The sequence below is a fragment of the Streptomyces rectiviolaceus genome (assembly GCF_039533825.1).
GTDB classification, from domain to species: Bacteria; Actinomycetota; Actinomycetes; order Streptomycetales; family Streptomycetaceae; genus Streptomyces; species Streptomyces rectiviolaceus.
On the sequence record NZ_BAAAUG010000046.1, the window covers coordinates 1 to 57,671 of the forward strand.

Below are 57,671 nucleotides of genomic sequence, written 5' to 3' on the forward strand. Positions count from 1 at the left end.
CGGCGCTGTGCGCGCGCATCCCGGAGACGGGGCCTTCGCCGAGGCCTCCGTCGGTCCACTCCACGGGGACGACGGCCTCGGCGCCGGGCGGCAGCGGGGCGCCGGTCATGATGCGGGCGGCCTGGCCCGCGCCGACGTCCGGCTGCTCGCCCTGGCCCGCGGCCACGTCACCGATGACCGTCAGGACGGCGGGGAACTCCTCGCTCGCGCCCGCGATGTCGGCGACCCGGACCGCGTAACCGTCCATGGAGCTGTTGTCGAAGGGCGGCAGCGAGACGGGCACCGTGACGTCCTCGACGAGGACGCAGCCCTGGGCGTCGAGGAGTTGGAGCTCGATGGGCTCCAGGGGGCGGACGGATCCGAGGATGTCGTCCAGGTGCTCGCTCACCGACCAGACGTGTTCCTGGCCGGTGACTTCGGTCGTCGCGCTGCTGCTCAAGTGCTACATCTCCTCGGACACGTAACTGCGAAGCCAGGCCTGGAAGTCCGGGCCCAGGTCTTCACGTTCGCACGCGAGTCTGACAATGGCACGCAGATAGTCGCCGCGGTCGCCGGTGTCATAGCGGCGGCCCTTGAAGACCACGCCGTGCACGGGGCCGCCGACCTTCTCGTCGACGGCGAGCTGCTGGAGGGCGTCGGTGAGCTGGATCTCGCCGCCGCGGCCGGGCTCGGTCTTGCGCAGTATGTCGAAGACATGAGGGTCGAGGACATAGCGGCCGATGATGGCGTAGTTGCTGGGGGCGTCCGCCGCGTCGGGCTTCTCGACCAGGCCCGTCACCTTGACGACGTCGCCCTCGTCCGTGGTGTCGACCGCCGCGCAGCCGTAGAGGTGGATCTGCTCCGGGGCCACCTCCATGAGGGCGATGACGCTGCCGCCGTGCCGCTCCTGGACCTCGACCATGCGGGCGAGGAGAGGGTCACGCGGGTCGATCAGGTCGTCGCCGAGGAGGACGGCGAACGGTTCGTTGCCGACGTGCGGGGCGGCGCACAGGACTGCGTGACCGAGTCCCTTGGGGTCGCCCTGGCGTACGTAGTGCATGGTCGCGAGGTCGCTGGACTCCTGGACCTTCGCCAGTCTCGCCTCGTCGCCCTTCTTCAGAAGGGCCGACTCCAGCTCGTAGTTGCGGTCGAAGTGGTCCTCCAGAGGGCGCTTGTTGCGGCCCGTGATCATGAGGACGTCGTCGAGGCCTGCGGAGGCGGCCTCCTCGACCACGTACTGGATCGCCGGCTTGTCGACGACCGGCAGCATCTCCTTCGGAGTGGCCTTGGTGGCCGGCAGGAACCGGGTGCCCAGACCTGCTGCGGGAATGACAGCCTTGCTGATCCTGGGGGGGTGAGACTGAGTCATGTCCGTAACCATAACCGGTGAGTATGTGCGGAATCTGTGGCTCCGGACATTTTGTTCTCATATGAGCGCACCTGGAAGGGTTTGTGAGCGCACCATGGAAGAAACCGGCCCGAACCAGCCGCCCGGTCAGCCAACCAAGCGCACATTGCGCGGAGAATTCCTCGCGGTGAGAAGCCGGTTGACTAGGGATGACGCGCAGAAGGCCGCCGCGGTTCTCGCCGAACGCGCATTGGAGCTTCCGGAGCTCGCCGGGGCGCGGACGGTCGCGGCGTACGTCTCCGTGGGGAGCGAACCGGGGACGCGCGCGCTCCTCGACGCACTCCACGCGCGCGGGACGCGGGTCCTGCTGCCGGTGCTCCTCGCGGACAACGACCTGGACTGGGCGGCCTACGAGGGCGAGGGCTCACTCGCCCGCGTGCAACACCCGGGAAAGATCGAGCTCTTGGAGCCCTCGGGTGCGCGGCTCGGGCCCGATGCCGTCGTGTCGGCGGACGCCGTGCTGCTGCCCGGCCTGGCCGTGGACGAGCGCGGGATGCGGCTCGGGCGCGGCGGCGGGTCGTACGACAGGGTGCTCGCCCGGCTCGCGGGGGCCGGGGCCGATCCCGCCCTGGTGGTGCTCCTGTACGACACGGAGGTCGTCGCGACCGTCCCCCGGGAAGCACACGACAAGCCGGTGCACGCCGTGGTCACGCCGTCGGGAGTACGCCGCTTCCACTGACCCCCTCCGTACGCGAAAGGGCCCTCCACGCGCGCGTGGAGGGCCCTTTCACTGTTCCTTACCGGTCAGGTGCACCGGTCAGGTGCGGCTCAGGGCCGCAGCACCAGCGTGTCGTTCGTGCTCTTCTTGACGGCCGGCTCCGAGAAGGACCACGGCAGCAGCTCGCCCTTGACCCACTTGCTGGTCTGGTCGGTGTAGTGCGCGCTGTAGGCGTGCCCCGACGCACCGGTGAGGTTGATCCACTTGGACTTGTTGAAGTCGTCGAGGTTCACCACCATCCGCATCGACGGGACCCACTGCACTCCGTAGCCGCCCGCCGCGTTCCAGCCGGTGGCGTTGACCGCCGCCTCGCCGCCGCCCAGCTTGAACGGGCCACGGTTGAGCATGAACTGGAGCCAGCCGGGGCCTTCGACGCCCAGAGTCTGGTTCTTCAGGGTCAGCCGGTGCAGGCGGCCCCAGCTCCAGGTGTCGACGTCCTTGCCGAGCTTGGCGGTCAGGTCCCAGCGCGCGTCCTCCATGGCCCGACCGAACAGCTGGTCGCGGGTCTTGGTCTCGGCGTCCGTGCGGGTCTTCGGCGACTTCCACCAGTCGTTGTCCTCGTCGTCGAGGATCGACCGGATCACTTCGTAGTAGCGGTCGCCGCCGTCGGGCTGCGCGGTTTCCGCGTCCCGCTGGCCACACTCGCGCACCGGCTCGGCCTCGTCGGCGGGACCGGTGTTCCCGGCCGGCTCGACGCTCAGGCACTGGCCCTTGGCCCGCAGCTCCTTGGGCAGCTTGTTGCCGATGGAGAGCTTGAGGATGTTGCGCCAGACCGAGTTGAAGTACGCAGCTGCCGCCGAGTCGGGGTCCTGGGTGTAGTCCCAGCCCTCGAGAAGCTTCTGCGCCTCACGGACGTAGCTGTCCTTGACGTCGATCTTGAGCAGCTTGGGCACGAGCAGCTTGGCGATCTCGCTGCTGTTGTCCATCTGCATCAGGCGCATGTCCTCGGTGGAGACCTTTCCACCGTCCTTGATCTTCGACTGGATCAGGTCGGTGATCCGCTGGCTGCGCGCCCCGTAGCCCCAGTCCGACGTGAGCTTGTACGGGTACTTGTCCTCGTCGATGACGGCCTGGTTGGCGGTCACGATGTAGCCGCGCTTCGGGTCGTACTCATAGGGCAGCGCGGACTGCGGGATGTAGCCGGTCCACCGGTAGTCGGAGTCCCAGCCGGGCGCCGGAAGCGCGCCGTCGCCCTTCCCGCGCACCGGGATCTTGCCCGGTGCCTGGTAGCCGATGTGGCCCTTGGTGTCCGCGTAGATCAGATTCTGCGAGGGCACTTCAAAAGAAGCGGCCGCCTTGCGGAATTCCGAGAAGTCCTTCGCCTTGTTGAGCTCGAAGACGGCGTCCATCGACCTGCCGGGCTTGAGCGCGGTCCAGCGCAGCGAGACTCCGTAGCCGTCGCCCCGGTCGGGGGCGGCGCTGTCGACCGTGGCCTTCTTGCCGACCTTCACCAGCTCGTCGTTGCGGTCGGACAGCAGGGGGCCGTTGCCGGTCTCTCTGACGGTGATCTTCTTGGACTTGCCGCCCGCGACCTTGATGGTCTCGACGCGCGACTTGAAGGGCAGCACCTTGTTGTCGTACGCGTAGCCGTCGCCCTCGAACTTCTCGAGGTAGAGGTCGGTGACGTCGGCGCCGAGGTTCGTCATGCCCCAGGCGATGTTCTTGTTGTGGCCGATGACCACACCGGGCATCCCGGCGAAGGTGTAGCCGGAGACGTCGTACTGGCAGTCCTTGGAGACCGTCCGGCAGTGCAGGCCCATCTGGTACCAGGTGGAGGGCAGCTGCGGTGACAGGTGCGGGTCATTGGCGAGCAGTGGCTTCCCGGTGATCGTGTGGTCGCCGGAGACCACCCATGAATTGGAGCCGATGCCGTTGCCGTTCGGGCCGAGGCCCGCGTCCGGGACGCTGTCCAGGATGTCGGAGAGGCCCGACAGCTGGGACTGCAGCCCGTCGGGGGCCTGGGTGTCGCCCGCAAGGCCCGTGCCCGCGGCGCCGCCGGTCTGTGACTGCGACTGGCTGCCCGCGCTGCTGCCCTTGCCCTCGTACTCCTTGGTGGCGCTGTTGTAGGCGCCTTCCTGGACGATGGGCTTGTTCCGGTTGTACGGGTACTCCGGGTACAGGTCCTTGATCTGGGACGGGCCGAGGCGACTGGTCATCAAGGAGCGGTCGATCTCGTCCTGCATGTTGCCGCGCAGGTCCCAGGCCATGGCCTTGAGCCACGCCACCGAGTCGACGGGGGTCCACTCCTGGGGCTCGTAGTCGTTGGTGAAGCCAAGGGCGGCGTACTCCAGGGAGATGTCCTTGCCGCTCTTGTCCTTCAGGTAGGCGTTGACTCCCTTGGAGTACGCCTGGAGGTACTTCTTCGTCTCCGGCGAGAGCTTGGTGTCGTATTCCTTCTGCGCCACACGGTGCCAACCGAGCGTCCGCAGGAACTCATCGGTCTTTACTTGACCCTTGCCGAACATCTCGGAGAGGCGACCGGAGGTCGTATGGCGGCGTACGTCCATCTCCCAGAAGCGGTCCTGCGCCTGGACGAAGCCCTGGGCCATGAACAGATCGGCGTCGGACTCGGCGTAGATCTGCGGGATGCCGTTGCCGTCGCGCTTCACGTCGACGGGGCCGGAGAGGCCGTCGAGCTTGATCGTCCCCTTGGTCTGCGGGAAGGAGGCACGCACCGTACTGACGCTCCAGTACGCGCCGTAACCGACGCCCGCCACGATGGCCAGGACCAGGACGATCACGATGAGGCGGGCTCGGCGCCCCTTCTTCTTGCCGGACTTATGACCGGAAGAGGCGGTGGTATTCGACGGCATCGCTGTCCTTGCTGTCCTTACGCGAGCGGCAGGGCTGGCTGGGCGGTGGTGGGAGCGCTGGAGCAACCATAGGCGCAGGGCACCGCGGCCCCGGACGCGGAGTCAGGAACCTACATCGCGACACATCGCATGGGTGTTCGAAGGCGTCAAGGAAGCGTTAACAATTAGGTAAGGTAACGAAGTACTTGGCTCGCGCGGAGGAAGGAACGGCCCCTGACTGTCCACGACCTCAACCAGCTTCTGCTCATCTGCTCGCTCGTCCTGCTCGTCGCGGTCGCGGCGGTCCGCATCTCGTCGCGCAGTGGGCTCCCCAGCCTGCTTCTCTACCTCGGCATCGGCATTGCCATCGGCCAGGACGGCATTGGCAACGTCACCTTCAACAATGCCGAATTGACGCAGGTCATCGGCTACGCGGCACTCGTCGTGATCCTGGCCGAGGGCGGCCTCGGCACGAAGTGGAAAGAGATCAAACCCGCCCTGCCCGCGGCCGCCGTCCTGTCGCTCGCCGGCATCGCGGTGAGCGTCGGCGTGACGGCCGCCGGTGCCCACTACCTGGTGGGCCTTGAATGGCGGCAGGCGCTCATCATCGGCGCGGTGGTCTCCTCCACGGACGCGGCGGCGGTCTTCTCCGTGCTGCGCAAGGTGCCGCTGCCCTCCCGGGTGACGGGCATCCTGGAAGCGGAGTCGGGGTTCAACGACGCCCCTGTGGTGATCCTGGTCGTGGCCTTCTCCACCGCGGGCCCCGTGGAGCACTGGTACGTCCTCATCGGCGAGATCGCCCTGGAGCTGGCGATCGGCGCCGCGATCGGCATCGCGGTGGGCTGGCTCGGAGCCTTCGGCCTGCGGCACGTGGCGCTGCCCGCGTCCGGCCTCTACCCCATCGCCGTCATGGCCATCGCGGTCGCCGCCTACGCGGCCGGAGCCATGGCGCACGGCAGTGGATTCCTCGCCGTCTACCTCGCCTCGATGGTCCTCGGCAACGCGAGGCTGCCGCACTGGCCCGCCACCCGCGGCTTCGCCGAAGGGCTCGGCTGGATCGCGCAGATCGGCATGTTCGTCCTGCTCGGCCTCCTGGTCACCCCGCACGACCTGCTCGACGACATGTGGCCCGCGATCATCATCGGCCTGATCCTGACCGTGGTGGCCAGACCCCTGGGGGTCGTCCTCAGCCTGCTGCCGTTCCGCCTGCCCTGGCAGGAGAAGGCCCTGATGTCCTGGGCGGGCCTGCGCGGAGCCGTGCCCATCATCCTGGCCACGATCCCGATGGTGAACGGCGTCGACGACAGCGAGCGGATCTTCAACATCGTCTTCGTCCTGGTCGTCGTCTACACCCTCATCCAGGGTCCTACGCTGCCGTGGCTGGCCAGGAAGCTGCGCCTGGGCGACTCTTCGGGCGCCGCCGACCTGGGCATCGAATCAGCACCCCTGGAGCGCCTTCGCGGGCACCTGCTCTCGGTGGCGATCCCGAAGGGATCGCGGATGCACGGCGTCGAGGTGGGCGAGCTGCGGATGCCCGCGGGGGCGGCGGTCACGCTCGTCGTTCGCAACGGCGAATCATTCGTGCCACAGCCCACGACCGTGCTGCAGCGCGGGGACGAGCTCCTGGTGGTCGCGACCGACCCCGTAAGGGACGCGGCGGAGAAGCGGCTGCGGGCGGTCGGACAGGGCGGAAAGCTGGCTGGATGGCTGGGAACCGCCGGTCAGGAGCCGGAGTAGCGGGGCAATCACAGGTGATAGGCGCCTCAATCTCCGTATTCTCAGGCCCAACGGCCCCATTCCCTGTACGATGAAGGCATACTTCTTCTGTACCAACTGATTGAACCAACTCTGTCTGAAGCAGAGCTGGCGCCGACCGTATGGCGGCCGCATGTCCTCGCAGTGGGCAACCGGCATCTACCGCAGTCCCGCGCAAGAGGACAGCTCTCGGCGCCGCCGCCCTGAAAAAGGGGGCCGCGCTACCAGGCGGCAGAAAGGCACGGGCCGTGGCATCCACGGTCACCTCCCGCCCCGGATACGGACAGCTGCTGCGCACCCGCGGCGCCTGGACGTTTCTCCTGCCCGGCTTCGCGGCACGACAGCCCTTCGCGATGCTGACCATCTCCATCGTGCTCCTTGTGCAGCACACCACCGGCTCGTACGGCGTCGCCGGTGCCGTATCGGCCGTCACCGGTGTCTCCATGGCGGTGTTCGCCCCCTTCGGCGGCAAGCTCGCCGACCGGTTCGGCCAGCGGGCCGTACTGGTGCCCGGCGTGCTCATCCACACGGTGTCGGTGCTCTCCCTGACGGTGCTCGCGCTCTCGGACGCCCCCTTGTGGGCGCTCTTCGTGGCGGCGGTGCCCACCGGCGCCTCGCAGCCGCAGATCAGCCCCATGGTGCGGGCTCGCTGGGGCGTCAAGCTCCAGGACTCCCCGCTGGCGGGCACGGCGGCCGCCTTCGAGTCGGTCACGGACGAGCTGACGTTCGTTCTGGGCCCGCTCTTCGCGACCGCGCTGTGCACGACCATCGACCCGGCGGCCGGACTCTTCACGGAGGCCGGACTCACGCTGGTGGGCGGCCTGCTGTTCGCCGCGCAGAAGAGCACCCAGCCGAAGCCCGCCTCCCGCGAGGAGCACGCACGCGTGCAGCACGTTTCAGCGCTGCGGATCCCCGGCGTGCGGGTTCTGATCGTCACCTTCCTGGGCATCGGCGCCGTCTTCGGCGGCATGCAGGTCTCCCTTGCCGCCTTCACCGAGTCCATCGGCGAGCCCGGCCTGAACGGCGTCCTCTACGGCACGTTCGCGGCGGGCAACATGCTCTCCGGTCTCGTCTGCGGCGCCATCGCCTGGAAGATCGCCCCGCAGCGGCGGCTCCTCGTCGGTTACGCGGCGCTGACCCTGATGGCCTCCGGGCTGTGGGCCGCGCACTCCGTGGTGCTGCTCGCCGGGCTCGGTCTCCTGGTCGGCGTCTGCATCGCGCCCGCGCTGATCACCGGCTACACGCTGGTCGACCGCCTGGTGGACCCGTCCGGCCGGACCGAGGCGTTCACCTGGCTCACCGGCGCCGTCGCGCTCGGCCAGGCGGCCGCCGTCACGGTGGCCGGACAGCTGGAGGACCGCTTCTGGGACGGCGCCGGCTTCCTGGTGCCTCTGGGCGGCACGGCACTGGCGCTCGCGGTGCTCGTGACCCTGCGTTCCCGGCTCGTTCCGCGGTCCGTCGGGCGCACCGTCGCACGTGGCGTCGGTCACCGCGAGCCGGTCACGGTGGACTGATCTCGCGGAATACGTCACTATGGACCGTCGTTAGCACTCATCGAGTGAGAGTGCCAGGAGGAAGCAAGTGCCGACGTACCAGTACCAGTGCACCGAATGCGGCGAGGGCCTCGAGGCGGTGCAGAAGTTCACCGATGACGCCTTGACCGTGTGCCCCGGCTGCGACGGACGCCTCAAGAAGGTGTTCTCTGCCGTCGGCATCGTCTTCAAGGGCTCCGGCTTCTACCGCAACGACAGCCGCGGCTCGTCGTCGAGCAGCACGCCGTCGACGGCTACCGCGTCGAAGTCCTCGGACTCCAAGTCGTCGGACTCCAAGTCCTCCGCGGGCGCTTCGTCGTCGTCCTCCTCGGGCTCCTCGGACTCGAAGTCGTCCGGCTCGTCCAGCTCTTCCAGCTCGTCGGCCGCCTAGGGCGGACCCGCCCCACGCACGCCTTTCTTCCGAGTTCTTCCAGGCCCCCGCTGTCCTCCGACAGCGGGGCTCTCGGCGTTCCGGGGCCCGGCTACTGTGCTCGGCATGGCGAATACGGCGAACGCGACGAGCACGGAACGCGCCGAGATCGGTGTCATCGGCGGCTCCGGTTTCTACTCCTTCCTCGACAACGTGACCGAGCTCCAGGTCGACACCCCTTACGGAGCGCCGAGCGACTCCCTCTTCCTCGGTGACATCGCCGGGCGGCGGGTCGCGTTCCTGCCCCGGCACGGCCGTGGACACCATCTGCCGCCGCATCGCATCAACTACCGCGCCAATCTGTGGGCCTTGCGCTCCGTGGGCGTACGTCAGGTGCTCGGCCCGTGTGCGGTGGGCGGGCTGCGGTCCGAGTTCGGGCCCGGGACGCTGCTGGTGCCCGACCAGCTCGTGGACCGCACGAAGACGCGTACGCAGACGTATTTCGACGGGGTGCCGCTGCCGGACGGGAGCATCCCGAACGTCTTGCACGTGTCGCTGGCCGATCCGTACTGCCCCGCCGGGCGGAGCGCCGCGCTGAAGGCCGCGCGCGGGCGGGAGTGGGAGCCGGTGGACGGCGGGACGCTCGTGGTGATCGAGGGGCCGCGGTTCTCGACCCGGGCCGAATCGCTCTGGCACGCGGCGCAGGGCTGGTCGGTGGTGGGCATGACCGGGCATCCCGAGGCCGTGCTCGCCCGTGAACTGGAGCTCTGCTACACGTCGTTGACGCTGGTCACGGACCTGGACGCGGGTGCGGAGAGCGGCGAGGGGGTCTCGCACGAGGAGGTGCTCCAGGTGTTCGCGGCGAATGTGGACCGGCTGCGGACGGTGCTGTTCGACGCGGTGGCCGGGCTGCCGGCGGAGGGTGAGCGGGACTGTCTGTGTGCGGGGGCGCTGGGTGGGATGGAGCCGGGGATTCGGCTGCCGTGAGGTGATCGGAGCGCATCCGAGGGCGTCCGAGGGCGGAACTTCCCCTTCGGGTGAGGGAGTTGTCCACAACCCGCGAGTAGTGCACGGGGCTCAGCGGGATTCGGCGCGGGCCTGCATCGTGAGAGCGGAAGCAAGATCCGCAGCTCTCTCGACTCTTCGCAGGTGGTGACCGTCGTGGCGCATGTTCCCTCAGACATCTCCTCCCCTTCTCCCCCTCCACCGTGTCCCGTGCCGCACTTCTCACCCGTGCGCGTACGCGGCGGGCGGCAACGGCTGCGAAGACTGCTTCGGCACAGGCGGCGGGCCGCGGCCGTGGGGCTCGCGGTGACCGCCGCCGCGCTCGTGGCCGCCGGGCCGCAGGACGCCGAACGGGTGCGGCCACAGGGGCATCCGACGGCCGCCTCCCCTTCGCGGCAGCCGGAGCGGGCCGTCCCTCGGGTGACTGCGCCCGTGCGGATCGCGGACGCGGAGACGGTGCGACTGCTGCACCGGGGCGACCGGGTCGATGTCGTCGCCGCCGACGGCTCCGCGTCACGGGTGGTGGCTGCCGGGGCCAGGGTGACCGAGGTGCCCGAACCTCGGGAGGGCGCGGCCGAAAGCGCCTCCGAGACAGGCGCGTTGGTGGTGCTGTCCGTGCCGAGGGCGACGGCGGCACGGCTCGCGGGAGCCGGTGCGAGTATGCGTCTGGCGGTGACGCTGTGCTGATTCACACTGCGCTGATTCACAGCGTGTGCAACTGCACTGACATTCTGTCAAGTCGCTCATCTGTGTCACCCAATTGGACAGTGCTGCCAGGCCCTGCCGTAGGTTTCGAAGCTGTTTGTTTCACGACCTGCACATGCAACGAAAGGCCTCGTGGTGAGCGAGAAGAACGAACCGAGTCTCTGGGAGGGGTTCAAGACCTTCCTGATGCGCGGCAATGTCGTCGACCTGGCGGTCGCGGTGGTCATCGGAGCCGCGTTCACGAACATCGTGAATTCCGTGGTGAAGGGTGTGATCAACCCGCTGGTCGGTGCCTTCGGTACGAAGGATCTCGATCACTACAGCTCGTGCCTGCAGTCCCCGTGCAAGATGAACGCCGCGGGGGAGGTCGTCAGCGGCATCCCGATCATGTGGGGCACGGTTCTCAGCGCGACCCTCAGCTTTGTGATCACCGCGGCCGTCGTCTACTTCCTGATGGTGCTGCCCATGTCCAAGTACCTGGCGAGGCAGGCCGCGCGGAAGGCCGCCAAGGAGGGGACGCAGGAGGTCATCGAGATCTCGGAGCTGGAGGTTCTCAAGGAGATCCGCGACGCCCTGGTGGCGCAGCAGCGCGGTTCGGGGCCCAGCGAGCAGTAGCGCGGGCTCAGAGGTGGTGGGGCGGCTTCTCGTCGAGGAAGCGCGCCAGGTCGGCGGCGCTGTCGCCGCCGACCGGAGGCCGCTCGCCCCACCCGCGGTCCGTGTCGTCCGAAGACTGCTGCGACAGGGGGTCGTCGAAAACCAGGGCGCTCTTCGGCCTCTTCGGTGCCGCGGAGCCCTTCGGGGTCTCCGATTCCTTCGGATCGCGCGGTTCGGGGGCAGGGGCGGTGCTCATGTCTCCAGGGTACGTCCGTGGGGCGCCGCTGCGGCCGTCAGACGGCCGTGAGCCCCTGAGCTGCGAAGATCTCCTTGGCGGCGGCCACCTGCCCAGGGGTGGGCGAGGGGGTGCCGCGCAGGGTGAAGTCCTTGCCGAGGGCGTCCCACTTCGCTTCGCCCAGCTTGTGGAAGGGCAGCACGTCGACGCGCGAGACGTTGCCGAGCGAGGCGACGAAGCGGGCGACGCCCTCTATGTTCTCCGGGTCGTCGGTCAGTCCGGGGACGAGGACGAAGCGCACCCAGACGTCCTTGCCGAGGTCGGCGAGGCGGCGGGCGAAGTCGAGGGTGGGCCGCAGCGGGCGTCCTGTGACCTTCTTGTACGTCTCGCGGTCCCAGGACTTGATGTCGAGGAGCACGAGGTCGACGTCGCGGAGCAGGGCGTCGGTGGCGCGCACGCCGAGGAAACCGGAGGTGTCCAGGGCGGTGTGCAGGCCCAGTTCGTGCTTGAGGCGGTGCAGCACTTCGCCGGTGAAGACGGGCTGCAGGAGGGGTTCGCCGCCGCTGACGGTGGCTCCGCCGCCGGCCGCCGAGATGAACCTGGTGTACTTGGCGGCCTCCGCGATCACGTCGTCGGCGGTGGTCCGCTTGCCGTCGCGCATCCGCCAGGTGTCGGGGTTGTGGCAGTACAGGCAAGTCAGGGGGCAGCCCGAGAGGAACGTGACGAAGCGGGTGCCGGGGCCGTCGACGCCGGTGGACAGGTCCCAGGAGTGGATGGATCCGGTGACGGGGCGCCGGGTGACCGCGGCCGCCGGGGTCGCCGTTTCGAGCAGAGAAGTCATGGCAGGGCTCCAGGTGGCTCAGAGGGAGCCGTGGAAGGTGCGGTTGATGACGTCGAGCTGCTGGTCGCGGGTCAGGCGGATGAAGTTGACCGCGTAGCCGGAGACCCGGATGGTCAGCTGCGGGTAGTTCTCCGGGTGCTCCATGGCGTCCTGCAGGGTCGCCTTGTCGAGCACGTTGACGTTCATGTGGAAGCCGTCGCTGGCCATGAAGCCGTCGAGGACTCCGGAGAGGTTCTGGATCCGCTCCCCGGGGGTGCGACCCAGGGCGTCGGGCGTGATGGTGTTGGTGAGCGAGATGCCGTCCTCGGCGTCGTCGTAGTCGAGCTTGGCGACCGAAAGCGCGGAGGCGATGTAGCCGTGTTCGTCACGGCCGTTCATCGGGTTGGCGCCGGGGGCGAACGGCTCGCCCGCGCGGCGGCCGTCGGGGGTGTTACCGGTCTTCTTGCCGTAGACGACGTTCGAGGTGATCGTCAGGACCGACTGGGTGTGCACCGCGTTCCGGTAGGTCGGGTGCTGCCGGATCTTGCCCATGAAGTCCGAGACGATCCGCCGGGCGATGAAGTCGGCCCGCTCGTCGTTGTTGCCGTAGGCGGGGTAGTCGCCCTCGATCTCGTAGTCCACGGCCAGGCCCGTCTCGTCACGGATGACCTTGACCTTGGCGTGCTTGATGGCGGAGAGCGAGTCGGCGGCGACCGAGAGGCCCGCGATGCCGCACGCCATCGTGCGCAGGATCTCCCGGTCGTGCAGCGCCATCTCGACGCGCTCGTAGGCATACTTGTCGTGCATGTAGTGGATGACGTTCAGCGCGTGGACGTACGTCTTGCCGAGCCAGCCGAGCATCGCGTCGTAGCGCTCGGCGACGGTGTCGTAGTCCAGGTAATCGCCCTCGATGGGCTCGAAGCCCTCGACGACACGCTTGCCGGTCTTCTCGTCGCGGCCGCCGTTGATCGCGTAGAGCAGAGCCTTGGCGACATTGACGCGGGCTCCGAAGAACTGCATCTGCTTGCCGACGGCCATCGCCGAGACGCAGCAGGCGATCGCGGTGTCGTCGCCGTACTTGGGGCGCATCAGGTCGTCGGACTCGAACTGGATGGCCGAGGTGTCGATGGCGACCTTGGCCGCGAAGTCCTTGAAGCCCCTGGGCAGTTCCCGCGACCAGAAGACCGTCAGGTTCGGCTCGGGGGCCGGGCCCAGGTTGTAGAGGGTCTGCAGGGCGCGGAACGTGGTGCGGGAGACCAGCGGGCGGCCGTCCTCGCCGATGCCCGCCATCGACCAGGTGACCCAGGTCGGGTCGCCGGAGTAGAGCTCGTTGTACTCGGGGGTGCGCAGGAAGCGGACGATGCGGAGCTTGATGACGAAGTCGTCGATGAACTCCTGGGCCTCGGCCTCGGTGATGCGGCCGGACTCGATGTCGCGCTGAAGGTAGACGTCGAGGAAGTTGTCGATGCGGCCGATCGACATGGCCGCGCCGTTCTGCTCCTTCACGGCGGCCAGGTAGGCGAAGTACAGCCACTGGACCGCCTCGCGGCCGGTGGCGGCGGGGGCCGAGATGTCGTAGCCGTACGACATCGCCATGGCCTTCAGCTCCCCCAGGGCCTTGATCTGCTCGGAGGTCTCCTCACGGGCGCGGATGATGTCCTCGGTGGCCCACTCCTGGCCGAGGAGCTCCTTGTCGGCCTCCTTCGCGGCGATGAGACGGTCGACTCCGTAAAGCGCGACGCGGCGGTAGTCGCCGATGATGCGGCCCCGGCCGTAGGCGTCGGGCAGGCCGGTGATGATGCCGGAGGAACGGCAGGCGCGGATCTCGGGCGTGTAGGCGTCGAAGACACCTTCGTTGTGGGTCTTGCGGAGGTGCGTGTAGACCTCCTTGACCTCGGGGTCGGCCTCGTAGCCGTAGGCGTTGAGTGCGCCCTCGACCATCCGCCAGCCGCCGTTGGGCATGATGGCGCGCTTGAGCGGGGCGTCGGTCTGGAGGCCGACGATCAGGTCGCGGCCGGCGTCGATGTAGCCGGGCCTGAAGGCGTCGATGCGGGACGGGGTCTTCACGTCGACGTCGTGGATGCCGCGCTCGTTCTCCGCGGGGAACATCGACAGGAGCTTCTGCCAGACCTGGGTGGTGCGTTCGGTCGCGCCGGCCAGGAAGGAGTCGTCGCCCTCGTAGGGGGTGTAGTTCTGCTGGACGAAGTCACGGACGTCGATGGCGTCCCGCCAAAGGCCGCCCTTGAAGCCGTCCCATGCCTCGCCGTGCACTGTCGTTTCCGCGGGAGTGGCAGTCATCTTCGGCACCTTCCGAATCGCCTATTCGCTATGTGTCCATTGCACTGCGATGTGATCGATCAGGGGTGCCGCAATGGTCCCCACTTCAGGGCCGGAGGTCCCCTCTCGCCGCCCCCACTGCCGTACGCACCCCATCTGACCTGGCGTTTCCATCGGGACTTTGGACCTAAGTTCACTTGTGAACGCATTCACAAGAATTTCCGGAACATCTCGTGGTACCGGGCCGGGCCAGGCGGACGGACCGGTGAGAGGACATGCGAGAGGGCCGGGTGCTCCCACACCCGGCCCACCGCGCCGACGCCGCTCGGGGCGTCAGCTCGGGGATTCCGCGCCCTTGCGGGCGTAGAACCACCAGCAGACCGCGATACAGCTGACGTAGAAGGCCACGAAGCCCCACATCGCGCTGGTGACCGCGAAGTTGGCGAACATCGCCGGGATGAAGAAGAAGCCGTAGGCCGCGACGGCGGAGGTGAAGCCGGTGACGGCGCCCGCTTCCATCTCGGATTGCTTCAGCGCCTTCGCGTACTCGGGCGTGCCATCGGTCAGGCCCTTCAGGTGCTGACTGCGGAAGATCACCGGGATCTGGCGGAACGTCGAGCCGTTGCCGATGCCCGAGAAGAAGAACGCGCACAGGAAGCAGGCGAGGAAGCCCCAGAAGTTGCCGTTGCCGCCGCCGGAGGGAAGGAAGTTGATGACGCCGATGATCGAGAGCGCCATGCCGACGAACGAGATGATGGTGACCCTGGCGCCGCCGATCTTGTCGGCGATCCAGCCGCCGGCCCAGCGGGCGAGCGCGCCCACGGCCGGGCCCATCCAGGCGTAGGTGGCAGCGGAGTAGGCCGCGTCGATCGGCGTGAACGTGGTCTTGATGAGCATCGGCAGAGCTGCCGCGAAGCCGATGAAGGAACCGAACGTGCCGACGTAGAGCCAGGTCATCAGCCAGTTGTGCTTGCGCTTGAAGATGACCTTCTGCCGGCTGAAGGGGGTCGACGCGACCTTCAGGTCGTTCTGCCCGAACCACGCGATGACGGCCAGGATCACCAGGACGGGCACCCACAGGAACGCGGCGTTCTGCAGCCACACGGGCGTGCCGTCGGCCTTGTGCTGGGCCGAGCCGACCGCGAGGACCGAGCTGGTGATGACGATCGGGGTGACCAGCTGGACGACGGAGACACCGAGGTTGCCGAGGCCGCCGTTGATGCCGGTGGCGTTGCCCTTGTCGCGCTTGGGGAAGAAGAAGCCGATGTTGGCGAGGGACGAGGCGAAGTTCGCGCCGCCGACACCGCACAGGGCCGCGATGGCGATCATCACGCCGTACGAGGTGTTCGGGTCCTGGACCGCGATGCCGAGCCAGATCAGCGGGATGACCAGGACGAGCGTGGAGAGCGCGGTGAAGCGGCGCTGGCCGATCATCGGGCCGAGGAAGGTGTAGAAGACGCGCGCCGTGCCGCCGGTGATGCCGGGGACGGCCGTCAGCCAGAACAGCTGCGAGGTGGAGAAGCCGAAGCCGACGTCCTTGAGGTTGGTCGCGGTGACCGACCACACCTGCCAGACGACGAACGCGACCAGGAGCGCGGGGACGGCGATCCACAGGTTGCGCGCGGCGACCTTCTTGCCGGTGGACTTCCAGAAGAGCTCGTTCTCCGGCTCCCAGTCGGTGATGGTCTTGCCGGGCCGGTACTGCTCGGGGTCGTACGCCGTGCCCGCTGGTGCGGTCCGCGCTTCCTGCGTGACAGGGGATGTCATGTTGGTTCCCAGTTCGCTACGGGTCCCGACCTTGCTCCGGGGCCTGACGTTTCCACGGTCCCGTCCGCGGCTCTTCGCGAGCAGAGTCGTAGGGCATCCGCCGACCAGCCCAAAGACACGAAGGTCAGGGGGCCTTCGGACCTCGTGGAGCCCCTGCCCTACGGCGGCCGGGTGTCACTGCCGACCCACTGGGCGCCGCAGCCCGATTCGGCCGGAGCCTTCTGCTGTGCTGGGGATCATGACGTCCGCACCGGCCCCCGAGCCGACACCAACCCCACCACCTGCACCTGCACCCGCACCCGCACCCGCCACTCTGCGTCCTCTCCGCGCACGCGGGCGCGAGGAGGCGCATCGGGCCGCGACCCCGCTGGAGCTCTTCTTCGACCTCTGCTTCGTGGTGGCGGTCGCGCAGGCCGGGGCCGAGCTCGTGCACGCCGTTGCGGAGGGGCATGCCGGCGAGGGGGTGCTCAATTACGCGATGGTGTTCTTCGCGCTCTTCTGGGCGTGGGTCAACTTCTCGTGGTTCGCGTCGGCGTACGACAACGACGACGTGCTCTACCGGGTCGTCACGCTCGTACAGATCGCCGGTGTGCTCGTGTTCGCGGCCGGTGTGTCCAAGGGGTTCGAGGAGCACGACTTCCTGCTCATCTGGCTCGGCTACCTGATCATGCGGGTCGCGCTCACCACCCAGTGGCTGCGCGTCGCCAAGTCGGCCACGGGCGCCGAGCGCATCACCGCGCTGCGGTACGCGGCCGGAGTGCTGATCTGTCAGATCGGCTGGTCGGGGCTGCTGTTCCTGCCCGAGGCCGCGCGTCCCTGGCTGTTCCTCGCGATGGCGATCCTGGAGATGTGCGTGCCGGTGTTCGCGGAGAGGCGCTACACCACGGCCTGGCATCCGCACCACATCTCCGAGCGGTACGGCCTGTTCACGATCATCGTGCTCGGCGAGACGATCGCGGCGGCGACCATCGCGGTGAAGTCCGGCATCGAGGAGAACGACGCAATCGGCGAGCTCCTGCCCATCGCGGCGGGCGGCCTCCTGATGATCTTCGCCGCGTGGTGGATCTACTTCGTCGTGCCCATCCACGGCCGCCTGAGCAGCAACCGGCAGGCCTTCCTGTGGGGGTACGGGCACTACGTCATCCTCGGAGCGGCCGCCGCGATCGGCGCCGGGCTCGAGGTCGCGGTCGAAGAGGCCGTCGGCAAGGCGCACATCTCGACGCTCGCCGCGTCCGCCGCCGTGACCGTACCGATGACGCTGTATCTCCTCACCGTCTGGCTGCTGCACTCCCGCTACTACAAGGTGGGCCTCGCCCAGCAACTCGTGCTGCCCGTGAGCGCGTTGGCGACCCTGGCGAGTACGTTCGCCGGGGGATGGGCCGTGCTGGTCGCGGGGATCGTGGCGACGGTCACCGTCGCGACCGGCGTGACACTCACCAGCCGGATGGCGCGCCACGCGTGACGCTCACCAGCCGGATGGCGCGCCACGCATGACGCCTACTGGCCGGATGACCCGCGGGAGACAGCCGCGTAACTCCCCCGCGTGATACGCAAGTCGGCATGGCTTCCTCCAGTTCGCTCACCCCCCTCGACTCCCCCAACTCCCTCACCCCCCTCAACTCCCTCACCGACGTCCCCGGTCTGCGCGTAGGCCATGCCACCCGCACCGCCCCCGCTCACGAAGGCCACCTCACCGGCACCACCGTCGTGCTCGCCCCGGAGGGTGGCGCCGTCGCGGCCGTGGACGTACGCGGCGGCGGTCCCGGCACCCGTGAGACGGACGCCCTGGACCCCCGCAATCTGGTGCAGCGCGTCGAGGCCCTCGTCCTGACCGGCGGCAGCGCGTACGGCCTGGACTCCGCGGCCGGCGTGATGGCGTGGCTCGAGGAGCAGCACCGCGGCGTACAGGTCGGCCCCGATCCCTCCCACGTCGTCCCCGTGGTCCCGGCCGCCTGCGTCTTCGACCTCGGCCGCGGCGGCGACTTCTCGGCGCGCCCCGACGCCACGACGGGCCGCGCCGCGGTGGAGGCCGCCGCGGGCAGTGAGCCGTTCACCCCTGTCGAGGAGGGGAACGTGGGCGCGGGCACCGGCGCCGTGGTCGGCAAGGTCAAGGGCGGTATCGGCAGCGCGAGCGTCAGGCTGGACTCGGGCATCACGGTGGCCGCCCTGGTCGTGGCGAACGCTGCGGGCTCGGGGGTCGATCCGGGGACGGGTGCGCTGTACGGGCGGTACTTCGAGGGGCAGCGCGTGGCCTACCCCGACGCCGCGGTCCACGACGAGGCCACGCGCCGCCTCGCCGAAGCCGCCGCTGCCGCCGCCGCCGAAGCCGCCGCCAAGAACGGCCCTCCCCCGCTGAACACCACCCTCGCCGTTGTCGCCACGGACGCCGAACTCACCAAGGCCCAGGCGCAGAAGCTCGCCGGTACGTCGCACGACGGCATGGCGCGCGCCGTGCGCCCCGTCCATCTCCTCAACGACGGGGACACCGTCTTCGCCCTCGCGACCGGCGAGCGTCCGCTGCCGGGAGCCGGCCAGAACCCGCTCGCCCTGAACGAGGTCCTCGCGGCGGGCGCGGACATGGTGACGGCGGCGATCGTCCGGGCGCTCCTGGCCGCGGAGTCCGTGGAGACGCCGGGCGGCAAGTTCCCCTCGTACAGCGACCTTTACGGCAAGCAGCTCACGTAGGCGTTTCGGAGCCCCTCAGGAACCCTTCCCGAACCCTTCCCAGACCACAGCCCGTTGGGCCACCGGCGGGCCATGCCCCTGTGCCCGCCCTCACACCAAGCGGACGGAACCTTTCCGCCCGCAGGCCGCTCTTAACTCTTACTGGATCAGAACGCGCACTTCGCACAAAGATGGAGCAGCCCGTGACAACGTCGCACATAGCCAACCCCCGGCGACGCACCCTTCTGGCGGCCACCGCGCTCGCCGCCGTAGGTGCGCTCTCCCTGACGGCCTGCGGCGGTGACTCGGACGGCACGAGCGACGGCAAGGACGGCAAGAGCAAGACCCAGGGCGCCGACATCACCATCTCGGCGAAGGACGGCTCGACCGGCGCCTCCATCAACGCCACGGGCGTCAAGGTCGAGGGCGGCAAGCTGACCGAGGTGAAGATGACCCTGGTCTCCACCGGGGCGGCGGTCGACGGCACGCTCTCCGCCGACGGCTCCAGCTGGAAGCCCAAGGCCCAGCTGGAGCGCGGCATGAAGTACAAGATCACGGCCGACGCGAAGGACACCAAGGGCAAGGAAGCGACCGAGAACTCGATCTTCACCACCGTCTCGAAGGACAACAGCTTCATCGGCAGTTACACCCCCGACGGCGGCACGAAGGTCGGCGTCGGCATGCCGGTCTCCTTCAACTTCGACAAGGCGATCACCGAGAAGCAGTCGGTCCAGTCGCACATCAAGGTCACCTCCGACAGCGGCCAGAAGGTCGTGGGCCACTGGTTCGGCAACCAGCGCCTGGACTTCAGGCCCCAGGAGTACTGGAAGGCCGGCTCCAAGGTCACGATGAAGATCGACCTGGAGGGCGTGAAGGGCGCGGACGGCGCCACCGGCGTGCAGAACAAGACGGTCACCTTCACCGTCGGCCGCGCGCAGGTCTCCACGGTCGACGTGAAGGCCAAGAAGATGACGGTCGAGCGCGACGGCAAGGTCGTCAAGACCATCCCGATCTCCGCGGGCAGCCCGTCGAACCCCACGTACAACGGGAAAATGGTGATCTCCGAGAAGTTCACCCAGACCCGCATGAACGGCGACACGGTCGGTTTCGGCGGTGAGTACGACATCAAGGACGTCCCGCACGCGATGCGCCTGTCGTCATCCGGCACCTTCATCCACGGCAACTACTGGGGCTCGCCCTCGATCTTCGGCGGCGCCAACACCAGCCACGGCTGCGTCGGCCTGCAGGACGCGCAGGGCGCGGGCGACTCCAGCACGCCGGGCGCGTGGTTCTACGACAACTCCCTCATCGGAGACATCGTGACGGTCAAGGGCTCCCCGGACGAGACCATCGCCCCGGACAACGGCCTCAACGGCTGGAACATGTCCTGGAGCCAGTGGACGGCGGGCAGCGCGGGCTGATCTCAGCCGCCACGCCCGACCCTGCCCTACCCCTCTCACCAGGCCCAACACCGCGAGCCGCACGGGAACTTGCCGTGCGGCTCGTACGTTTTCCCGTTCCCGGACATGATGTCCGACGCAGGGGCTACGGTATGCACTCACAAGGTGACATGCAGCAACGCCGGGAGAGACCTTGAGCGTTCCGTACGAGTACGAGACGGCGTACGAGCCACAGTCGGCCGAGCAGGAGTCCCCGCACTCTCCGCAGGAGCATCTCGAGCGGCTTCTGCGCCGCGCCATGAACTCCTTCGACCTGCCGGACGACACGATAGGACGCCTGGAATCGGCTCTCGCGTACGACAGTTCGCTGCACTCCGCACACCACAGCGCGGGCCTGCACCGCGAGACCTACCGGCACACGTGGCTGCTCGCCGACGCCGGCGCGCTCACCCTCTGGGAGCTCGTACACAACACGGGCCCCGGCAGCCACGCCCAGTACGAGCTGTACGCGGACGAGGAGGAGGCCGGGGTCGCCACCTCGCGCCTGCCGCTCCCGCCGGACACCCCCGCCGCCGTCTGCGAGCAGCCCGTCGCGCTCCTGCTCCCGGTCGCCGACGAACCCCGGCATACGTACGCCCCTGACGACTCCGCGGACCACGCGCGCCGGCTCCTGCGCCGCGCGGAGAACTCGGTGAGCGAGGGACGGCCCTCCGGGGACATCGAGCGGTTAATGCGCTCGGCGTTCGCGCACCAGATCACGCAGGCCTTCGGCCGCCCCTGCCTGGCGGGCGACGCACGCCTCTGCTTCTCGCTCTACGAACACGCGTTCCTGCTCTTCGACGGCAGCGAGCTCAGCCTCTGGGAGGTCGAGCACACGGTCACGCCCGACAAGCGGCACAGGTGCGAGGTGTACGTCTCTGAGGAAGCGGCCCGCGCCGCGATGGAGCAGCGCGCGAGGAGCATTCCGCAGCAGCGCGCGAAGTAGAACAAAGACTCAGGACCGGCCGTCGCCGAACTGCCGCACGAGGCCCGCGAAGGCGGCCCGCTCGTCAGCCGTCAGCTCGGCCGTCTCCGCACGCGGCGGCCCCGTCTGCGCGGGCAGCGCGCGCAGCGCCTGGGACTCGCGCCAGGCGTCCACGTCGGCCTGGTCGCGCCGCATCACCCGCACCAGGCCCACGGCCCAGACGACGGTCGCGACGGCCAGGACGGCCACGCCTGTCTGCTGGAGGATCGAGACATTCTGGAGCATGCCGCACAGTAGACAACACGATCCAGGGCTTACGACAGGGGGGTTGTGGGACTTACGTCCTGAAGTGATGCATGTCGCACAACCCCCCTCATAGGGCCCGAACGGCTCGGTCCCGAACAGCCGGGGCCCTGATGGACCGGACCGGGGCTCAGACCGCCGGATCTCAGACCGCCGCAGGCACCGGCTTCTCTGTCACGGCCTCCCCGGCCGCGTCGCCGCTCCCCGAAGGAGCCGTCTTCCGGGCGCCCTTGAGCAGAATGACCGCCACGGTCGAGACCCCGACACCGGCGGCGACCGCCACCAGGTACAGCAGCGGCTGTCCGATGAGCGGCACCACGAAGATGCCGCCGTGCGGGGCCCGCAGCGTGCAGCCGAAGGCCATCGACAGGGCGCCGGTGACCGCGCCGCCCACCATCGATGCGGGGATCACCCGCAGCGGGTCGGCCGCGGCGAACGGGATCGCGCCCTCCGTGATGAAGGAGGCGCCCAGGAACCAGGCCGCCTTGCCGTTCTCCCGCTCGGTCTTGGTGAAGAGCCGGCCGCGGACCGTGGTGGCGAGGGCCATGGCGAGCGGCGGGACCATGCCGGCCGCCATCACCGCGGCCATGACCTTGAGGCTGCCCTCGGTCGGATTGGCGAGGCCGCCGACGGCGAAGGCGTACGCGACCTTGTTCAGCGGTCCGCCGAGGTCGAAGCACATCATCAGGCCGAGAATGACGCCCAGGATGATGGCGTTGGCGCCGGACAGGCCCTCGAGCCAGTCCGTGAGCGCGCTCTGCAGCGAGGCGATGGGTTTCCCGATGACGAGGAACATCAGGAAGCCGACGATCGCGGACGAGATCAGCGGGATCACGACCACGGGCATGATGCCGCGCAGCACGGACGGGATCTTCACGCGCTGGATGCCCATGACGATCGAGCCCGCGATCAGACCCGCCGCGAGGCCGCCCAGGAAGCCCGCGTTGATGGTGACGGCGACGGAGCCGCCGACGAATCCGGGCACGAGTCCTGGCCGGTCGGCCATTCCGTACGCGATGTAGCCCGCGAGGACCGGCACCAGGAAGGCGAAGGCGAGCCCGCCGATCTGGAAGAGGAGCGCGGCCCAGCTGGTGGTGTCCGTCCACACGAAGTGCTCGGCGACGGACGGGGCCTTGTCGATCTTCCAGCCACCGATGGCGAAGCCGAGCGCGATGAGGAGGCCGCCCGCGGCGACGAACGGGACCATGTAACTGACGCCGGACATCAGCCACTTGCGCAGCTTGGTGCCGTATCCGTCACCGCTGTCACCGGCGTTGTCGACGGGGCTCGGCCCGACGTCCGCGGTCGTCTCGCCGCGGGCCGCCTTCGCCCTGACCTCCGCGATGAGCTCGGCGGGCTTGCTGATGCCTGCCTTCACGCCGACATCGACGGTGGGCTTCCCCGCGAAACGACCCTTGTCCCGTACGGGGACGTCGTGCGCGAAGATGACCGCGTCCGCGGCGGCTATGACCGCCGGGTCGAGGCGGGTGAAGCCTGCGGAACCCTGCGTCTCCACCGCGAGCTCTACGCCCGCGTCGCGGGCGGCGGCTTCCAGGGACTCGGCTGCCATGTACGTGTGGGCGATGCCCGTGGGGCAGGACGTGACCGCCACGATGCGGAACGGCTCCGCCGGAGGGCTGTCGTCCTCCGGCTGCGGGCCGGTGGGCTCTTCTGTGGAGTCCCCACCCGCCCCCCGGCTCTCCCCAGTGATCAACGAAACCGCCGACTCCGCGTCCGTCGCGGCCCGCAGCGCGCTCGTGAACTCCTCGTCCATCAACTGCCGTGCCAGCGACGACAGAATGGTCAGATGCGCGTCATCGGCACCGGCCGGAGCGGCGATCAGGAAGATCAGATCGGCGGGCCCGTCCGGCGCCCCGAAGTCGATGCCCTCGGCCGAGCGGCCGAAGGCCAGGGTCGGCTCGGTGACGTGGGCGCTGCGGCAGTGCGGGATGCCGATGCCGCCGTCCAGGCCAGTCGGCATCTGCGCCTCGCGGGCCGCGACGTCGGCGAGGAACCCCTCCAGGTCGGTCACCCGGCCCAGGGCCACCATGCGCTCGGCGAGGGCACGGGCCGCCGCTTCCTTGGTTCCGGCGGACCGGTCGATTTCGAGGTCGACCAGTTCCGCGGTGATCATCTCGCTCATCGCGGGCTCCTTCGCACGCGTATCGCCCAGGGGGCGGGGGTGGGGACGGGGGTGTGGGGGTGGGGAGTCATGCCGCGGGCTCCGTCAGTACGCGGTCCAGGGGGACATCCGATGTGACGGTGACCGCGTCGGGCGCGAGGTCCGACGGGGTCGGCATCGCGCTGCCGGGGAGTTGGACCGCCGCAGCGCCGTGCGCCACGGCCGAGGCGAGGGCGGTCGGGCCGGTGCCGCCCGCGATGAGGAAACCGGCCAGGGACGAGTCACCGGCTCCTACGTTGCTGCGTACGGCGTCGACCGGTGCGCTGCCGAAGTACGTGCCCGAGTCGTCCACCAGGAGCTGGCCGTCGGCACCGAGGCTGGCGAGCACGGCCCGTGCGCCCAGCTCCCTCAGCTCCTCGGCCGCCTTGACCGCGTCGCCGACCGTCGTCAGGGGGCGCCCCACCGCTTCGGCGAGCTCCTCCGCGTTCGGCTTGACGACGTCGGGGCGCTCGGCGAGGGCGGCGAGCAGGGCCGGTCCTGAGGTGTCGAGGGCGATGCGGGCACCGGCGGCGTGCGCGCGGGCCACCAGGTCGGCGTACCAGGAGGGGGCGAGCCCGCGGGGCAGGCTGCCGCAGCAGGCGATCCAGTCGGCGCCGGTGGACCGCTCCCGCACGGCGGAGAGCAACAACTCCGCTTCGGTGCTTGTCAGTTCGGGCCCGGCGGCATTGATCTTGGTGAGAGTTCCGTCCGGTTCGGCCACCGCGATGTTGGAGCGGGTCTGGCCCGCGACCCATACCGGGGCGACCTTGATGCCCTGCTCGTCGAGGAGCTGGGCGACGAGTGCGCCGGGCGCACCGCCGAGCGGCAGGACGGCGAGCGTCTCCGCGCCCGCCGCGGCGACCGCCCTCGATACGTTGACGCCCTTGCCGCCCGGGTCCATCCGGTCGCCGGTGGCCCGGATGACCTCGCCACGGTCGAGTGAGGGGACCTCGTAGGTGCGGTCGAGGGAGGGGTTGGGGGTGAGGGTGAGGATCATGCGCGTACGTACCGTTTCATTGCCGACCTGCGTGCTGTTGCCCGTGCTCGCGTCCATGCCGCTCATGCCCGGACCACCTCAGTGCCGCCGCCCTCGATCGCCGCTGCGTCCTCGGGGCTGAGCCCCGTGTCAGTGATCAGCAGATCCACATCATCCAGATCACCGAAGCGCGCGAAGTGCTCCTGCCCGTGCTTGGTGGAGTCCGCGAGGAGCACCACACGACGGGCCGCGCCGATCGCGGCGCGCTTGACGGCAGCTTCGGCGAGGTCGGGGGTGGTGAGTCCTGCTTCCGCGGAGAAGCCGTTCGCGGCGACGAAGAGGACGTCGGCGCGGATCTCTCCGTACGCCCGCAGCGCCCACGCGTCGACGGCGGCGCGCGTACGGCTGCGGACGCGGCCCCCGATGAGGTGGAGCTGGATGCCGGGGTGGTCGGCGAGGCGGGCCGCGGTGGGGAGGCCGTGCGTGACGACGGTGAACGTCGCTTCCAGCGGGAGCGAGGCGGCGAGGCGTGCGACCGTCGAGCCGGCGTCGAGGATGACGCTGCCTTCGGCGGGGAGCTCGGCGAGGGCGGCGCGCGCGATGCGGTCCTTCTCGTCGGCGGAGGTTCCCTCCCGCTCCGCGAGGTCGGGCTCGAAGTCGAGGCGTCCGGCCGGTATGGCACCGCCGTGCACGCGCCGTACGAGACCGGCGCGGTCCAAGGCCTTCAGATCCCGCCGGATGGTCTCGGCGGTGACCTTGAATTCCTCGGCCAGCGACAGCACGTCGACCCGCCCGCCGTCACGCGCGAGCCGCAGGATCTCCTGCTGCCGCTCCGGTGCGTACATGTCCGTTCGCCTCCGCCAAATGCCCGACCCTGTGGTTTCCCCGGAAGACTACGACCAGATTTCCCCCAAGTAAACACCCCCGGACCCAGACCAGACACAAACGGACTTCCGCCCCTACCCACCAGAGCCCAACGCCCCACCCCGCAGCTCACTCGAACCGAACAGGCCTTTCCCGCCCACCCGTCCGATTGCCCCGCAGCGCGCCCGATTGCCGGAAGGGACAGGGCCGGCGGCCCGCAGTCGGCATCGAGACGCGAGGGGACGTGGCGGTATGTCCGCCCGGAGCACGGTTCGCGGCGCTCCGGGGCCGAAGTGGCCCCGCGGTCACCGGACGATAGCGAGGACGGACATACCGGCGCGGCACCGTACCCACCCCGCGGAGCGACCCCGCGTCCCTACGGCCAGCGGAAGCCCTCCAGGGCTTCGATGCAGTGGTCCGCCAGCGCTGCGGGGCCGCCCCGGCCCCCGGCCGGTTCGTCGCCCGCGGCCCATGTTTCTACCGCCACCCGCACCGCCGCACTGGCGACACCCGCCACAAGCCGCAGCTCCAACGAAGGCACCTCCCCGCGGCCCTCCCGCCCGGCCAGGACGGACAGCAGCGTCTCCTCCGAGGCGTGGCAGGCGTCCGACCACACCGCCCGCAGCGCCGCACTCTCCCCCGCCATCCGCAGCAGCGCCCGCACCCACTCCAGCGCCTCCGCGTCACCCATCGCGAGCCCCGGCGCCGCGTCACTGTCAGGGACCAGCGCCCGCGCCGCCGCGTGCCGCAGCGCGTCCCGCACCGAGAGGCCCGCGGGCGCACCCCGCACCGCCTCCGCCCACTGCTGCGCACCAGCCGCGAACAGCGGCGCCACCGCCTCCTCCTTCGTCGCGAAGTAGCGGTAGAAGGTGCGCGGCGCGACGCCCGCCGCGCGGGCGATGTCCTCGGCGCGAGTGGCCCGCAGCCCGTTCTCGACGAAGAGCGCGGCCGCGGTACGGGCGATGTCCAGGCGCGTCTCCGCCTTGCGGCGCTCAGTAAGGGAGCCGGTCGAGCCGGTCGAGCCGTGCGAATCGGGCGAGTCGAGCGAACTTGCGGGCATGCGAGGCAGGTTATGCCAGCGGGCGCAAAGGCGGGCCACCACAGGCACAACATGCCTGTGTGACAGAATCTGCCACCAGCGACCCAGTGAGGTTACAAGTACAGCGCGTTCAAGAAGGTGGCAAGCCCGGTGCGACGTCGACAGTTCCTGACCAACTCCGCCGGCCTCACCGGCGCCACCACCCTCGGCCTAGGCCTGGGCGGCAGCCTCAGCGCCTGCTCCACCGACGCCGACACCACCACCCTCAAACTCCTCGTCGCCAGCTACGACAAGAGCGTCGGCTCCTCCATAGGCGACCAGTGGGACGGCCTGATCACCGCCTTCGAGAAAGCGCACCCCACCGTCAAGATCGCCCTGGAACGCGTCCCCTTCGACAAGCTCGACCGGACCCTCGCGCGCCGAGTGAAGGACGGCAACGCCCCCGACATCGCCCAGTCGAACGTCTTCGCCCCTTACGCCGAGGACGACCAGCTCTACGGCGCGTCCGACCTCTTCGACATCCGCACCGAGGCCGACTTCACCCGCTCGTACGCCGAGGCGGGATCGGTCAAGCACGTCCAGTACGGCATCCCGTTCCTCGCCAGCACCCCGCGCCTCTTCTACAACAAGGCCCTCTTCAAGCAGGCAGCCATCAGCGGCGCCCCCACCTCCTGGGCCGAGCTGAGGTCGGCGGCCCAGGCGCTGAAGGCGATCGGCGTGAAGACGCCGTACGGACTGCAGTTGGGCCCCGAGGCCGCCGAGGACGAGACCCTGTCCTGGCTGCTCGCGGACGACGGGGGCTACGCGGGCCTGGCCGCGGGCTACGACTTCCACACCGCGAACAACGTCCGGACGCTGACCTGGCTGCGGGACGAGCTCGTCACGAAGGGGCTCGCCGGCGCGAACCCGGCGGGGCTCAACAGGACCGCCGCGTACGAGCAGTTCATGCGCGGCCGCATCGGAATGCTGATCGCGCACCCGGTGCTCATGGGCGCCGCCGACAAGGTCAAGTTCCCTTACGCGCACGCCGCGTTCCCGACGCGACGGGGCGGGGCCGCGGCGCCCGTCGGCCTGAGCGACTGGCTGATGGCGTTCAAGCAGAACGGCCACCGCGAGGCCTGCGGCCAGTTCCTCGGCTACCTCTACGGCCGCAAGTCGGCGAAGGCGTACGGCGGCGGCCAGGCCGCGCTCCCGGTGACCAGCTCCGCGTCGGCGGCGCTGCGCGCGGACGCGGCCCAGCGCCCGCTGTGGAAGTTCATCGACCAGATGCCGCAGGCACAGTTCCAGCCGGTGAACCTGCGTTCGTGGCCGACGGTCCGGGCCGCCATCCGCAAGGAGATCGGGGCCGCCGTCACGAAGGGCGGCAACCCCGGTGCCGTACTCGAGTCCCTGGACACGACGGCGACCCAGGCGGAGCTCTAGGCTCCGACCCGGGCCGCATCGCGTCGCGCCGCGTCGCGTCCGCCGCAGATCCGACCGCTCAGGGGGTCAACGCGGGCTCCCGCTCGGGAAGTTCACCAGCCGCATCAGCCGCATCAGCCGCATCGAGGACCGCGTCCTCATCGCCGCCGCCCTCGACGTGCTGCCGCGGCTTGCCCGGCAGGGCGAACATCAGCAGGAAGATGACGACGAGCACCCCGACGACCCACCACAGCGAGTTCTGGAACGCGCCCACGATCTCCATGGGCACCTCGCTCCGCGTGGCCTTCTCGTCGATCATGCCGAAGAACACCACGGAGACCAGGCCGAGTCCGAGCGCCGTACCCATCTGCTGCACGGTGTTGAGCAGCCCGGACGCGGACCCCGAGTGCTCACGCGGCACGTCCGACAGGATGGCGTCCGTCAGCGGCGCGACGATGAACCCCATCCCCGCCCCCATCACGACCAGCGGCAGCGCCATCTGCCAGGACGCGATGTCCGCGCCGTACCGGTCCGCCTCCCAGATGTAGAGCAGCACCCCGGTGGCCATGATGAGCGCCCCGGCCTGCAGCACCTTGCGCCCGAACCGCGGCACGAGCAGTTGCACGGACATACCGGCCGCCGCCGAGACGGCGATCGAGAACGGCACCCCGGTCGTGCCCGCCCGCAGCGCGCTCCAGCCGAGCCCCGTCTGCATGTACACCGTCCAGACCAGGAAGAAGATGCCCATGCAGACACCGAAGACGGTCTGTACGGCAATGCCCGCCGCGAAGCTCTTCACCTTGAACAGGGACAGCTCCACGAGCGGCGAACCGTCCTTGGCCGCCTTCGCCTTCTCGTACGCGATGAGCGCGCCGAAGACGACGAGTCCGCCGGCCATCATGGCGTAACCCCACAGCGGCCAGTCCAACTCCCGCCCACGGGTGAGCGGGTAGAGCACCATCAGCAGGCCGAGCGTGACGAGGACGACGCCGACGAGGTCGAGCTTGAGGGCCTTCGGGGCCTTGGACTCACTGATGAACTTGCTGCCCAGGATCAGTCCCGCGATCCCGACGGGCAGGTTGATGAGGAAGATCGGCCGCCATTCGAGCCCGAACAGATTCCACTGGGTGAGCAGCGCGCCGAGCAGCGGCCCCGATACGGCGCCGAGCCCCACGACCATCCCGAAGAGCCCGAAGACCTTGCCCCGCTCGTGCGCGGGGAAGGTGGCGTGCACGATCGACAGGACCTGCGGCACCATCATCGCGGCCATGCCGCCCTGGAGGATCCGGGATGCGACCAGCATCTCCGGGTTGGCGGCGAACCCGCAGAGCGCGGAGGCGACGGTGAAGCCCGCGATCCCTATCAGGAACATCCGCTTGCGCCCGTGGATGTCGCCGAGCCGCCCGCCGGTGATCAGTCCGGCCGCGAACGCGAGCGCGTAGCCCGCGGTGATCCACTGGATCTGGCTGTACGAGGCGCCTGCGTCCTCCTGGATGGACGGGATCGCGATGTTGACGATGGTGACGTCGACGAGGTCCATGAAGGCCGCGGTCATCACGATGGCGAGTGCGAGCCAGCGACGCCGGTCGGCGGCGGCGGAGGCCGTTCCCGGCGGTGCTGTGGCGGGGCTGCTGTAAGTCATGAGAGGAGACTAGAAGTCATATAGGCCAGGTCATGTCCTAGATGCGCGGCATCCTGGACAACATGACTTCGACTTCCGGCACGACCTCGGGAACCTCGGAAAGGTCCGGCGGTACGGACACGCCGGCTCGGCTGCTGCAGCTCCTCTCCCTGCTTCAGACCCCGCGCGAGTGGCCGGGCGGGGAGCTGTCGGACCGGCTCGGCGTCAGCCGTCGTACGGTGCGGCGCGACATCGACCGGCTGCGGGACCTCGGCTATCCGGTGCAGGCGAGCCAGGGGGCGACCGGTGGCTACCGCCTTGTCGCGGGCAAGGCGATGCCGCCGCTCGTCCTGGACGACGAGGAGGCGGTGGCGATCGCGGTGGGCCTGCGGGCCGGGGCGGGCCACGCGGTGGAGGGCGTGGAGGAGGCGTCGGTCCGGGCGTTGGCGAAGCTGGAGCAGGTCCTCCCCTCCCGCCTGCGCCACCGAGTCCAGACCCTCCAGATCGCGACAACCCCCCTGACCAGCGGGGACGGCGCCAGCATCGCGCCCGAGACGCTCACGGTCATGGCGTCCGCGGCGGCGGGCCAGGAGCGCCTCCGTTTCGCGTACCGCTCCGGCGACGGCACGGAGTCCCGCCGCCTGACGGAACCGCACCGCCTGGTGTCGACGGGGCGGCGCTGGTACTTGGTCGCGTACGACATCGACCGCGACGACTGGCGCACGTTCCGGGTGGACCGGGTGTCGTCGCCCTTCGCGACCGGGGCGCGCTTCGTCCCGCGGGAGCTGCCGACGGGGGACGCCGCGGAGTACATCCGCCGGTCGATGTGGCGGGGCCAGCCTTCGTACGCGATCGACGTGACGTTCGCTGCCTCCGCGGAGTCCATCGCCGCGAGGTTCCCCGCGGCCCTGGGCACGCCGGAGCCCCTGACGGCCACGACGTGCCGCCTCCGCTCAGAGGTGACGGACTCCATCGAATGGCTGGCGGTCCGCCTGGCCACGGCGGGCTGCGACTTCGTGGCCCACGGGCCTCCGGAACTGGTGACTTCCCTACGAGAACTGGGCTCCCGCCTGACCCGAGCGTCGGGAACGTGAACCGAGGGCTGCTAAGGCCCGTTCAGCAAGGGCGGACTGCAGGGCAAACGGGTGGGTGGGCGGGAAGGATCCGCGCGAAGCGCGGCAAAGAACCCCCGCCCTCCAGCCGCAAGGCAAAAAAACGAGCCCCGGTGCCGGGGGGGGATGGCACCGGGGCTCAGCTGTGGGGACCGTTCAGGCAGGCCGCCTAGGCCGCCGCATCGAACCCCGTATCCCGAGCCAACTTCTTCAGCTCAAGAAGCGCATGCTTCTCGATCTGACGGATCCGCTCCCGCGTAAGCCCATGCTGCTTGCCGACCTCCGTGAGGGTCCGCTCGCGGCCGTCCTCGATGCCGTACCGCATCTTGATGATGGAGGCCGTGCGCTGGTCGAGGCGGCCGATCAGGTCGTCCAGTTCCTCGCTGCGCAGCAGGGTCAGGACGGACTGCTCGGGCGAGACCGCGGAGGTGTCCTCGAGGAGGTCACCGAACTGCGTGTCGCCGTTGTCGTCCACGCCCATGTTCAGCGAGACCGGGTCGCGCGCCCAGTCCAGTACGTCCGTCACACGCGCCGGCGTGGAGTCGAGCTCCGCGGCGATCTCTGCAGGCTCGGGGTCGCGCCCGTGCTTGCGGTTGAACTCGCGCATGACCCGGCGGATCCGCCCCAGCTCCTCCACCAGGTGGACGGGGAGGCGGATGGTGCGCGACTGGTCGGCTATGGAGCGCGTGATGGCCTGGCGGATCCACCACGTGGCGTACGTGGAGAACTTGAAGCCCTTGGCGTAGTCGAACTTCTCGACCGCGCGCACCAGGCCCGCGTTCCCCTCCTGGATCAGGTCGAGGAGCGGCAGACCACTGCGCGGATAGCGCCGGGCCACGGCGACGACCAGACGCAGGTTGGACCGGATGAAGACGTCCTTGGCCCGCTCGCCGTCGGCGACCAGCGCCTCCAGCTCCTCGCGGGAGGCGGACGCGCCCGCGCCAGAACTCTCGACCTCACCGTCGATTATCTTCCGGGCATACACACCGGCCTCGATGATCTGGGACAGCTCGACTTCCTTGGCGGCGTCGAGCAGCGGCGTACGCGCGATCTCGTCGAGGTACATGCCGACCAGGTCGCGGTCGGCGATCTCCCCGCCTACGGCGCGAACACTGCGTGCCGCGTCGGTCTCGCCGGAGGTGGCGGACTTACGACGGGCGACGGCACGGGTTGCCATGCGTGCTCCCTTGCGTGTGGAGGTCCTGGTCGGCCCTTTTCACGGGCCTCTGTGGTGGAAACCACACCCTTCCGGGTGCCCTGCTTCCGATGGAAACAACGACTGGAATCCGGACAGAATTCCCAAGCCGCGCATCTATTTTCCTGACGTTGCAGTACCCTGTGCCGCCACAAAGGGAGGCCGGATGCCGTCGGGACGTACAGAGGTGCAGGTCAGGCCCGGCACGGAGGCCGATCTTGAGGCGCTGACCGCTATCTACAACCACTACGTACGTGAGACGGCGATCACATTCGACACAGCCGTCTTCCTCCCGGAAGAGCGCCGCCCTTGGCTGCTCTCCCATCCTGAAGACGGCCCCCACCGTCTATTGGTTGCCCAGGAGCGGGATTCCGGGCTGATCCTCGGGTACGTCACGAGTTCTCCTTTCCGGGCCAAGCCCGCGTACGCCACCTCGGTGGAAGTCAGCGTCTACTGCGCGCCGGACGCCGCGGGCCGCGGCATCGGCACCCTGCTCTACAAGGCGCTCTTCGAGGCCCTGGAAGGCGAGGACCTGCACCGCGCCTACGCGGGGATCGCCCAGCCGAACGACGCGTCGGGCCGCCTCCACGAACGTTTCGGCTTCCGGCACGTCGGCACGTACCGCGAGGTGGGCCGGAAGTTCGGCCGCTACTGGGACGTCGCCTGGTACGAGCGTCCCCTGGGCCCTCAGCCCCCAAGCGGGACCTAGGTCCCGCGGGCCCCGGCGTAGGTCCTGTCCTAGGCCGCAAGGCCGTTACGCCCCCGCCCGCGCCCTGCCTACCGTGCCCCCATGGACGCCACAGCCGACACCACAGGCACCCTCGACGAAGCCCTGAGCCGCCTGCACGCCTCGGGCCCCGAGCGGCTCGGACGGCTCACCAACCACGCGCCGATGGCCGTGGAGGCGCTCGCCGCGCACGGCCGCTCCGGTGCGGTCCACCGCTGGCTCGGGCTGTACGCGCCGAAGCTGGAGGAGTACCCGAGCACGGTCGAGCCAATCACCGGCGGCAACTGGCGCGAGGCACTCGGCGATCCGCGCCGCGCGGCGGACTGGATCGCGTACTTCGGCCGGGAGATCGGCGAACGCCCGTGGCGCGACATCCTCGCCGCCTGGTGGCCGCTCCTGCTGCCCGGCATGTACGGCGGCTCCACGCACCCGGTGATCCGGGTGGGCCACGCGGTCCGCACGCTCCTGACAGGGGCGGAGACCGAACCGCGCCTCGCCGAACTCGCCCACGGGCTCGGCTACTGGGCCGCCCGCCACCACACCGTCACCGGCGTCGAGCTCCTGCCGGTGAGGGCAGACACCGCGGCCGCCGCCCTGGACGCCGTCGAGCCGATCCCGGACAGGGACAGCGGCGGCTTCCCCGCCAGGCTCGGCAGGGTCGCGGGCCTGCCCGCGTGGGCGGCCGGCGTGAGCGACCCCGACGAGGCGCACCGCAGGCTCACCGATCTTGTGCGCGCGGCCACCCACCGGTACGCCACGCACGGCCACGGCGAGGAGACGATGCTGGTGCACGCGTCGACCGCGCCCAACGCCGTCCTGCGCGCCCTGCCCGCGCTGCCCCGCGCACTGTGGGCCCCGAGCCTGCACGCGACCTGGACGGCGTCGGCCGCCGTGACGTCGATGTACGCCCCAGACTCCCCGGTCGCGTACACCGCACCCGGCACCTTCGCCCCCGAAGAGGTCTTCGAGCGGGCCCTGACGCACGGCGACGAGCACGTCATCAAGTTCACCGACACGGCACTGGACGTGGGCGACGAGCGGGCCCTGACGGCGGCCCTGCGCGCGATCGAGATCAGCGAGCCGCTGACCTAGCGCGGACCCGGCACGCGGGATCAGCCGAACTGCACCGACCTCTTGGCGAGCCCCATCCAGAACCCGTCGATCACACTCCGCTGCCCGCCGAGGTCCCCCGAGGCATCGGCGGCCCCCAGCGTCACGAACAAGGGCGCGAAGTGCTCCGTACGCGGGTGCGCGAGCTCGCCCGCCGGAGACTTGTGCCGGAAGTCGAGGAGACCGTCCACGTCGCCCGCGTCGAGCGCCTCGTGCCCCCACGCGTCGAACTCCACAGACCACGACGGCGTACCGCCCTGGCGAAGGGCCGCCAGATTGTGCGTGAAGAAGCCGCTGCCGACGATCAGCACACCCTCGTCCCGCAGCGGCGCCAGCTTGCGGCCGATGTCCATCAGGCCCCGCGGATCGAGGGTCGGCAGGGAGATCTGGAGCACGGGTACGTCCGCGCCCGGATACATCTCGACGAGCGGGACGTACGCTCCGTGGTCGAGCCCGCGATCCGGGATGTCCTGCACCGGCGTACCCGCCCCGCGCAGCAATTTACGTACGGAATCGGCCAGTTGAGGGGCGCCAGGCGCGGCGTAGGTGACCTGGTAGTAGTGCTCGGGGAAGCCCCAGAAGTCGTACACCAGCGGCATCGTCTCCGTCGTGCCGAGCGCGAGCGGGGCCTCTTCCCAGTGGGCGGAGACCATGAGGATGGCCTTGGGGCGCGGCAGCTCCGCCGACCAGGCGCGGAGCTGGTCCGGCCAGAGCGCGTCGTCGGCCAGCGGCGGTGCGCCGTGGCTGAGGTACAGGGCGGGCATGCGCTCCTGGGTTGCGGTCATGGCGGCGCCTCCGAGAACGTACAAAGAACGATTTACTTTAACTCTCAAGCTTTCGCTCGAGAATGAGCCTACTGCTGCTTTGTTTAAGTTTCAAGGAAGGGCTGCGTACAGTGGAGTACATGGACACGGCACCCACTTCTCCCCCCGACGGGGAACCGCGCTGGCTCGACGACGAGGAACAGCGCACCTGGCTCGCGTACCTGCAGGCCACCACGCTCCTGGAGGATCACCTCGATCGCCAGTTGCAGCGTGACGCCGGCATGCCGCACATCTACTACGGCCTCCTGGTCCAGCTCTCCGTCGCCCCGCGACGACGGATGCGCATGACCGAGCTTGCCAGGAACACCAAGATCACCCGGTCCCGTCTCTCGCACGCCATCGCGCGCCTGGAGAAGAACGGCTGGGTGCGCCGCGAGGACTGCCCCTCCGACAAGCGCGGCCAGTTCGCGATCCTCACCGACGACGGGTACGAGGTCCTGCGCCGCACCGCCCCCGGCCATGTCGACGCCGTACGCCAGGCCCTCTTCGACCGGCTCACCCCGGAACAGCAGAAGTCCCTCGGCGAGATCATGGTGATCGTCGCCGAGGGACTTCAGCCGAACGAGGCGGGGGCGGACCTGCCCTGGCTCCGCTAGGCCTCCCCGTCAGAACCCGGGGTCAGTGCGCGACCACCGGGATCCGCACCTCGTCCTTGGAGTTCTCCGCACCGTCGGTGTCACCAGAGGCGGCCGGAGAGCCGCCCTGCGCACCGGTGTTGATGAGGGCGAAGGCGATGGCGGCGGCGGCCACCAGGATGCCGACGGCCCACCAGATCGCGCTGGTGTAGCCCTCGACCATGGCCTCGGCCTGCATCAGCTTCTGCGCGGCGGGAGTCGTCGCACCCGCCGCGTGCGAGGCGACGTACGCGGTGGTGGCGGAGGCGGCGATGGTGTTCAGGAGAGCCGTGCCGATGGCGCCGCCGACCTGCTGCGAGGTGTTGACCATCGCGGAGGCGACACCGGAGTCACGCGCCTCGACACCGTGCGTGGCAAGGGACATGGCGGGCATGAACGCCGTACCCATGCCGAGGCCCAGCATCAGCTGCGCGGGCATGATCAGACCTGCGTACGAGGAACCGACCTCGAGCTGCGTCAGGAGCAGCATGCCGACGGCCGCGAGCACGAAGCCCGGACCCATCAGGAGCCGCGGCGCGACGCGGGTCATCAGGCGGGCGCCGATCTGCGTGGAGCCCACGATCATGCCGACGATCATCGGCAGGAACGCGAAGCCGGTCTTGACCGGCGAGAAGCCCTGGACGATCTGCAGGTAGTACGTGAGGAACAGGAACAGGCCGAACATCGCGATGATCGCGAGGCCGAGCGACAGGTAGACGCCACCGCGGTTGCGCTCGGTCAGGACGCGCAGCGGAAGCAGCGGCGACTTGACCTTCGCCTCGGTGAGGACGAACGCGGCGAGCAGGACGGCGGAGCCGACGAACATGCCGACCGTCAGGGAGTCCGACCAGCCGGCCGACTCGGCGCGCGTGAAGCCGTAGACCAGGGCGACGAGGCCGAGGGTGGAGAGGACGACGCCCGGGATGTCGAGCGGCGAGCGGTTGCGGCCGCCGGCCGGCTCACGGATGACGAAGTAGGCGCCGAGCGCGGCGACGACGGCGAACGGGATGTTCACGAAGAACGTCCAGCGCCAGTTCAGGTACTCGGTGAGGAAGCCGCCGAGGATCAGGCCCACGGCGCCACCACCACCGGCGATCGCACCGTAGATGCCGAACGCCTTGGCGCGCTCCTTGGCATCGGTGAACATCACGGCGAGCAGCGAGAGGGCGGCGGGCGCGAGCAGCGCGCCGAACACACCCTGCAGGGCGCGGGCGCCCAGCATCATGGCCTCGCCGGTCGCGGCGCCGCCGAGCGCGGAGGCCGCGGCGAAGCCGATCAGGCCGGTCACGAAGGTGCGCTTGCGGCCCCAGAGGTCGGCTATGCGGCCACCGAAGAGCAGCAGACCACCGAAGGCCAGGGCGTAGGCCGTGATGACCCACTGGCGGTTGCCGTCCGAGATGCCCAGGTCCTGCTGGGCGGAGGGCAGCGCGATGTTCACGATGGTCGCGTCGAGGACGACCATCAGCTGCGCGAGCGCGATGAAGATCAGCGCTTTCCAGCGCCTGGGATCTGTTTCTGACATGGGAGTAGCCACCTAGCGATACGAGTGGTGAAAAAGCGACGTAAAACGAAGACGTAAAGCGAAGTAGAGAGATGCGCGGCAAGACGTGTGCCGCGTACGGAGAGGTCGAGTGGGTCAGAGCGAGTTCGGGCGGGACCGGGCGAGGCCGAGGCTCAGGACTGGCGGAGATCCTCCAAGGTCGCCGATGCCCCCGGCAGCTCGGAGCGGGCCGGCGCCATCAGGCCGTCGAGGAACAGCTGCAGATGGCGGTGGACGAAGCGGTCCATGTTCAGGCACGCGGTGCCGGGCAGCGGCCTGGTGAGCTGGGAGAGGGCGACCATCAGGTCTCCGACGGCGATGTCGGTGCGCAGCTGCCCGGCCGTGCGCGCCCGTTGCATGAGCCCGTCGACGACGGCTTCGAGCCGCTCGCGGGCGTCGACCAGATCCGGATGATCGGGGTCGAAGGCCGCCTGGAGCATCGGGCACAGGGCGCCGATCCGCTCGTCGGCGGAGGCGTGCACGAACCGGCGCAGGGCGTCGAACGCGACGCTCGCGTCGGCGTCGGCCGCCGCGATCGCCTCCTCGGCGTGTGCCGAGACGCGATCGGTGACCAGCAGGACGACCTGGTGGACCAGTTCGGAACGGTCGGAGAAGTGCCGGTAGACCGTGGCGTTGCCGACGCCGGCCCGGCGCGCGACCTCGTCGAGCGGCACATCGGGGCCGAACTCGACGAACATCTCGCGTGCGGCGGCGACGATCCGCTCCCGGTTGCGCAGGGCGTCGGCCCGCGGGCGGGGCGTGCGGCGCTGCGCGGCGGTGGCGGTTTCCACGACGGCTCTCCTCAAAGCTTGTGATCGAGCCTCCGGACGGTGCCGGAGCCTCGGATGCGCGATGCGGGGAATCACTCCCCGTTTCGCTCGGACACAGGTCTAAACGGGGAGACAGTCCCCGGATATTTCCCGTAGCCCGACTTTCTTCCTGTGACCCGCGTCACGCCCGGCGTGCACGAGAAACCCACGATCGGTCGCACCCAGCGAGCGCCCGCGCACCCTCCGGCAGAGGGTGATCGAAAGGGTGCAGCCAGGACCGGCGGCTGCCGCTAGGGGAAGGGCCACGCATGCAGCAGCCGACCTGGAGGCAGATACGCGGAGCCCGACGTGGCGCGGCCCTCGCCATGTGCGCCGCCCTTGCCCTCACGGTCACCACATCGGCGAGCACCGGCCGCCTGATGGAGGAATCCCCCACGGCGGCGGGCCCCGTGTCCCTGTCCCGCGCGACGGCCCTCAGCCCGTGCCTGATCAACGGCACGATGGGCGTCCAGATGTCGGAGGGCGTGCCCACACCCGCCGGATACTCCCGCTCCACGGGCACCGTCCGGGCCCTGAACCTCATGATCGACTTCTCCGACGCCCCCGGCGACGGCAGCGCGCTCGACCGCCTCGCGGAGTTCTTCCCGCAGACGTCGGACTGGTTCCGCACCAGCTCCTACGGACGGCTCGACTACCGCCCCGAATCACCGATCCCGGACTGGCTGCGGATGCCGAAGAGCTTCAAGCAGTACGGGATAGAGCGCGGCGCCCCCTTCGACCCGGGCTACCGCGATCTGGTCCAGGACATCGTGGCGACGGCCGATCCGGACGTGGACTTCCGGGAGTACGACCTGGTGAACATCCTCATGACGCCGAACGCGGGCCCTTCCGCGCTCGACACGGTCCTGTCGGTGACCTTCGCGGGCAACACCGAGGCGCCCGTCGCGGACGGCGTCCCGGTCTCCAACGCGTCCTTCGTCTACAGCCGCCAGGACGACGGCTCGGGCAGCTACCACGAGACCGGCTACCGGGTGCTCCCCCACGAGAACGGCCACGTCTTCGGCCTGCCCGACCTGTACACACAGGAGGGCGGCGGCGCGGTCGGCCACTGGGACATCATGAGCGAGGACTGGGGCGCCAACAACGACCTGCTGGCCTGGCACAAGTGGAAGCTGGGCTGGCTCGGCGACGACCAGATCAGCTGCGCGTCGAACGCGGGCACCACCGAGCACACGCTGAGCCCGCTGCCGACGGACGGCGGCACCAAGCTCGCCTTCGTGCCGCTGAGCACGACGACGGGGTACGCCGTCGAGGTGCGCACCCGCGGCGGCAACGACGAGGCGATCTGCAAGCCCGGCGTACTGATCTACCGGGTGGACGCGGAGGTCGACACGGGCCAGGGCCCGGTCACCGTCTCCGACTCCACGAAGGACAGCGGCGGCTGCACGCGCCAGCCGAACGTCCACGCGGAACTCTCCGACGCGACCTACGAGCCCGGCCAGACCTTCACGGACAAGAAGACGGGCGTGCGCATCACGGTGTCGGACATCGACGCGGAGGGCCGCTACCGCCTGCACGTCACGCGCCCGTGAGGCCGCGCCTCAGCCGCCGTTGACCTTGGAGGAGCCGGCGCCGGGCACGGTCTGCTGCACCTGGCGCAGGAAGGCGGCGTTGTTCGAGGTCTTGCGCAGGCGCTCGATGATCGCCTCGAGGTTGCTCTGCGCGTCCCTGCCGTGCAGGGCGCGCCGCAGCCCGCGTACGGCGGTCAACTCGTCGGCGGGCACCAGGAGTTCGTCACGGCGCGTGCCGGACGGGGTGACGTCGACGGCGGGGAAGACCCGGCGCTCGGCCATGCCGCGGTCGAGGCGGAGCTCCATGTTGCCGGTGCCCTTGAGCTCCTCGAAGTAGTAGTCGTCGGCGCGCGATCCGGTCTCCACGAGCACGGTGGCGAGCATGGTCAGGGACCCGCCCTCCTCCGCGAGGCGCGCGGCGCCGAAGAGGCGCTTGGGACCCTGGATGGCGGCGGCGTCGACACCTCCGGAGAGGGTGCGGCCGCCGCTGGACGCCGCGTTGTTGTACGCGCGGCACAGCCGGGTGAGGGAGTCGAAGAGCATGACGACGTCCTTGCCCTCCTCGGTGAGCCGCTTGGCGCGCTCGACGGCGAGTTCGGCCAGGGCGATGTGCTGCTTGGCGGGCCGGTCGAAGGTCGATGCGAGCACTTCGCCGCGTACGGAACGCTTCATGTCCGTGACTTCTTCGGGCCGTTCGTCGAGCAGGACCACCATGAGGTGCGCCTCGGGGTGGTTCGCGCTGACGGCGGCCGCGATCTGCTGGAGCAGGACGGTCTTGCCGGTGCGGGGCGGCGCGACGATGAGGCCGCGCTGGCCCTTGCCGACGGGGGCGATCAGGTCGATGAGCCGGGTCGCGACACTGCCGCCGCCGTCGCCCGGCGTCTCGAGCCGGAGCCGCTCGCGCGGGTGCAGCGGGGTGAGGTCGCCGAACTGCGCGCGCCTGCGCAGGGCTTCGGCGGAGTGACCGTTGACCCGGTCGACGGAGGTGAGGGTGCGGGCCTTGCCGCAGGTGCCCTGGACCATGTCGCCGGCACGCAGTCCGAGTTGCCGGATGAGCGTGGAGGGGACTTGTACGTCATGGGGGTCGGGGAGGCAATCGCCGGTACGGAGATGGCCGTTGGCGTTGTGACTCACGTCGAGGATGCCGGATGCGGCGACGACAGGCGTCGAGGTGGCCGTGGTGGCCGTGGTGCTCTTGGTGGTCGTGGCGGTCTTGTTGCGGGTGATGGTTGCGGTACTCATGATGGGGTCCTTTCGCGGACATGCGAATGAGGGGCCCGGCAGGACGGTGTGTTCACGTCCCGTACGTCGGGCGGAGAAAAGAACTGCGGCAAAGGGCTTCGCGAAAAAGATGGAAGCTACGGAGCTACAGAGCCTCGACACGAGGCGGAAGAAAAGAAGATCGGCACCGGCGCCGCAGAAGGCGGCGTACACACGTGCTGTTCGCAAGGTAGCACAGCTTGCGGGTCGTCGAGCGTGACCTGGGTCACCGAGGCCGTACCCGGACGGCCGCACCCGCCCACATGACACGCTCCCCGGTTATGTGGGCCCCACACATGGGATCCCCGCGCGCCGCGCCCTTACGTTTCCGGCCATGACGAGCCCCACTCCCGGCCCCACTCCCCGCGGTGACGCCCCCGCAGGAACCCCCGCCGGAACCCCCGCAGGAACCGACCTCACCGGACGCACCGCCCTGGTCACTGGCGGCGCCAGCGGTATCGGCCGGGCCTGTGCCGTGGCCCTGGCCGGTGCGGGCGCCTTCGTCCACGTCGTGGATCAGCACGCGGACACGGCCAAGGACGTCGCCGACGAGATCGACGGCGAGGCACACGCGGTGGACCTCGCCGACCCCGCCGCGGTGGACACCCTGCCCACCCGCGTCGACATCCTCGTCAACAGCGCCGGGCTGCAACACGTCGCCGCCATCGAGGAGTTCCCCCCGGAGCGGTTCGACCTCATCCAGAAGGTCATGGTCACCGCGCCGTTCCTCCTGCTGCGCCGGACGCTGCCCCACATGTACGGGCACGGCTGGGGCCGCGTCGTGAACATCTCCAGCGTGCACGGCCTGCGCGCGAGCCCCTTCAAGTCCGCCTACGTCGCCGCCAAGCACGCCCTGGAAGGCCTGAGCAAGGTCACCGCCCTGGAAGGCGCGGCGCACGGCGTCACCAGCAACTGCCTCAGCCCCGGCTACACCCGCACGCCCCTGGTCGAGGACCAGATCAGCGCCCAGGCCGCCGCCCACGGCATCGCCCCCGAGCAGGTCCTCACCGACGTACTGCTGCGGCGTTCGGCCACCAAGCGCCTTGTCGAGCCCGAGGAGATCGCCGCCGCCGCGCTCTGGCTCTGCGGCCCGCACAGCGGCTTCGTGACCGGCGCCTCGCTGCCCCTGGACGGTGGCTGGACCGCCAGCTGAACCCCCGCTCGCCCCCCCCCAACTCCACTCCGCGTCAACTCCACTCCGCGTCCCCATCGAGAAACGTCCCCATCGAGAAACGGAACACGCCATGGCAGCCGCAACGCCGCGTGCCCAGGGCAAGACCCCGGGCAAGCCAGGTATCGCCCGCATCATCAGCGCCAGCCTCATCGGCACCACCATCGAGTGGTACGACTTCTTCCTCTACGGCTCCGCCGCCGCGCTCGTCTTCAACACCCTCTTCTTCCCCGACAGCGACCCCTTGGTCGGCACCCTGCTCTCCTTCCTCACCTACGCCGTCGGCTTCGCCGCCCGGCCCATCGGCGGCGTCGTCTTCGGCCACTACGGCGACAAGATCGGCCGCAAGAAGCTCCTTGTGCTGAGCCTGATGATGATGGGCGGCGCCACCTTCGCGATGGGCCTGCTGCCCACCCACGCCACGCTCGGCGTCGGCGCCCCGATCCTGCTCACGGTGTTGCGTCTGATCCAGGGCTTCGCGCTCGGCGGCGAGTGGGGCGGCGCCGTCCTGATCGTCTCCGAGCACGGCGACGACAAGAACCGCGGCTTCTGGGCCTCCTGGCCGCAGGCAGGCGCCCCCGGCGGCAACCTCCTGGCCACCGGCGTCCTCGCGCTCCTGGCCGCCGTCCAGTCCGACGAGGCGTTTCTCGCCTGGGGCTGGCGCATCCCGTTCCTGCTCTCCGGAGTGCTGGTGATCATCGGCCTGTGGATACGGGTCTCGGTCTCGGAGTCCCCGCTGTTCCTGGAGGCGCAGGCCCGCGCGGAGGCAGAGGCGGCCAAGGCCGGTCCGGCCGCCGCCAAGCAGGACGCGCCGGTCGTCGAGGTCTTCCGGCACAACTGGCGCGGCGTCCTCACCGCCATCGGCACCCGGCTCGGCGAGAACGTCTCGTACTACATCCTCACGGCCTTCGTCCTGGTCTACGTCACCGTGCACCTGGAACTGCCCAAGAGCACCGCCCTGAACGCCGTACTCATCGGATCCGCCGTGCACTTCGTGACGATCCCGCTGTGGGGCGCGCTCTCGGACCGCATCGGCCGCAGGCCCGTCACCCTGATCGGGTCGATCGGCATGGCGGCGTGGGCGTTCGCGTTCTTCGCGCTCGTCGACAGCAAGTCCTTCGCCGTGATCACCCTCGCGGTCACGGTCGGTCTGCTCCTGCACGGCGCGATGTACGGGCCGCAGGCCGCCTTCATCTCCGAGATGTTCGACACGAAGGTCCGCTACTCCGGGGCCTCGATGGGATCGCAGCTCGCGTCCATCATCGGCGGCGCGCTCGCGCCGATCATCGCGGTCGAACTCCTCAAGGACTTCGACTCCGCGACACCGGTGGCCCTGTATGTCTGCGTGACCGTAGTGATCACGACGCTCACCGTCCTCGTCGCGAAGGAGACCCGGGGCCGTTCGCTCTCCGAACAGCGGTCGACCGACGAAGGTGCGTCCGCCACGGCCTCGGCGACAATCGGAAGCTGAAGCGCACCACCGGCACGTGCACCACCAGCACGCGCACCCCGCTCCCGGAGGCGACCCGTCGTATGTCAAGCTCCCCAGACGCCGCCCACGCCGCCCACGCCGCCCACCGGGAGCAGGCGTGCGCCGCCCTGCGCGAGCTGCTCGACCTGCTCGCCCAGGACGCGCCGGCCGAGCAGTTCGCCCGTCCTGCCGCTGCGGCCCGCGCCGCCGGGGCGAGCGACGCCGAGCTGACGGCGATCGACGACGCCACGCAGACCGCCCTGCGCGTGCGCCGCACCCTGAACCAGCACCAGCGCAGGGAGGCCGAACTCACCGCGCTCTTCGACACCGCGGGCGACCTCGCGGCCCTTCGCGACCTGGACGCGGTGCTCCGCGCCATCGTCCACCGGGCCAAGCTGCTTCTCCGCACGGACGTCGCGTACCTCTCCCTCAACGACCCGGCGGCGGGCGACACTTACATGCGCGTGACGGACGGCTCCATCTCCGCCGCGTTCCAGAATCTGCGCCTGGGCATGGGCGAGGGGCTCGGCGGCCTCGTGGCCCAGACGGCCCGCCCGTACGCCACCGGGGACTACGAGGTCGACCCCCGTTTCCAGCACACCACCCCCATCGACAGCGCCGTACTGGAGGAAGGCCTGCACGCCATCCTCGGCGTACCGCTGCGGCAGGGCACGCACGTCATCGGTGTCCTGTACGCCGCCGACCGCACCGCCCGCGCCTTCACCCCCGACGAGGGCGCGCTGCTCTCCTCGCTCGCCGACCACGCGGCCATCGCCATCGACAGCGCGCGCCGCATGGAGGAGACCAGGGCCGCCCTCGTCGACCTGAACGAGGCGTCGCAGACCATCCGCGCGCACAGCGAGGCCATGCTCCGTGCCGAGGACGCGCACGACCGGCTGACCGATCTCGTCCTGAGGGGCGGGGACTTCACCGAGGTCGCCACCGCCATCGGCGCGCTCCTTCGCGGCGGCACCCTCATCCACGACGGGGACGGCACCGAACTCGCCCGCGTCGACGCCACCTCCCGTACGCCCCCGGCCAAGGCCGTCGCCGCCTCGCGCGCCAGCGGCCGGGCCGTCCCTCTCGACGGCACCTGGGTGTGCGCGGTCCTCGCGGGCCCGGAGCTCCTCGGCAGCATCGCCCTCACCGACCGGGCCGACCTGGGCGAGGCCGACCGCCGCCTCTTCGAGCGCGCCGGGGTCGTCACCGCACTGCTCCTGCTCCTGCGCCGCTCGGCCGCCGAGGCCGAGGACCGCGTGCGCGGCGAACTCCTCGGCGACCTGCTCTCCCTCTCCGGCACCCCGGGCCGCCTCGCCTCGCGCGCCCGCCGCCTGGACGTCGATCTGGCCCTGCCCCACGCGGTGTTCGTCGCCCACAGCGAGGCGGCGTCCCGCAGGCTCCTGCTCTCATCGGCCGCCCGCGCCGCCCGCACCCACCACGGCCTGTCCGGCCTGCACCACGACCACATGGTCCTGGTGCTCCCGGCCGACGACACCGGCTCCCGGGCCCGCGCGCTCGCCGCCGAACTCACCCAGGCTGCGGGAGCCCCGGTCACGGTCGGCGCCGCGGGCCCCGCCACCGGCCCCGAGGCCCTCGCCCAGGCCCACGCCGAAGCGTTGCGCTGCCTGTCCGCCCTGCGCGCGCTCGGCCACACCGGCCAGGGCGCTGACCTGCCCGACCTCGGCTTCCTCGGCGTACTCCTCGGCGACGACACGAACCTCGACTCCTACGTACGCCGCACACTGGGCCCGGTCCTGGACTACGACACCAAACGCGGCACCGAACTCATCCACACCCTGCGGGCCTACTTCGCCTGCGGGATGAGCCAGTCCAAGGCGAAGGAATCGCTGCACGTCCATGTGAACACCGTGGTCCAACGCCTGGACCGGATAGGCCACTTGCTCGGCGCCGACTGGCAGTCCCCGGAGCGCTCCCTGGAGATCCAGCTCGCCCTGCGCCTGCACGCCTACACCTGGGCGACCACATCGCCGTGATCCCCGGCGGCTTCCTCGTCCGTGGCGGTGGCGGTGGCGGACGCGGCCGGGATGAGGAAGGTGGCGATGAGCCCGAGTACGACGAACCCCGCTGCGACATAGCCGCCGACGGCGACCCCGTCCGTCATCGCCGAGCGCGCCGCGTCGGCGACGGACGCGGTCTCCGGGCGGTCCGCGAGCGGCCCGATGGCGGCACCCGCGCTGTCGGTGACGGCGCCGGTGAGCCGGTCGGCCTGCCCGCCCGGCACTCCCGCATCGCTCAGCCGGTCGCGCAGATTCGTACTCAGCGTGGTGAAGAAAACGGTGGTCAGGGCGGCGATGCCGAGCGCGGAACCGAGCTGGCGGAAGGCGCTCTGGATGCCGGAGCCCTGCCCGGCGCTCTCGTGCGGCACCTCGGCGAGGACCACATTGGTGACCTGGGCGGTGGCGAACCCGACGCCGATCCCGTAGACGAAGAGCATCAGCGCGGCGGCCCACCAGGAGCTGTCCGGAGCGGCGATGAACCCGACCCCCGCGAGCCCGACGACCTCAAGGGCGAGCCCGATGCGCACCTGCCCGAGCGCCGGGACCTTGGCGGCCAGCGGAAAGCTCGCCCCGGTCGCGACGAAGCTGCCGATGGCGATGGGCACAAGGGCGAGCCCGGCCTGCAGGGCGCTGTAGCCGAGGGTGAACTGCAGCCACAGCGGGAGCACCGCGACGATGCCGAACTCGCCGAGGCCGATGATCAGGGTCGCGATGTTGCCGTTGCGGAAGGAGGAGATCGAGAACAGCCGTACGTCCATCAGGACCCGTGAAGACCGTGCGGGGTCGCCGCCCCGGCTGAGCGCGATCTGCCGCCGGACGAACGCGAACAGCGTGACGGCACAGAGCACGAGGGCGACGAGAACGGGCGAGGGACCGCTCCCCCAACTGACCCCGAGCACCTCCAGCGGCTCGATGCTGACGATCCAGCCGTACGTACGCCCTTCGACGAGCCCGAAGGCGAGCAGCCCGAGCCCCACCGCGGAGAGCACCGCTCCGGGCACGTCCACCCGGCCCTTGGTCCGCGGCGAGGGAGCCATGTAGAGCAGCACGCCGGCGGCGACGATGACGGACAGCGGCACGTTGATGCCGAACGCCCAGCGCCACGAGACGTGTTCGGCGAGCCAGCCGCCGAGCAGCGGGCCGAGCGCGGCGGCGGCGCCGATGGTCGAGCCCCAGATGGCGAAGGCCTGGCCGCGCGCCTTGCCGGTGAAGGTCGCGTTCAGCAGGGACAGCGAGGTCGGCAGGATCATCGCCGCGCCCGCGCCCTGCAGGAAGCGGGCCAGGATCAGCAGCCCGCTGCCGGGCGCGAGCCCGGCGAGCACGCTGGTCGCGCCGAAGACCACGACGCCGGCGACGAAGATCCGCCGGGCGCCGAAGATGTCGGCGAGGCGCCCGGTCAGCAGGAGCAGCGCCGCGAAGACGATCGCGTACGACTCCTGGATCCACTGCGCCTGGGCGGAGCCGGTGTCCAGGTCCTCGATGACCGAGGGGACGATCACGTTGACGATCGTGGTGTCGACCACGATCAGGGCGACGCCGAGGGCGATGGCGATGAGCCCGAGCCAGCGGCGGGCGGGGGACGGATCACGCACTGAGTACCTCCATGGTGAAGTAATTCCATGGTGAAGGTAAAGTGAGGCCGGTAAGTTGTCAAAGCACGAGTACGAGCTGGAGTACGGCTACGAGTACGGGCCCGACTACGACTACGGGCAGCCGGCGGAAGAGAGGGCGGGCGCGGTGGCGACGGAGGAACCGACACCCGGCGAGGTGACGGCGCAGCGCGAGCGCCTGATGGACGGACTCAGGGGCTACGGCGAGCGCTACAACGAGCTCAGCCGCCGCTTCGCCGTCTGGCTCGGCCTGCACTCCACGGACGCCGACGCCCTCCTGGAGATCGTCACCGCCGAGGACCGCGGCACCCCGCTCTCCCCGGCCCGCCTGAGCGAACGCATCCTGCTCTCATCGGGCGCCACCACCGCGCTCCTGAACCGCCTCGAAGGCGCGGGCCACATCGTCCGCACCCGCGAACACACCGACCGCCGCGTCATCACGCTGCACAGCCGCCCCGGCATCCGGGAACGCGCCGACGAGTTCTTCACGCCGCTCGCGGTCCGGATGGACGCGACGATGGCGCAGTACACGCCCGAACTCCTCGCACAGTTCGAGACGTTGCTGGCGGAGCTGCGGACGACGATCGACGCGGACCTCGCGGAGCGGGACCGGGACGCAGGGTCGGCCTGATCCTCGGCCGCGACCGCGGCAACCAATCCCCCTGTGGTGGCGACTGCCCTGCGCAACGCTCACCAACTATCACCAGGGCGGATGAGGTACATGAGAGCGAACCGGCACGAGCGCGCGGCCCAGCACCGCAGGCGCCGGCTGAGCCTGAGAGTCGGCATCCCGGTGGCCGTGGCGGCCGCGGCGGGACTGACGTACGGCACGACCCTCGGGGTCTTCGGCGAAGACGCGCAGCCACGGGCATCGGCGGCTACCGGGGCGGGTTCCGCGGCGACCTCCGCGGCCTGGGCCGATGACGTCGCCGACGGCTTCGCGTCGGTCAACGCCCTGGGCCAGAAGGGGACTTACGGCGGCCGCGACGGAAAAACAGTCACCGTCAAAACACTCGCGGACCTGGAGAGGTACGCGACGGCCTCCGACCCGTACGTCATCGTCGTCGCCGCGACGATCACGATGAACCCCAAGGGCAAGGAGATCAAGGTCGCGTCGGACAAGACGATCGTGGGGTCCGGCACCTCGGGCCAGATCGTCGGGGGCGGCTTCTTCCTGGGCCAGGGCGTGCACAACGTGATCATCCGGAACCTCACGATCCGGGACTCGTACGCGGGCACGTGGAACGACAAGGAGCACGACTTCGACGCCGTACAGATGGACGGCGCGCACCACGTCTGGATCGACCACAACGACCTGCGGCACATGGCAGACGGCTTGATAGACAGCCGAAAGGACACCACATACCTGACGGTGTCCTGGAACAAGCTGAGCGACAACAACAAAACATTCGGCATCGGCTGGACCGAGAACACCACGGCCGACATCACGATCCACCACAACTGGCTGCGCGAGACGGAACAGCGCAACCCGTCCACGGACAACGTGGCCCACGCACACCTCTACAACAACTACCTCCAGGACGTCGCGGGCACGGACATCACCTCGTCGTACGGGAACTACTCGCGCGGCAACACGAAGATGGTCCTGGAGAACAGCTATTTCGAGGGCCTCAACAACCCGGTCACGAAGGACAGTTCGGCGTCGATCGTGCAGCGCGGCAACGTCTTCGTCGGGACGAGCGGGCGCAACGAGAGCGGCGGCACGGCGTTCGACCCGAAGAGCTACTACAGCTACACGCCGGACAAGGCGGCGGAGGTCCCGGCGAAGGTGAAGGCGGGAGTGGGCCCACGCGCGACCCTCGGCACCTCAGCTTCAACATCATCTTCCGCCTCCGCCTCCGCCTCGGCTGCTTCCACCCTCACCGTGGCGAAGGACGGCAGCGCCCAGTACAAGACGGTCCAGGCGGCGATCAACGCCGTACCGACGAACAACTCCTCGCGGGTCGTGGTCTCCATCGCGGCGGGCACGTACCGGGAGACGGTGAAGATCCCGGCCAACAAGCCGCACGTCACGCTCCAGGGCACGGGCGGCAGCCGCAAGGACACGGTCATCGTCTACGACAACGCGGCGGGCACCCCCAAGCCGGACGGCTCCGGGAACTACGGCACCTCGGGCAGCGCGACGGTGGCCGCGGAGGCGGACGACTTCCAGGCCCGCAACCTGACGATCTCCAACGACTTCGACGAGAAGGCCAACCAGAACCTGGCGGGACACCAGGCGGTGGCCCTGCGCACAGCGGCAGACAAGGCGTACCTGGACAGCGTGATCGTCACGGGCGACCAGGACACCCTCCTCCTGGACACGGCGGCCAAGAACAAACTGGGCAGGGCGTACATCAAGAACTCCTACATCGTGGGCAACACGGACTTCATCTTCGGCCGGGCGACAGCGGTCGTGGACCGCTCGGTGATCACCCTCAAAAAGCGCTGGGACGGCACGTCGCAGGGCTACGTCACAGCGCCGAGCACCCCGGCGGACCGCAAGGGCTTCCTGATCACGAACACCACAGTGACCGGAGACGTGTCCGCGCGCAGCTTCTACCTGGGCCGCAACTGGCACGCGGGCGGCGACGCGAGCCTGACCCCCCAGACAACGGTCCGCGACTCCACCCTCAGCGCGGCCATCAGGCCCACCCCCTGGTCGGACATGGGCGGCTTCCCCTGGAAGGACGACCGCTTCGCCGAGTACAAGAACACCGGCGCGGGCTCCGGCCCGGCAAGCGGAGACCGCCCGCAATTGACGGACGCGCAGGCCGCGGGCCAGGAAATCGGCGACTGGCTGGGAAATTGGACCCCCACTCCCTGAGATAACGGGGAAGGACCCACAGACCCCACCACCCGGGAGGCCACACCCCCACCCCACACCGGCCGCCCCCCGCCCCCGGCCACGCACCGCCGCCCCACCCCGATCCGCTACCCTGTCTGGAACCGCCATCCGTGGCGGCACCAGTACGCCTTCGTAGCTCAGGGGATAGAGCACCGCTCTCCTAAAGCGGGTGTCGCAGGTTCGAATCCTGCCGGGGGCACAGAGAAAAGGGCCAGCTCAAGGGATGTTTTCCCCGGGGCTGGCCCTTCTGCATGATCCGCTCCGTGTACGGCGTCGAGGAGTGGTGGGGCTCAGAAGAAGGAGCTGTCGCCGCCGAACTGGACGGCCAAGTGGTACGCCTCGGCGGCGTTGGTGCAGTTGAGGTGGGCCAGCGGCGTGCGGTATTTGTCGTCGCAGATTCGTCGCATCTCCGTACGGAACCGCCCGTCGATCCAGTTCTTCGTCGCGCGGGTCGGGTCCAGCTTGAGTTCGTGCCGTGCGCCGTAGTTCCGGTAGCCGAAGTCATGCAGCACACAGGCCGGCCTGAACACCTCGACGTAGGGCGCGTAGCCGGTGGGGACGGAGCAGCCGTCGTTCGTCCAGTTGAACGGTGGGATCTGCGGCGTCACAGCGAATTGCTGATACGGCAGGTTCATGATGCGGTCGGCCTTTTCCCGGACCGTCGGTGCTGAAGCGGACGTGTCCGGCGACGAAGCGGTCGCCCCGGCTGCCAGCGAGCTGCCCGCGGCGGCCCAGGAGCCTCCGACGGCTCCACCGGTCAACAGGGCCAGGGTGGCGATTGTGGTCGAGAACTTCCTGCGCAAGGGTCCTCCAAGCTAGGCATGCCGACTGCGTTCACAGGCCCAACGAGCCTGGTGATGAGTGGTTGTTGAAGTTGCCGGTACGAGCAGCCGCGCGACCGGATGACTCCTCTCGCCACGGCCTGCGGCTGAGTTGTAGCCGGACGGCCGGCGTGGGGCCCGGGCAGACATGGGCGCACGCCCAATTGGGCGGACAAGTTCACCGAAGAAACGATCACCCGTGACGCAGGGAGGCCCCCTTCACGCCCGACGGCGAGAGAGGGCGGCTCATCGGGCGAGGTGATCGGCGGCTGGCCCGCGACGTGAGATGCGCCATGCCGCGTTCGGCTTCAACGATGGCCGGTAGCAGAGCGAAACCGCCGATGCGGGTGCTCTGGCGGGGGCGGACTCCATGGGGGGCCTGTCGGGGCGGGGGCAGCATGTTGGTGAGGGCGTGGCAAGGGGTCTTTTCGCTACGAAATGGTGTAGTAGCGATCTCTCGTTGCCTGCGCGCGCCGACTTTCTGAGAATGGGGCGGCCCGGGCGGCCATGTGGCCGCGGTACCGGAATTCTGGCCCTGCACCGGCCGGTCGACAAGGATGAGAATGAAACGAAAGCTGGCTACGACACTGGCCATGGCGGCGGTTATCCTCGCGTCCATGGCCATACCGTCCGAGGGTGCCGCCTCCCCGTCCCGCCTGGGTGTTTACGTCGGTCCGGGAAAGACTGCCGCATTGGAGAATTCTCGGACGTGGCTCGGTCGGTCACAGGTGGACGCTACCGATTACCTGGACCCGTCCGAGAACATCAAATGGAATCAGTACGCGACCAAGTACTGGGGTGACTGGAAGAAGGCCGGAGCCGACCGTCATTTCGTGCTCGGGCTGCACATGCTGCCCAAGGGCGGAAACTTCACGGACGGGCTCGACGGTAAGTACGACAGCCAGTTCCGGGACCTTGCCGACCTGATGATCAAGAATGGTCTGGGCGACTCCGTCATCCGCCTCGGATACGAGGGGAACAACAAGAACATCGGGCCATGGCAGGGAACCGGCGACCCAGCAGCGTATCGGGCGATGTTCCGGAAGGTCGTCACCCTCATGCGTGCTCGCACCGGAGCGTCCTTCCAGTTCGACTACAACATGGCCGTCGGCTCCTCGGGCAAGGTCACGTCATTCGAGACGCTGTACCCCGGCGATGCCTACGTCGACGTAGTCGGTCTCAACATCTACGACGTGTGGTGGCAGCACCCGGACGCTACGCCGCCCCAGCGGTGGAACCACACCCTCAACACCGTCATGGGGGTGAATGACTTCAAGGCGTTCGCCGCCGCGCACAACAAGCCGAAGTCGTATCCGGAATGGGGCCTTTACCAGAAGGGCGACGCCTATACGGGGGGAGGCGACTCGCCCTACTTCATCGACCGGATGGCCGAACTCGTCCAGGACTCGAAGTACCAGGCGTATTTCGACCACGACTGGGGCGGCGGAACACTGGACGACTTCCCGAAGGGCAAGGCCCAGTACAAGCTCCGCTTCGGGGGCTGAGTCGAGAGTCGAGTCCTGTGCGCCATCCGTAAGACGCTCAAGGAGCGGTGCCTTCGGGCTTCTCGTTGTCGGGGTCGTCTGCGGCGTACGGATGTACGTACCCGTCCTTGTTGAAGGGCGTGAACCAGCTTGAGATGCCCATGGGGGCGATACCGAGGGCCGCGCCCATTTCGCTCTCGTCGATGCCGTCCGTCGAGTCGTCGTAGAGCCACTCGTGGTCCATGTCCTCGTAGACGAGATCGGCGAAACACTCCAGTGCCGAAGAGACGCCCTCGTCGAGGAGGCCGAAGGTGTCCAGCGTGACCTCGGCGTCGCGCAGCAGCAGCTTGAAGGCCAGTTCCTCTGCCACACAGCTCAGCTCCTTGAAACTTCCCTCCGTCAGCCGTGTCGTCAGCGCGATCGCCGTCACCAGGAATCGCCGGGCGAAGCGCGCGTCGTACTGCAGGGCGTAGCGCGGGGGCAATTCGTCGAGGAGCCACATGGGGCTGTCGCATTCGGCGACGTTGGTCTCCTCCCGGTCCAGCGCGTGCGCGTCCTGGAACAGCTCGTCCAGGAGGACGTCCGTACCCCAGATCAGGGCCCCGGCGGCAAGTTCGGCGTCCTCCGTCCCCTTAGTCCCCTTCTCACCCTCCTCGCCCTCCTCCCGCGCACCGAACATCCCCAGGCCGAAAGCCGCCAGCCGTGGCGCCATGGTGCGGATCTTGGAACGGATGGCCGCGGTCTCGGCCGGCGTCCCGGGCGCGACCGTGGGCACCGCTCCCCCGGCCAACCCCATCAGTCGCGCGCGGCGGGACTCGACGTCGTCCGGCGGGGCATCCGGGCCATCGGCCGCGTCCAGGCTCTCCTTCGCCAGGTCCGACTGCAGCTCCACCTCGCATCGCTCGACGGTCCAGTCGGAGAGCAGCTCAGTGCGGTCAAGCAGCTCCTCCACCAGTTCGCGGACGGCCTGCTCGGCGAATTCCAGCGCCGGGGCGTCCACAAAGACCTTCAGGAGTGCACCGCCGGGATACACGCCCACGAAGGTGTCCCGGAGCCCCACCTCCATCCCGTCGGGGCCCTCGATCTCCTCCACCGACTCGAAGCCGTCCTCAAGGAGGGCGCCGGCGCCGACCCGTTGCAGCTCATCCATCTCCGAGGAGCCATTGGCGATCCGGGTATCCACACTCACTGCATAGGTCACGCGACACAGCCTCGCAGGAGGGGCCGCCGATCGCGCACCCAATGCCGACTTCCCGGCCGGGCCCGCAGGCGTTCGCGCTTTCAACCTGTGTCGGCGGGCTCGCCCTGGGAAGACGTGAGGTGAGCCGGTGGCAGCGGACCTCGCCGGTCAGCCCCGCATGCCACGGTTCTGGAACTCCCATGGGATCGGCACACTCCCGCATCGTCGGCCCCATGGTTGAGGCGGGCCGGCCGTGGCCAAGGGGAGCCGCCACGGCCGGGCCCTGCCACCGTCCCCGCCGCCCCACACCGTCGCCACATCCCCACACCGTCGCCGCTCCCGTGCGCTGCACCTCCCCTCCCCCCCCGGCTGTTACGTCCCCCTAATACGTCTCCGGCCAACCCCCGCCCCCATCACCCCCCTCTCCCCCACCATGGGGACACACACTCAGGGGAAGCCGGCGCGCAAGGCCAATCGCAAGCCCAGAAATCCCCGCGCCCGCAAGCCACTCCGCCGACGCCGCCTCATCGACTACCCCCGGCACGGCAGACGCGGCCTGCGGCGATGGCTGCCCTCCTGGCGGCAGGGGCTCGGCTCCCTCACCCTCGTTCTCACCGCCCTCACCTGCCTCTTCGCCCTCGTGTACGCCTCCGTCGACATCCCCGACGAGAACGCGGCCGCCCAGCGCGAGGCCAACGTCTACTACTGGGCCGACGGCACCCAGATGGTGAGCACCGGTGAGGTGAACCGGCAGAACGTACGGCTCTCGGAGATTCCCGACGCCGTCGAGAACGCCGTCATCGCCGCCGAGAACGACACCTTCTACAGTGACTCCGGCGTCTCGCCCAAGGGCCTCGCCCGCGCCGCGGTCAACATGGTCCGCGGGCAGGAGACGCAGGGCGGTTCCACCATCACCCAGCAGTACGTGAAGAACACCTACCTCTCCCAGGACCAGACGGTGACGCGGAAGGTCAAGGAGTTCGTCATCGCGTTGAAGGTGGACCGGAAGAAGAGCAAGCGGGAGATCCTGCAGGGGTATCTCAACACCAGTTGGTTCGGGCGCGGCGCCTACGGCATCGAGGCCGCCGCCCACGCCTATTACGGCATCCCCGCCCGGCAGTTGAACCCCAGCCAAGGTGCCGCACTCGCCGCCCTGTTGAAGGGCGCCGAGCAGTACGACCCCTCCGTCAGCCGCGCCAACCACCGCCGCGCTGAGGCCCGTTGGGAGTGGATCCTCGATCGGCAGGTCAAGTCCGGGCTCATGAAGGCCGATGTGCGCGCGGAGTTCACGACCTTTCCCGAGCCTCACAAGGAGTCCCGGACCACCAGCCTCGGCGGGCAGACCGGCTATCTCGTCGACGTCGCGAACAAGTACGTCAAGCAGCACACCGGCCTCACCGACAAGGACCTCGCCCGCGGCGGCTACAAGATCCACACCACCTTCGAGAAGGACAAGGTGCGACGCCTGAAGGGCGCGGTCGAGCGCGCCATCGACAGCGGCATCGACCCGAAGAAGCGCGCCGCCGACAAGGGCGTGCAGGTGGGCGCCGCCTCCGTGCGTCCGGCCGACGGCGCCATCGTCGCCCTGTACGGAGGGGCCGATGCCACCAAGCACTTCACCAACAACGCCGACACCTCCGGCGTCCCCGTCGGGTCCGCCTTCAAGCCCTTCGTGCTCGCATCGGCCCTTGAACACGGCATCCGTACGTCGGCCGGACGCGGCACCCGGTGGCAGCCCGCTTCGGCCGGGAGCTTCTACGACGACGGCGGCCTCCTGCGGGAATCAGCCGCGCCTTCCGTCGGCAGCGGCAGCGGCAGCGACAGCGGCACCGACGGGCCCGACAGCACTCATCCCACCCTCCGCCAGGCCCTGTCCAAGGGCGGCAACGCCACCTACGTACGCCTCGGCAAGGACATCGGCCTGGAGCGGGTGCGGCGCACCGCCATCGCCTCCGGGCTGCTCGAGGGCAGCATGGCGCGCCTGGAGGAAACCTTTCCGGTCGGCACGTCGACCCCCAGCGCGATCCGCATGGCCGGCGCCTACGGCACCTTCGTCAACCGCGGCCTGCGGCACGATCCTTACTCGGTGACCAAGGTCGTCAAGGACGACGTGACCGTCGGCGGGCTCGCGAGGCCCGGCGCGCGGCGCGCGCTGGATCCGGATGTGGCCGACGAGGTCGCCGACGCGATGCGGGGCGTCGGCGCGTCATCCGTCGACCGGCCGGTCGTCGCCGGGCGCACCGGCGACCAGGACCGCCTACGGTCGGCCTGGTTCACCGCCACCACCGAGGAGTTGTCGACCGCCGTGACGATGTTCCGGACCAGCCCGGACGAGCCGCAGCTGCTGCCCATGTCGGGCGTGGGCGGGGCGAGTTCGCGGCACGGGAATGTCTTTCCGGTCCGGATCTGGCGGGACTACGTGAAGGGCGACCCGCAGAGCGACGGTTCTCGGTAGCTCGGGCCGTCAGCAGCTCACCAGCAGGACGGCAGCTCCTCCTTGGGGCTCTTCCCCAACCGTCGGCAGGCTGTCATCGTTCCGATATGTATCCCTATGGGCCACCGCCCGGGCCGCCGCCACGCATCGACGCGGGGCAACTGCGGCCACGGCGGCGGTGGTTCGTCGTGGCAGGGGTGATCGCGGCGGTCTGCGTGGGCATCGGCATCGTGAGCTTCGTGCTGACGCTGACCTCGGCGGCGGGCTCCGTCGACGACAGCGAGGCGTTCACGAGCGGGCGGTCCGTCACGCTGCGGATCGGGCCCGACGACGACGCCGCCATCTACGTACGCAGCCCCTTCATCGCGCGTGCGCACTGCAAGGTCGTCTCCGGCCCCTCCGGATCCACGCCGCGCGTGACCACGCCCGACAGCACCTTCACCGTGACCAAGGGCAGCGTCGAGTGGCAGCGGGCGTTCGTGCTCAAGACGGACACGGACGCGGACTACCGCGTGATGTGCGACGACCCGCGCGGCGCGCTCACCTTCGCGCCCGGAGACGACGCCGACATAGCGTCCTTCGTCGGCGGCATCGTCGTGACCGTCGTCGTGCCGCTCCTCGGCCTCCTCGCGGCCTCCGGCATCGCGATCATCGTCGGCGTACGGCGCGGAAGGCACCGCCGATGGCTGGAGGCACAGGCGTACTACGGCCACCGGGGCGCGCCTCCCCGCACAGGCGGCACCGGCAGCGGTTGACCTTGCCCCTGGGGCAGAGCCCATCGTCCTGCGTGCCGGGCCGAGGGGCGCGGTGACGGAGGATGCCCCCATGGACGACGTGCACGCACAGGAAGACGGGTCGGGAGACGTACCGGCAAGACCGGCGAGTGGCGAACCGCTGCTCACCATCGGCGACTTCGCCGCCCGCGCACGGCTCTCGCCCAAGGCCCTGCGCCTGTACGACCGCCTCGGGCTGCTGCCCCCGGCGTACGTCGACGAGTCCACCGGCTACCGCCACTACCGCGCGTCGCAGGTGGAGAGCGCCCGCACGGTCGTCCTGTTGCGCCGCCTCGGCATGCCGCTCGCGGACATCGCCGCGACGGTACGGCTCGACGGCGAGCAGGCGGAGCGGGCGGTCGCCGCGTACTGGGCGGACGTCGAGGAGCGGCACGCGGAGCAGCGCACGCTCGTGGGGTACCTCCGTGGACGACTGTCTGGAAGAGGTTCCGAGATGTACGGGAAAGATTTCGAGGTCAAGACCGTCGACGTGCCGGAGCAGTACGTCATCTGCGAGAGCAGGCACCTCCTCTCCGAGGAGCTGCCCGTCTGGATCGACGCGTCGACGCGTCGCCTGGAGGAGGCGGCGGAGAGCGAGTGCGGCGGCATGGCGGACTCGCCGTTCGTCGTCTACCACGCAGAGGTCACCCAGGACAGCGACGGGCCCGCGGAGGCCTGTGTCCCGGTCAGGGACGCGGAGGCGGCGCGGGCGTGGGCGCGGAAGGCGGGCCGGCAGCGGGGCACCAGCTCCCGGGTGGAGCCCGCCCACCGGATCGCCTACACCCGCATCACCAAGGCCCAGGTCTCGTATCCGCAGATCCTCGGCGCGTTCGAGGCGGTGGAGGCGTGGGTGGCCCGCGAAGGCCTGAAGGTCGCGGGAGCGTGCCGCGAGATCTACTTCGTGGAGTGGGACACCGCCGGTCCGGAGGACCAGGTGTGCGACGTGGCGTTCCCGGTGACCCCGGCCGTGTGACCCGGTCACTGTGAGCCGATGCCGACGGCACCGTCTTGGTGAGCCCGCCCTGGCGGGCTGGCCGGGGCGCCTGGGCCGGTGGACCCGTCCCGGTGAGCAGGCCAGGGACGGTGAGCGTGATCCGGTGCGTTGGTCCCGGTGCCGGTGAGTCGGCAACGGTGTGCGGAAGGGTCCGCCTCCGGTGGGGGCGGACCTGCCGCGGGTGGCCCTGGTCCCGTTCCCTCGTGGATTGCGGCCCGCCTCTCCGCCCATGCCCAGCCGGCGCCCGGCTAGCGCACGCTCTCCTGCAGTTCCTCCGGGCAGGCGGTGCCGCGTGGCAGCTGGTAGGGGGCGCCGAGGCGGTAGACGCCGGGGCCGGGGGCGAGGAGTTCGGTCCACTTGTCGCCCTCGGCGTCCTCCTTCGCCTCCATCAGGCAGCCGTTGAGGTTGTCGAACTGCTTGGGGGCGTCCTCGTCGGTCTCCCGCAGCCGCTTGGACTCCTCGGTCTCCTTCGGCCGCTCGACGCCCTTGCCGTCGGCGTCGACGAGGCTGAGCCACGGCGAGTACGGGACGCGGATCAGGACGCGGCCCGCCTCCTTCACCTCGATCGTCATACCGCCTGCCTCGGCGCGGTCGACGACCGCGGGGGGATCGGCGAGCGGGGTCGGGTCGGTGACCTCGTACAGCTGCCAGTTGGAGTCCACCCACACCTGCTTCAGATACGGCAGGCCCTTCTCGACCAGCTGGGCCTCGCGCTTGCCGCCGTCGCCGTCGGGCTCGCCCTTGGGCAGCACGACGTAATGCACGGACCAGCGCTGGAGCCACTCGTGGTAGTT

The 57,671-nt window shown here is 69.7% G+C and carries 47 protein-coding genes, 1 tRNA gene and 1 pseudogene (1 of these 49 running past the window's edge); 27 read left to right on the plus strand and 22 right to left on the minus strand.

The window, feature by feature from the left end; translation table 11 throughout:
• Positions 1 to 439: pseudogene (locus ABD378_RS16000) on the minus strand (gephyrin-like molybdotransferase Glp); the annotation flags it as partial.
• Between the two features lie 3 nt (positions 440 to 442).
• The gene (gene galU, locus ABD378_RS16005; RefSeq protein WP_344521573.1) at positions 443 to 1,348 is read right to left on the minus strand and encodes a UTP--glucose-1-phosphate uridylyltransferase GalU; all 906 of its coding nucleotides are present in this window, start codon (positions 1,346 to 1,348) and stop codon (positions 443 to 445) included.
• 94 nt (positions 1,349 to 1,442) lie between these two features.
• Here galU and ABD378_RS16010 point away from each other — a divergent pair, with 94 nt between their 5' ends.
• A complete protein-coding gene (locus ABD378_RS16010; RefSeq protein WP_344521574.1) occupies positions 1,443 to 2,066 on the plus strand; it encodes a 5-formyltetrahydrofolate cyclo-ligase in 624 nt (207 codons plus the stop codon).
• Between the two features lie 89 nt (positions 2,067 to 2,155).
• Here the strand turns inward: ABD378_RS16010 and ABD378_RS16015 are convergent, their stop codons facing one another.
• Positions 2,156 to 4,918 (minus strand): penicillin acylase family protein, encoded by a 2,763-nt coding sequence (locus ABD378_RS16015; protein ID WP_344521575.1) that lies wholly within the window; start codon positions 4,916 to 4,918, stop codon positions 2,156 to 2,158.
• A gap of 213 nt (positions 4,919 to 5,131) precedes the next feature.
• Between ABD378_RS16015 and ABD378_RS16020 the strand changes: the two genes are divergently transcribed.
• The 6 genes from ABD378_RS16020 to mscL all read left to right on the plus strand — a co-directional run bounded on the left by ABD378_RS16020 (position 5,132) and on the right by mscL (position 10,879).
• Complete coding sequence (locus tag ABD378_RS16020; protein WP_344521654.1) at positions 5,132 to 6,634, plus strand: potassium/proton antiporter; 1,503 nt, start codon at positions 5,132 to 5,134, stop codon at positions 6,632 to 6,634.
• 266 nt (positions 6,635 to 6,900) lie between these two features.
• Complete coding sequence (locus ABD378_RS16025) at positions 6,901 to 8,166, plus strand: MFS transporter (RefSeq protein ID WP_344521576.1); 1,266 nt, start codon at positions 6,901 to 6,903, stop codon at positions 8,164 to 8,166.
• A gap of 67 nt (positions 8,167 to 8,233) precedes the next feature.
• Positions 8,234 to 8,575 (plus strand): FmdB family zinc ribbon protein, encoded by a 342-nt coding sequence (locus tag ABD378_RS16030; RefSeq protein ID WP_344521577.1) that lies wholly within the window; start codon positions 8,234 to 8,236, stop codon positions 8,573 to 8,575.
• Positions 8,576 to 8,680: 105 nt separating this feature from the next.
• Positions 8,681 to 9,541: an S-methyl-5'-thioadenosine phosphorylase gene (locus ABD378_RS16035; RefSeq protein ID WP_344521578.1), complete on the plus strand. Its 861-nt coding sequence runs from the start codon at positions 8,681 to 8,683 to the stop codon at positions 9,539 to 9,541.
• 162 nt (positions 9,542 to 9,703) lie between these two features.
• The gene (locus ABD378_RS16040; RefSeq protein ID WP_344521579.1) at positions 9,704 to 10,246 is read left to right on the plus strand and encodes a hypothetical protein; all 543 of its coding nucleotides are present in this window, start codon (positions 9,704 to 9,706) and stop codon (positions 10,244 to 10,246) included.
• Between the two features lie 150 nt (positions 10,247 to 10,396).
• Positions 10,397 to 10,879, plus strand: coding sequence for a large conductance mechanosensitive channel protein MscL (gene mscL / locus ABD378_RS16045; RefSeq protein ID WP_344521580.1), 483 nt, complete (start codon positions 10,397 to 10,399; stop codon positions 10,877 to 10,879).
• A gap of 7 nt (positions 10,880 to 10,886) precedes the next feature.
• Here the strand turns inward: mscL and ABD378_RS16050 are convergent, their stop codons facing one another.
• From ABD378_RS16050 to ABD378_RS16065, 4 genes are all read right to left on the minus strand, one after another.
• On the minus strand, positions 10,887 to 11,114 hold the full coding sequence (locus ABD378_RS16050; protein WP_344521581.1) for a hypothetical protein: 228 nt from the start codon (positions 11,112 to 11,114) through the stop codon (positions 10,887 to 10,889).
• A gap of 37 nt (positions 11,115 to 11,151) precedes the next feature.
• Positions 11,152 to 11,934 carry a pyruvate formate-lyase-activating protein gene (gene pflA / locus ABD378_RS16055; RefSeq protein WP_344521582.1) on the minus strand — a complete coding sequence of 261 codons (783 nt, stop codon included), beginning with the start codon at positions 11,932 to 11,934 and terminating at the stop codon, positions 11,152 to 11,154.
• Positions 11,935 to 11,952: 18 nt separating this feature from the next.
• Positions 11,953 to 14,211 (minus strand): formate C-acetyltransferase, encoded by a 2,259-nt coding sequence (gene pflB, locus ABD378_RS16060; RefSeq protein WP_344521583.1) that lies wholly within the window; start codon positions 14,209 to 14,211, stop codon positions 11,953 to 11,955.
• Between the two features lie 312 nt (positions 14,212 to 14,523).
• Positions 14,524 to 15,957: a NarK family nitrate/nitrite MFS transporter gene (locus ABD378_RS16065; protein WP_344521584.1), complete on the minus strand. Its 1,434-nt coding sequence runs from the start codon at positions 15,955 to 15,957 to the stop codon at positions 14,524 to 14,526.
• 238 nt (positions 15,958 to 16,195) lie between these two features.
• Here ABD378_RS16065 and ABD378_RS16070 point away from each other — a divergent pair, with 238 nt between their 5' ends.
• From ABD378_RS16070 to ABD378_RS16085, 4 genes are all read left to right on the plus strand, one after another.
• The gene (locus ABD378_RS16070) at positions 16,196 to 17,419 is read left to right on the plus strand and encodes a low temperature requirement protein A (RefSeq protein ID WP_344521585.1); all 1,224 of its coding nucleotides are present in this window, start codon (positions 16,196 to 16,198) and stop codon (positions 17,417 to 17,419) included.
• 98 nt (positions 17,420 to 17,517) lie between these two features.
• Positions 17,518 to 18,642, plus strand: a complete 1,125-nt coding sequence (locus tag ABD378_RS16075) for a P1 family peptidase (protein WP_344521586.1) — start codon at positions 17,518 to 17,520, stop codon at positions 18,640 to 18,642.
• 170 nt (positions 18,643 to 18,812) lie between these two features.
• Positions 18,813 to 20,042 (plus strand): L,D-transpeptidase, encoded by a 1,230-nt coding sequence (locus tag ABD378_RS16080; RefSeq protein ID WP_344521587.1) that lies wholly within the window; start codon positions 18,813 to 18,815, stop codon positions 20,040 to 20,042.
• Positions 20,043 to 20,214: 172 nt separating this feature from the next.
• Positions 20,215 to 21,006 carry a DUF6227 family protein gene (locus ABD378_RS16085; protein WP_344521588.1) on the plus strand — a complete coding sequence of 264 codons (792 nt, stop codon included), beginning with the start codon at positions 20,215 to 20,217 and terminating at the stop codon, positions 21,004 to 21,006.
• Between the two features lie 9 nt (positions 21,007 to 21,015).
• Here ABD378_RS16085 and ABD378_RS16090 read toward each other — a convergent pair whose 3' ends face one another.
• The 5 genes from ABD378_RS16090 to ABD378_RS16110 all read right to left on the minus strand — a co-directional run bounded on the left by ABD378_RS16090 (position 21,016) and on the right by ABD378_RS16110 (position 26,349).
• A complete protein-coding gene (locus ABD378_RS16090) occupies positions 21,016 to 21,270 on the minus strand; it encodes a hypothetical protein (protein WP_344521589.1) in 255 nt (84 codons plus the stop codon).
• Positions 21,271 to 21,433: 163 nt separating this feature from the next.
• Complete coding sequence (locus tag ABD378_RS16095) at positions 21,434 to 23,431, minus strand: PTS fructose transporter subunit IIABC (RefSeq protein ID WP_344521590.1); 1,998 nt, start codon at positions 23,429 to 23,431, stop codon at positions 21,434 to 21,436.
• Positions 23,432 to 23,498: 67 nt separating this feature from the next.
• On the minus strand, positions 23,499 to 24,446 hold the full coding sequence (pfkB, locus tag ABD378_RS16100) for a 1-phosphofructokinase (RefSeq protein WP_344521655.1): 948 nt from the start codon (positions 24,444 to 24,446) through the stop codon (positions 23,499 to 23,501).
• A 62-nt stretch (positions 24,447 to 24,508) separates the two neighbouring features.
• Positions 24,509 to 25,270: a DeoR/GlpR family DNA-binding transcription regulator gene (locus tag ABD378_RS16105; RefSeq protein ID WP_344521591.1), complete on the minus strand. Its 762-nt coding sequence runs from the start codon at positions 25,268 to 25,270 to the stop codon at positions 24,509 to 24,511.
• Positions 25,271 to 25,665: 395 nt separating this feature from the next.
• Complete coding sequence (locus tag ABD378_RS16110) at positions 25,666 to 26,349, minus strand: TetR/AcrR family transcriptional regulator (protein WP_344521592.1); 684 nt, start codon at positions 26,347 to 26,349, stop codon at positions 25,666 to 25,668.
• A gap of 129 nt (positions 26,350 to 26,478) precedes the next feature.
• Between ABD378_RS16110 and ABD378_RS16115 the strand changes: the two genes are divergently transcribed.
• The gene (locus ABD378_RS16115; RefSeq protein WP_344521593.1) at positions 26,479 to 27,750 is read left to right on the plus strand and encodes an extracellular solute-binding protein; all 1,272 of its coding nucleotides are present in this window, start codon (positions 26,479 to 26,481) and stop codon (positions 27,748 to 27,750) included.
• Positions 27,751 to 27,808: 58 nt separating this feature from the next.
• On the opposite strand, the gene ABD378_RS16120 is transcribed toward ABD378_RS16115, so the two are convergent.
• On the minus strand, positions 27,809 to 29,371 hold the full coding sequence (locus tag ABD378_RS16120) for an MFS transporter (RefSeq protein ID WP_344521594.1): 1,563 nt from the start codon (positions 29,369 to 29,371) through the stop codon (positions 27,809 to 27,811).
• A 62-nt stretch (positions 29,372 to 29,433) separates the two neighbouring features.
• On the opposite strand from ABD378_RS16120, the gene ABD378_RS16125 reads away from it, so the two are divergent.
• On the plus strand, positions 29,434 to 30,444 hold the full coding sequence (locus ABD378_RS16125; protein WP_344521595.1) for a helix-turn-helix transcriptional regulator: 1,011 nt from the start codon (positions 29,434 to 29,436) through the stop codon (positions 30,442 to 30,444).
• 187 nt (positions 30,445 to 30,631) lie between these two features.
• On the opposite strand, the gene ABD378_RS16130 is transcribed toward ABD378_RS16125, so the two are convergent.
• A complete protein-coding gene (locus ABD378_RS16130; protein WP_344521596.1) occupies positions 30,632 to 31,639 on the minus strand; it encodes a sigma-70 family RNA polymerase sigma factor in 1,008 nt (335 codons plus the stop codon).
• 184 nt (positions 31,640 to 31,823) lie between these two features.
• Here ABD378_RS16130 and ABD378_RS16135 point away from each other — a divergent pair, with 184 nt between their 5' ends.
• Together ABD378_RS16135 and ABD378_RS16140 are read left to right on the plus strand one after the other, a co-directional pair.
• Positions 31,824 to 32,366, plus strand: a complete 543-nt coding sequence (locus tag ABD378_RS16135) for a GNAT family N-acetyltransferase (protein ID WP_344521597.1) — start codon at positions 31,824 to 31,826, stop codon at positions 32,364 to 32,366.
• Positions 32,367 to 32,447: 81 nt separating this feature from the next.
• Positions 32,448 to 33,476, plus strand: coding sequence for a questin oxidase family protein (locus ABD378_RS16140; protein ID WP_344521598.1), 1,029 nt, complete (start codon positions 32,448 to 32,450; stop codon positions 33,474 to 33,476).
• 20 nt (positions 33,477 to 33,496) lie between these two features.
• On the opposite strand, the gene ABD378_RS16145 is transcribed toward ABD378_RS16140, so the two are convergent.
• Positions 33,497 to 34,279, minus strand: a complete 783-nt coding sequence (locus ABD378_RS16145) for a dioxygenase family protein (protein ID WP_344521599.1) — start codon at positions 34,277 to 34,279, stop codon at positions 33,497 to 33,499.
• Positions 34,280 to 34,398: 119 nt separating this feature from the next.
• Here ABD378_RS16145 and ABD378_RS16150 point away from each other — a divergent pair, with 119 nt between their 5' ends.
• Positions 34,399 to 34,914, plus strand: a complete 516-nt coding sequence (locus ABD378_RS16150) for a MarR family winged helix-turn-helix transcriptional regulator (RefSeq protein WP_344521600.1) — start codon at positions 34,399 to 34,401, stop codon at positions 34,912 to 34,914.
• A gap of 22 nt (positions 34,915 to 34,936) precedes the next feature.
• On the opposite strand, the gene ABD378_RS16155 is transcribed toward ABD378_RS16150, so the two are convergent.
• Entirely contained in the window at positions 34,937 to 36,454 is a 1,518-nt protein-coding gene (locus tag ABD378_RS16155) for an MFS transporter (RefSeq protein WP_344521601.1), read from the minus strand.
• Positions 36,455 to 36,606: 152 nt separating this feature from the next.
• Positions 36,607 to 37,263, minus strand: a complete 657-nt coding sequence (locus tag ABD378_RS16160; protein ID WP_344521602.1) for a TetR/AcrR family transcriptional regulator — start codon at positions 37,261 to 37,263, stop codon at positions 36,607 to 36,609.
• Between the two features lie 287 nt (positions 37,264 to 37,550).
• On the opposite strand from ABD378_RS16160, the gene ABD378_RS16165 reads away from it, so the two are divergent.
• On the plus strand, positions 37,551 to 38,834 hold the full coding sequence (locus tag ABD378_RS16165) for a M6 family metalloprotease domain-containing protein (protein WP_386544765.1): 1,284 nt from the start codon (positions 37,551 to 37,553) through the stop codon (positions 38,832 to 38,834).
• A gap of 9 nt (positions 38,835 to 38,843) precedes the next feature.
• Here the strand turns inward: ABD378_RS16165 and rho are convergent, their stop codons facing one another.
• The gene (rho, locus tag ABD378_RS16170) at positions 38,844 to 40,055 is read right to left on the minus strand and encodes a transcription termination factor Rho (RefSeq protein ID WP_344521603.1); all 1,212 of its coding nucleotides are present in this window, start codon (positions 40,053 to 40,055) and stop codon (positions 38,844 to 38,846) included.
• A 352-nt stretch (positions 40,056 to 40,407) separates the two neighbouring features.
• On the opposite strand from rho, the gene ABD378_RS16175 reads away from it, so the two are divergent.
• From ABD378_RS16175 to ABD378_RS16185, 3 genes are all read left to right on the plus strand, one after another.
• Positions 40,408 to 41,226 (plus strand): 3-hydroxybutyrate dehydrogenase, encoded by an 819-nt coding sequence (locus ABD378_RS16175; protein WP_344521604.1) that lies wholly within the window; start codon positions 40,408 to 40,410, stop codon positions 41,224 to 41,226.
• A 91-nt stretch (positions 41,227 to 41,317) separates the two neighbouring features.
• Positions 41,318 to 42,715: an MFS transporter gene (locus tag ABD378_RS16180; RefSeq protein ID WP_344521605.1), complete on the plus strand. Its 1,398-nt coding sequence runs from the start codon at positions 41,318 to 41,320 to the stop codon at positions 42,713 to 42,715.
• Positions 42,716 to 42,777: 62 nt separating this feature from the next.
• Positions 42,778 to 44,709: a helix-turn-helix domain-containing protein gene (locus tag ABD378_RS16185; protein ID WP_344521606.1), complete on the plus strand. Its 1,932-nt coding sequence runs from the start codon at positions 42,778 to 42,780 to the stop codon at positions 44,707 to 44,709.
• On the opposite strand, the gene ABD378_RS16190 is transcribed toward ABD378_RS16185, so the two are convergent.
• Entirely contained in the window at positions 44,682 to 46,325 is a 1,644-nt protein-coding gene (locus ABD378_RS16190; RefSeq protein WP_344521607.1) for a DHA2 family efflux MFS transporter permease subunit, read from the minus strand. The two genes, ABD378_RS16185 and ABD378_RS16190, sit on opposite strands and share 28 nt — an antisense overlap.
• Positions 46,326 to 46,524: 199 nt before the next feature.
• On the opposite strand from ABD378_RS16190, the gene ABD378_RS16195 reads away from it, so the two are divergent.
• From ABD378_RS16195 to ABD378_RS16205, 3 genes are all read left to right on the plus strand, one after another.
• The gene (locus ABD378_RS16195) at positions 46,525 to 46,974 is read left to right on the plus strand and encodes a MarR family winged helix-turn-helix transcriptional regulator (protein WP_344521657.1); all 450 of its coding nucleotides are present in this window, start codon (positions 46,525 to 46,527) and stop codon (positions 46,972 to 46,974) included.
• Between the two features lie 90 nt (positions 46,975 to 47,064).
• Positions 47,065 to 49,170: a pectinesterase family protein gene (locus tag ABD378_RS16200; protein ID WP_344521608.1), complete on the plus strand. Its 2,106-nt coding sequence runs from the start codon at positions 47,065 to 47,067 to the stop codon at positions 49,168 to 49,170.
• A 147-nt stretch (positions 49,171 to 49,317) separates the two neighbouring features.
• A tRNA-Arg gene (locus tag ABD378_RS16205) sits at positions 49,318 to 49,390 on the plus strand.
• 91 nt (positions 49,391 to 49,481) lie between these two features.
• Here the strand turns inward: ABD378_RS16205 and ABD378_RS16210 are convergent.
• Complete coding sequence (locus ABD378_RS16210; protein WP_344521609.1) at positions 49,482 to 49,994, minus strand: phospholipase A2; 513 nt, start codon at positions 49,992 to 49,994, stop codon at positions 49,482 to 49,484.
• Between the two features lie 746 nt (positions 49,995 to 50,740).
• On the opposite strand from ABD378_RS16210, the gene ABD378_RS16215 reads away from it, so the two are divergent.
• Positions 50,741 to 51,517 carry a glycosyl hydrolase gene (locus ABD378_RS16215; protein WP_344521610.1) on the plus strand — a complete coding sequence of 259 codons (777 nt, stop codon included), beginning with the start codon at positions 50,741 to 50,743 and terminating at the stop codon, positions 51,515 to 51,517.
• A gap of 37 nt (positions 51,518 to 51,554) precedes the next feature.
• Here the strand turns inward: ABD378_RS16215 and ABD378_RS16220 are convergent, their stop codons facing one another.
• Positions 51,555 to 52,697, minus strand: a complete 1,143-nt coding sequence (locus tag ABD378_RS16220; protein ID WP_344521611.1) for a hypothetical protein — start codon at positions 52,695 to 52,697, stop codon at positions 51,555 to 51,557.
• A gap of 412 nt (positions 52,698 to 53,109) precedes the next feature.
• Between ABD378_RS16220 and ABD378_RS16225 the strand changes: the two genes are divergently transcribed.
• The 3 genes from ABD378_RS16225 (at position 53,110) to ABD378_RS16235 (ending at position 56,856) form a co-directional block, all read left to right on the plus strand.
• Entirely contained in the window at positions 53,110 to 55,131 is a 2,022-nt protein-coding gene (locus tag ABD378_RS16225) for a transglycosylase domain-containing protein (protein WP_344521612.1), read from the plus strand.
• A gap of 86 nt (positions 55,132 to 55,217) precedes the next feature.
• The gene (locus ABD378_RS16230) at positions 55,218 to 55,865 is read left to right on the plus strand and encodes a hypothetical protein (RefSeq protein ID WP_344521613.1); all 648 of its coding nucleotides are present in this window, start codon (positions 55,218 to 55,220) and stop codon (positions 55,863 to 55,865) included.
• Between the two features lie 70 nt (positions 55,866 to 55,935).
• Positions 55,936 to 56,856, plus strand: coding sequence for a MerR family transcriptional regulator (locus ABD378_RS16235; protein WP_344521614.1), 921 nt, complete (start codon positions 55,936 to 55,938; stop codon positions 56,854 to 56,856).
• A gap of 269 nt (positions 56,857 to 57,125) precedes the next feature.
• On the opposite strand, the gene ABD378_RS16240 is transcribed toward ABD378_RS16235, so the two are convergent.
• Positions 57,126 to 57,671, minus strand: the 3' end of a protein-coding gene (locus ABD378_RS16240) for an MFS transporter (protein WP_344521615.1). The gene runs 1,317 nt beyond the window's last position; only the last 546 of its 1,863 coding nucleotides appear in the window; its start codon lies beyond the right edge, outside the window — the gene reads right to left on this strand; its stop codon occupies positions 57,126 to 57,128.

Coding starts and splice junctions, on each gene's coding strand:
- ABD378_RS16010 (WP_344521574.1), top strand. CDS start 1,443: ATGGAAGAAACCGGCCCGAACCAGCCGCCCGGTCAGCCAACCAAGCGC.
- pfkB (WP_344521655.1), bottom strand. CDS start 24,446: ATGATCCTCACCCTCACCCCCAACCCCTCCCTCGACCGCACCTACGAG.
- pflB (WP_344521583.1), bottom strand. CDS start 14,211: ATGACTGCCACTCCCGCGGAAACGACAGTGCACGGCGAGGCATGGGAC.
- ABD378_RS16080 (WP_344521587.1), top strand. CDS start 18,813: ATGGAGCAGCCCGTGACAACGTCGCACATAGCCAACCCCCGGCGACGC.
- galU (WP_344521573.1), bottom strand. CDS start 1,348: ATGACTCAGTCTCACCCCCCCAGGATCAGCAAGGCTGTCATTCCCGCA.
- ABD378_RS16145 (WP_344521599.1), bottom strand. CDS start 34,279: ATGACCGCAACCCAGGAGCGCATGCCCGCCCTGTACCTCAGCCACGGC.
- ABD378_RS16075 (WP_344521586.1), top strand. CDS start 17,518: ATGGCTTCCTCCAGTTCGCTCACCCCCCTCGACTCCCCCAACTCCCTC.
- ABD378_RS16155 (WP_344521601.1), bottom strand. CDS start 36,454: ATGTCAGAAACAGATCCCAGGCGCTGGAAAGCGCTGATCTTCATCGCG.
- ABD378_RS16230 (WP_344521613.1), top strand. CDS start 55,218: ATGTATCCCTATGGGCCACCGCCCGGGCCGCCGCCACGCATCGACGCG.
- ABD378_RS16135 (WP_344521597.1), top strand. CDS start 31,824: ATGCCGTCGGGACGTACAGAGGTGCAGGTCAGGCCCGGCACGGAGGCC.
- ABD378_RS16200 (WP_344521608.1), top strand. CDS start 47,065: ATGAGAGCGAACCGGCACGAGCGCGCGGCCCAGCACCGCAGGCGCCGG.
- ABD378_RS16130 (WP_344521596.1), bottom strand. CDS start 31,639: ATGGCAACCCGTGCCGTCGCCCGTCGTAAGTCCGCCACCTCCGGCGAG.
- rho (WP_344521603.1), bottom strand. CDS start 40,055: ATGAGTACCGCAACCATCACCCGCAACAAGACCGCCACGACCACCAAG.
- ABD378_RS16110 (WP_344521592.1), bottom strand. CDS start 26,349: ATGCCCGCAAGTTCGCTCGACTCGCCCGATTCGCACGGCTCGACCGGC.
- ABD378_RS16105 (WP_344521591.1), bottom strand. CDS start 25,270: ATGTACGCACCGGAGCGGCAGCAGGAGATCCTGCGGCTCGCGCGTGAC.
- ABD378_RS16120 (WP_344521594.1), bottom strand. CDS start 29,371: ATGACTTACAGCAGCCCCGCCACAGCACCGCCGGGAACGGCCTCCGCC.
- ABD378_RS16175 (WP_344521604.1), top strand. CDS start 40,408: ATGACGAGCCCCACTCCCGGCCCCACTCCCCGCGGTGACGCCCCCGCA.
- ABD378_RS16165 (WP_386544765.1), top strand. CDS start 37,551: ATGCAGCAGCCGACCTGGAGGCAGATACGCGGAGCCCGACGTGGCGCG.
- ABD378_RS16095 (WP_344521590.1), bottom strand. CDS start 23,431: ATGAGCGAGATGATCACCGCGGAACTGGTCGACCTCGAAATCGACCGG.
- ABD378_RS16065 (WP_344521584.1), bottom strand. CDS start 15,957: ATGACATCCCCTGTCACGCAGGAAGCGCGGACCGCACCAGCGGGCACG.
- ABD378_RS16125 (WP_344521595.1), top strand. CDS start 29,434: ATGACTTCGACTTCCGGCACGACCTCGGGAACCTCGGAAAGGTCCGGC.
- ABD378_RS16140 (WP_344521598.1), top strand. CDS start 32,448: ATGGACGCCACAGCCGACACCACAGGCACCCTCGACGAAGCCCTGAGC.
- ABD378_RS16235 (WP_344521614.1), top strand. CDS start 55,936: ATGGACGACGTGCACGCACAGGAAGACGGGTCGGGAGACGTACCGGCA.
- ABD378_RS16015 (WP_344521575.1), bottom strand. CDS start 4,918: ATGCCGTCGAATACCACCGCCTCTTCCGGTCATAAGTCCGGCAAGAAG.
- ABD378_RS16185 (WP_344521606.1), top strand. CDS start 42,778: ATGTCAAGCTCCCCAGACGCCGCCCACGCCGCCCACGCCGCCCACCGG.
- ABD378_RS16150 (WP_344521600.1), top strand. CDS start 34,399: ATGGACACGGCACCCACTTCTCCCCCCGACGGGGAACCGCGCTGGCTC.
- ABD378_RS16180 (WP_344521605.1), top strand. CDS start 41,318: ATGGCAGCCGCAACGCCGCGTGCCCAGGGCAAGACCCCGGGCAAGCCA.
- ABD378_RS16070 (WP_344521585.1), top strand. CDS start 16,196: ATGACGTCCGCACCGGCCCCCGAGCCGACACCAACCCCACCACCTGCA.
- ABD378_RS16195 (WP_344521657.1), top strand. CDS start 46,525: ATGGACGGACTCAGGGGCTACGGCGAGCGCTACAACGAGCTCAGCCGC.
- ABD378_RS16050 (WP_344521581.1), bottom strand. CDS start 11,114: ATGAGCACCGCCCCTGCCCCCGAACCGCGCGATCCGAAGGAATCGGAG.
- ABD378_RS16090 (WP_344521589.1), bottom strand. CDS start 21,270: ATGCTCCAGAATGTCTCGATCCTCCAGCAGACAGGCGTGGCCGTCCTG.
- ABD378_RS16225 (WP_344521612.1), top strand. CDS start 53,110: ATGGGGACACACACTCAGGGGAAGCCGGCGCGCAAGGCCAATCGCAAG.
- ABD378_RS16035 (WP_344521578.1), top strand. CDS start 8,681: ATGGCGAATACGGCGAACGCGACGAGCACGGAACGCGCCGAGATCGGT.
- pflA (WP_344521582.1), bottom strand. CDS start 11,934: ATGACTTCTCTGCTCGAAACGGCGACCCCGGCGGCCGCGGTCACCCGG.